Origin of the sequence: Pseudodesulfovibrio aespoeensis Aspo-2 (assembly GCF_000176915.2) — a bacterium.
Lineage (GTDB): Bacteria > Desulfobacterota > Desulfovibrionia > Desulfovibrionales > Desulfovibrionaceae > Pseudodesulfovibrio > Pseudodesulfovibrio aespoeensis.
The window spans coordinates 286589-342837 of sequence record NC_014844.1; the positions used below are offsets into that span (position 1 = coordinate 286589).

Annotated in this window: 57 protein-coding genes (2 of these 57 running past the window's edge); 34 read left to right on the top strand and 23 right to left on the bottom strand. The window is 64.2% G+C overall.

Annotation, left to right across the window (positions count from 1 at the left end; genetic code table 11):
- The 12 genes from DAES_RS01255 to DAES_RS01310 form a co-directional block, all read left to right on the top strand.
- On the top strand, positions 1-428 hold the 3' portion of the coding sequence (locus DAES_RS01255) for a motility protein A (protein WP_013513220.1). 334 nt of this gene lie to the left of the window's left edge; 428 of the gene's 762 nt are visible here — the last part of the coding sequence; the start codon falls outside the window, past its left edge; its stop codon occupies positions 426-428.
- Between the two features lie 31 nt (positions 429-459).
- Complete coding sequence (locus DAES_RS01260; protein WP_013513221.1) at positions 460-1281, top strand: OmpA/MotB family protein; 822 nt, start codon at positions 460-462, stop codon at positions 1279-1281.
- A gap of 2 nt (positions 1282-1283) precedes the next feature.
- A complete protein-coding gene (locus tag DAES_RS01265; protein ID WP_013513222.1) occupies positions 1284-2009 on the top strand; it encodes an OmpA/MotB family protein in 726 nt (241 codons plus the stop codon).
- Positions 2010-2112: 103 nt separating this feature from the next.
- Entirely contained in the window at positions 2113-2610 is a 498-nt protein-coding gene (locus tag DAES_RS01270; protein ID WP_013513223.1) for a flagellar basal body-associated FliL family protein, read from the top strand.
- Between the two features lie 72 nt (positions 2611-2682).
- The gene (fliN, locus tag DAES_RS01275) at positions 2683-3207 is read left to right on the top strand and encodes a flagellar motor switch protein FliN (RefSeq protein WP_013513224.1); all 525 of its coding nucleotides are present in this window, start codon (positions 2683-2685) and stop codon (positions 3205-3207) included.
- Positions 3200-3604 carry a flagellar biosynthetic protein FliO gene (gene fliO / locus DAES_RS01280; RefSeq protein ID WP_236608441.1) on the top strand — a complete coding sequence of 135 codons (405 nt, stop codon included), beginning with the start codon at positions 3200-3202 and terminating at the stop codon, positions 3602-3604. The genes fliN and fliO overlap by 8 nt, the downstream gene beginning before the upstream one ends.
- A complete protein-coding gene (fliP, locus tag DAES_RS01285; RefSeq protein ID WP_013513226.1) occupies positions 3601-4371 on the top strand; it encodes a flagellar type III secretion system pore protein FliP in 771 nt (256 codons plus the stop codon). Before fliO ends, fliP begins: the two co-directional genes overlap by 4 nt.
- A 35-nt stretch (positions 4372-4406) precedes the next feature.
- Positions 4407-4676, top strand: a complete 270-nt coding sequence (gene fliQ / locus DAES_RS01290; RefSeq protein WP_013513227.1) for a flagellar biosynthesis protein FliQ — start codon at positions 4407-4409, stop codon at positions 4674-4676.
- A 120-nt stretch (positions 4677-4796) separates the two neighbouring features.
- Positions 4797-7211 (top strand): Lon protease family protein, encoded by a 2415-nt coding sequence (locus DAES_RS01295; protein WP_013513228.1) that lies wholly within the window; start codon positions 4797-4799, stop codon positions 7209-7211.
- Positions 7212-7259: 48 nt separating this feature from the next.
- On the top strand, positions 7260-7916 hold the full coding sequence (locus DAES_RS01300; protein WP_013513229.1) for a metallophosphoesterase family protein: 657 nt from the start codon (positions 7260-7262) through the stop codon (positions 7914-7916).
- A gap of 10 nt (positions 7917-7926) precedes the next feature.
- Complete coding sequence (locus DAES_RS01305) at positions 7927-8397, top strand: 23S rRNA (pseudouridine(1915)-N(3))-methyltransferase RlmH (protein ID WP_013513230.1); 471 nt, start codon at positions 7927-7929, stop codon at positions 8395-8397.
- A gap of 12 nt (positions 8398-8409) precedes the next feature.
- Positions 8410-8667, top strand: coding sequence for a hypothetical protein (locus DAES_RS01310; protein WP_013513231.1), 258 nt, complete (start codon positions 8410-8412; stop codon positions 8665-8667).
- A 125-nt stretch (positions 8668-8792) separates the two neighbouring features.
- Here the strand turns inward: DAES_RS01310 and DAES_RS16785 are convergent, their stop codons facing one another.
- The 3 genes from DAES_RS16785 to DAES_RS01325 all read right to left on the bottom strand — a co-directional run bounded on the left by DAES_RS16785 (position 8793) and on the right by DAES_RS01325 (position 12056).
- A complete protein-coding gene (locus tag DAES_RS16785) occupies positions 8793-9593 on the bottom strand; it encodes a class I SAM-dependent methyltransferase (protein ID WP_013513232.1) in 801 nt (266 codons plus the stop codon).
- 177 nt (positions 9594-9770) lie between these two features.
- Positions 9771-10415, bottom strand: coding sequence for a 16S rRNA (guanine(527)-N(7))-methyltransferase RsmG (gene rsmG / locus DAES_RS01320; RefSeq protein WP_236608442.1), 645 nt, complete (start codon positions 10413-10415; stop codon positions 9771-9773).
- Positions 10416-10505: 90 nt separating this feature from the next.
- Positions 10506-12056, bottom strand: a complete 1551-nt coding sequence (locus DAES_RS01325; RefSeq protein ID WP_013513234.1) for a PP2C family protein-serine/threonine phosphatase — start codon at positions 12054-12056, stop codon at positions 10506-10508.
- A gap of 116 nt (positions 12057-12172) precedes the next feature.
- Here DAES_RS01325 and DAES_RS01330 point away from each other — a divergent pair, with 116 nt between their 5' ends.
- From DAES_RS01330 to DAES_RS01350, 5 genes are all read left to right on the top strand, one after another.
- Complete coding sequence (locus tag DAES_RS01330) at positions 12173-12778, top strand: hypothetical protein (protein ID WP_013513235.1); 606 nt, start codon at positions 12173-12175, stop codon at positions 12776-12778.
- A gap of 15 nt (positions 12779-12793) precedes the next feature.
- The gene (locus tag DAES_RS01335; protein ID WP_013513236.1) at positions 12794-13810 is read left to right on the top strand and encodes a hypothetical protein; all 1017 of its coding nucleotides are present in this window, start codon (positions 12794-12796) and stop codon (positions 13808-13810) included.
- On the top strand, positions 13797-14180 hold the full coding sequence (locus DAES_RS01340; protein WP_013513237.1) for a PqqD family protein: 384 nt from the start codon (positions 13797-13799) through the stop codon (positions 14178-14180). The genes DAES_RS01335 and DAES_RS01340 overlap by 14 nt, the downstream gene beginning before the upstream one ends.
- 110 nt (positions 14181-14290) lie before the next feature.
- Complete coding sequence (locus DAES_RS01345; RefSeq protein ID WP_013513238.1) at positions 14291-16060, top strand: bifunctional aspartate transaminase/aspartate 4-decarboxylase; 1770 nt, start codon at positions 14291-14293, stop codon at positions 16058-16060.
- A gap of 141 nt (positions 16061-16201) precedes the next feature.
- On the top strand, positions 16202-16936 hold the full coding sequence (locus DAES_RS01350) for a queuosine precursor transporter (protein ID WP_013513239.1): 735 nt from the start codon (positions 16202-16204) through the stop codon (positions 16934-16936).
- 106 nt (positions 16937-17042) lie between these two features.
- On the opposite strand, the gene DAES_RS01355 is transcribed toward DAES_RS01350, so the two are convergent.
- The 5 genes from DAES_RS01355 to DAES_RS01375 all read right to left on the bottom strand — a co-directional run bounded on the left by DAES_RS01355 (position 17043) and on the right by DAES_RS01375 (position 22070).
- Positions 17043-17801 (bottom strand): SPOR domain-containing protein, encoded by a 759-nt coding sequence (locus tag DAES_RS01355; protein WP_013513240.1) that lies wholly within the window; start codon positions 17799-17801, stop codon positions 17043-17045.
- Positions 17802-17811: 10 nt separating this feature from the next.
- Positions 17812-19455 carry an arginine--tRNA ligase gene (argS, locus tag DAES_RS01360; RefSeq protein ID WP_013513241.1) on the bottom strand — a complete coding sequence of 548 codons (1644 nt, stop codon included), beginning with the start codon at positions 19453-19455 and terminating at the stop codon, positions 17812-17814.
- A gap of 470 nt (positions 19456-19925) precedes the next feature.
- Complete coding sequence (locus tag DAES_RS01365) at positions 19926-20957, bottom strand: DUF2157 domain-containing protein (RefSeq protein WP_013513242.1); 1032 nt, start codon at positions 20955-20957, stop codon at positions 19926-19928.
- Positions 20958-21027: 70 nt separating this feature from the next.
- Positions 21028-21345: an AzlD domain-containing protein gene (locus DAES_RS01370; protein ID WP_041271532.1), complete on the bottom strand. Its 318-nt coding sequence runs from the start codon at positions 21343-21345 to the stop codon at positions 21028-21030.
- A 5-nt stretch (positions 21346-21350) separates the two neighbouring features.
- On the bottom strand, positions 21351-22070 hold the full coding sequence (locus tag DAES_RS01375; RefSeq protein WP_013513244.1) for an AzlC family ABC transporter permease: 720 nt from the start codon (positions 22068-22070) through the stop codon (positions 21351-21353).
- A 62-nt stretch (positions 22071-22132) separates the two neighbouring features.
- Between DAES_RS01375 and DAES_RS01380 the strand changes: the two genes are divergently transcribed.
- The 7 genes from DAES_RS01380 (at position 22133) to DAES_RS01410 (ending at position 29555) form a co-directional block, all read left to right on the top strand.
- Positions 22133-23500, top strand: a complete 1368-nt coding sequence (locus tag DAES_RS01380) for an aminotransferase-like domain-containing protein (RefSeq protein ID WP_041271303.1) — start codon at positions 22133-22135, stop codon at positions 23498-23500.
- An 80-nt stretch (positions 23501-23580) separates the two neighbouring features.
- Positions 23581-23919 carry a hypothetical protein gene (locus tag DAES_RS01385; RefSeq protein WP_049776362.1) on the top strand — a complete coding sequence of 113 codons (339 nt, stop codon included), beginning with the start codon at positions 23581-23583 and terminating at the stop codon, positions 23917-23919.
- A gap of 2 nt (positions 23920-23921) precedes the next feature.
- Positions 23922-25247: a DNA repair protein RadA gene (radA, locus tag DAES_RS01390; RefSeq protein ID WP_013513247.1), complete on the top strand. Its 1326-nt coding sequence runs from the start codon at positions 23922-23924 to the stop codon at positions 25245-25247.
- A gap of 176 nt (positions 25248-25423) precedes the next feature.
- Positions 25424-26764 carry a hypothetical protein gene (locus DAES_RS01395; RefSeq protein ID WP_013513248.1) on the top strand — a complete coding sequence of 447 codons (1341 nt, stop codon included), beginning with the start codon at positions 25424-25426 and terminating at the stop codon, positions 26762-26764.
- A 40-nt stretch (positions 26765-26804) separates the two neighbouring features.
- Positions 26805-28238 (top strand): ATP-binding protein, encoded by a 1434-nt coding sequence (locus DAES_RS01400; protein WP_236608443.1) that lies wholly within the window; start codon positions 26805-26807, stop codon positions 28236-28238.
- Positions 28239-28258: 20 nt separating this feature from the next.
- Entirely contained in the window at positions 28259-29035 is a 777-nt protein-coding gene (locus tag DAES_RS01405) for a hypothetical protein (RefSeq protein ID WP_013513250.1), read from the top strand.
- A 52-nt stretch (positions 29036-29087) separates the two neighbouring features.
- Positions 29088-29555, top strand: a complete 468-nt coding sequence (locus tag DAES_RS01410; RefSeq protein WP_013513251.1) for a LysM peptidoglycan-binding domain-containing protein — start codon at positions 29088-29090, stop codon at positions 29553-29555.
- A 243-nt stretch (positions 29556-29798) separates the two neighbouring features.
- On the opposite strand, the gene DAES_RS17885 is transcribed toward DAES_RS01410, so the two are convergent.
- From DAES_RS17885 to DAES_RS01420, 3 genes are all read right to left on the bottom strand, one after another.
- Positions 29799-30302, bottom strand: a complete 504-nt coding sequence (locus DAES_RS17885) for a tyrosine-type recombinase/integrase (RefSeq protein WP_236608444.1) — start codon at positions 30300-30302, stop codon at positions 29799-29801.
- 19 nt (positions 30303-30321) lie between these two features.
- Positions 30322-30936, bottom strand: coding sequence for a site-specific integrase (locus DAES_RS17890; RefSeq protein ID WP_236608445.1), 615 nt, complete (start codon positions 30934-30936; stop codon positions 30322-30324).
- Between the two features lie 573 nt (positions 30937-31509).
- Entirely contained in the window at positions 31510-32469 is a 960-nt protein-coding gene (locus tag DAES_RS01420) for an integrase domain-containing protein (protein WP_013513252.1), read from the bottom strand.
- A 1108-nt stretch (positions 32470-33577) separates the two neighbouring features.
- Here DAES_RS01420 and DAES_RS01425 point away from each other — a divergent pair.
- The 5 genes from DAES_RS01425 to DAES_RS01445 all read left to right on the top strand — a co-directional run bounded on the left by DAES_RS01425 (position 33578) and on the right by DAES_RS01445 (position 38417).
- Positions 33578-34999: an ABC transporter substrate-binding protein gene (locus tag DAES_RS01425; protein ID WP_236608446.1), complete on the top strand. Its 1422-nt coding sequence runs from the start codon at positions 33578-33580 to the stop codon at positions 34997-34999.
- A 61-nt stretch (positions 35000-35060) separates the two neighbouring features.
- Positions 35061-36053, top strand: a complete 993-nt coding sequence (locus tag DAES_RS01430; RefSeq protein WP_013513254.1) for an ABC transporter permease — start codon at positions 35061-35063, stop codon at positions 36051-36053.
- The gene (locus tag DAES_RS01435) at positions 36050-36889 is read left to right on the top strand and encodes an ABC transporter permease (protein WP_013513255.1); all 840 of its coding nucleotides are present in this window, start codon (positions 36050-36052) and stop codon (positions 36887-36889) included. Before DAES_RS01430 ends, DAES_RS01435 begins: the two co-directional genes overlap by 4 nt.
- Before the next feature lie 9 nt (positions 36890-36898).
- Positions 36899-37822, top strand: a complete 924-nt coding sequence (locus DAES_RS01440; RefSeq protein WP_013513256.1) for an ATP-binding cassette domain-containing protein — start codon at positions 36899-36901, stop codon at positions 37820-37822.
- Positions 37815-38417: an ABC transporter ATP-binding protein gene (locus DAES_RS01445; RefSeq protein ID WP_013513257.1), complete on the top strand. Its 603-nt coding sequence runs from the start codon at positions 37815-37817 to the stop codon at positions 38415-38417. Before DAES_RS01440 ends, DAES_RS01445 begins: the two co-directional genes overlap by 8 nt.
- Positions 38418-38438: 21 nt before the next feature.
- On the opposite strand, the gene hydF is transcribed toward DAES_RS01445, so the two are convergent.
- The 8 genes from hydF to DAES_RS01485 all read right to left on the bottom strand — a co-directional run bounded on the left by hydF (position 38439) and on the right by DAES_RS01485 (position 46458).
- Positions 38439-39674, bottom strand: a complete 1236-nt coding sequence (gene hydF / locus DAES_RS01450; protein ID WP_013513258.1) for a [FeFe] hydrogenase H-cluster maturation GTPase HydF — start codon at positions 39672-39674, stop codon at positions 38439-38441.
- Positions 39664-40662, bottom strand: a complete 999-nt coding sequence (hydE, locus tag DAES_RS01455) for a [FeFe] hydrogenase H-cluster radical SAM maturase HydE (protein ID WP_013513259.1) — start codon at positions 40660-40662, stop codon at positions 39664-39666. The genes hydF and hydE overlap by 11 nt, the downstream gene beginning before the upstream one ends.
- Positions 40659-41291 carry a hypothetical protein gene (locus DAES_RS01460; RefSeq protein ID WP_013513260.1) on the bottom strand — a complete coding sequence of 211 codons (633 nt, stop codon included), beginning with the start codon at positions 41289-41291 and terminating at the stop codon, positions 40659-40661. Before DAES_RS01460 ends, hydE begins: the two co-directional genes overlap by 4 nt.
- A complete protein-coding gene (locus DAES_RS01465; protein WP_041271535.1) occupies positions 41288-42730 on the bottom strand; it encodes an aspartate ammonia-lyase in 1443 nt (480 codons plus the stop codon). The genes DAES_RS01460 and DAES_RS01465 overlap by 4 nt, the downstream gene beginning before the upstream one ends.
- Positions 42731-42741: 11 nt before the next feature.
- Positions 42742-44166 (bottom strand): [FeFe] hydrogenase H-cluster radical SAM maturase HydG, encoded by a 1425-nt coding sequence (hydG, locus tag DAES_RS01470; protein ID WP_013513262.1) that lies wholly within the window; start codon positions 44164-44166, stop codon positions 42742-42744.
- Positions 44167-44181: 15 nt separating this feature from the next.
- Positions 44182-44424 carry a TM1266 family iron-only hydrogenase system putative regulator gene (locus DAES_RS01475; protein WP_013513263.1) on the bottom strand — a complete coding sequence of 81 codons (243 nt, stop codon included), beginning with the start codon at positions 44422-44424 and terminating at the stop codon, positions 44182-44184.
- Positions 44425-44846: 422 nt separating this feature from the next.
- Positions 44847-45185 carry an iron hydrogenase small subunit gene (locus tag DAES_RS01480; RefSeq protein WP_013513264.1) on the bottom strand — a complete coding sequence of 113 codons (339 nt, stop codon included), beginning with the start codon at positions 45183-45185 and terminating at the stop codon, positions 44847-44849.
- 13 nt (positions 45186-45198) lie between these two features.
- Positions 45199-46458: a [FeFe] hydrogenase, group A gene (locus tag DAES_RS01485; protein ID WP_236608447.1), complete on the bottom strand. Its 1260-nt coding sequence runs from the start codon at positions 46456-46458 to the stop codon at positions 45199-45201.
- A gap of 1156 nt (positions 46459-47614) precedes the next feature.
- Between DAES_RS01485 and DAES_RS01490 the strand changes: the two genes are divergently transcribed.
- Positions 47615-48487, top strand: coding sequence for an AraC family transcriptional regulator (locus tag DAES_RS01490; RefSeq protein WP_013513266.1), 873 nt, complete (start codon positions 47615-47617; stop codon positions 48485-48487).
- Between the two features lie 24 nt (positions 48488-48511).
- Positions 48512-49447, top strand: a complete 936-nt coding sequence (locus DAES_RS01495) for a DMT family transporter (RefSeq protein WP_013513267.1) — start codon at positions 48512-48514, stop codon at positions 49445-49447.
- A 17-nt stretch (positions 49448-49464) separates the two neighbouring features.
- Here DAES_RS01495 and DAES_RS01500 read toward each other — a convergent pair whose 3' ends face one another.
- From DAES_RS01500 to DAES_RS01515, 4 genes are all read right to left on the bottom strand, one after another.
- Positions 49465-50376: a DMT family transporter gene (locus tag DAES_RS01500; protein WP_013513268.1), complete on the bottom strand. Its 912-nt coding sequence runs from the start codon at positions 50374-50376 to the stop codon at positions 49465-49467.
- 122 nt (positions 50377-50498) lie between these two features.
- Positions 50499-51074: a WbuC family cupin fold metalloprotein gene (locus tag DAES_RS16790; protein ID WP_013513269.1), complete on the bottom strand. Its 576-nt coding sequence runs from the start codon at positions 51072-51074 to the stop codon at positions 50499-50501.
- A gap of 47 nt (positions 51075-51121) precedes the next feature.
- Positions 51122-51982: a GNAT family N-acetyltransferase gene (locus tag DAES_RS01510; protein WP_013513270.1), complete on the bottom strand. Its 861-nt coding sequence runs from the start codon at positions 51980-51982 to the stop codon at positions 51122-51124.
- Positions 51979-52776: a polysaccharide deacetylase family protein gene (locus DAES_RS01515; protein ID WP_013513271.1), complete on the bottom strand. Its 798-nt coding sequence runs from the start codon at positions 52774-52776 to the stop codon at positions 51979-51981. Before DAES_RS01515 ends, DAES_RS01510 begins: the two co-directional genes overlap by 4 nt.
- A gap of 108 nt (positions 52777-52884) precedes the next feature.
- Between DAES_RS01515 and DAES_RS01520 the strand changes: the two genes are divergently transcribed.
- The 3 genes from DAES_RS01520 to DAES_RS01530 all read left to right on the top strand — a co-directional run.
- Positions 52885-53994: a radical SAM protein gene (locus DAES_RS01520; RefSeq protein ID WP_013513272.1), complete on the top strand. Its 1110-nt coding sequence runs from the start codon at positions 52885-52887 to the stop codon at positions 53992-53994.
- A 131-nt stretch (positions 53995-54125) separates the two neighbouring features.
- Positions 54126-55292: a glycosyltransferase family protein gene (locus DAES_RS01525; protein ID WP_013513273.1), complete on the top strand. Its 1167-nt coding sequence runs from the start codon at positions 54126-54128 to the stop codon at positions 55290-55292.
- 29 nt (positions 55293-55321) lie between these two features.
- Positions 55322-56249, top strand: the 5' portion of a protein-coding gene (locus DAES_RS01530; protein WP_049776432.1) for a glycosyltransferase. Its footprint extends 314 nt past the window's final position; only the first 928 of its 1242 coding nucleotides appear in the window; the start codon lies at positions 55322-55324; its stop codon lies off the right edge, out of view.

Genomic DNA, 56249 nt, shown 5'->3' on the forward strand with positions numbered 1-56249 from the left:
AACTGACGGTGGATGGCCTGGAGCCGCAGACTATCCAGGAGATCCTGGAGACCGAGGTCTCCTACCTGAGCGAGCGGCACGCCACCGGTGCGGACGTGGTGGCCGTGCTCGGCACCCTGGCCCCGGCCATGGGCATGATCGGCACGGTCGTCGGTCTGGTGCAGATGCTCCAGACCATGAGCGACCCGTCCACCATCGGCCCGGCCATGGCCGTGGCCCTCCTGACCACCCTCTACGGGGCGATGCTGGCCAACCTCGTCTTCAACCCCATGGCGGGCAAGCTCAAGGCGCGCAGCAAGGAGGAAATCCTGCTGCGCGAGATGATAATGGAAGGCATCCTGTCCATCTCCAAGGGCGAAAACCCGCGCATCATCGAGGAAAAGCTCAACAGTTACCTGCCACCCAAGGACAGGGTCGTGACCGACTAGCCGGTCGCCGCCCGTCCGGGAGAGCCCGTTTATGGCGAAAAAAGGGAAAAAGCACATTTGCGAGGAAATGCCTCCGTGGATGATCACCTTCTCGGATGTCATGACGCTGATGCTGACCTTTTTCGTGCTGCTGGTCTCCATGTCCCACATCGACCCGCGCCGCAAACTGGTGGCGCTCGGCTCCATCATCGGCACCTTTGGCTGGGAGGACGCCAGCTATGAGGTCTTCTCCAAAAAGGACACCCGGCGCACCGTGGAGCCCGGACCCATCGACTCGGGCGACCTCGAATCGCTCAAGGCCCTCAAGTGGGAAAACATCGACGACGACATCAATTTCCGCTCCAATCGCTTCGTCCAGATTTTGTCCATTGACGCGAGCCTGCTCTTCGGGCCGGATGCCGTGACCTTGAGCGAATCCGGGCAGGCCGTGCTGGACGGGTACATGCCGGTCTTCGCCCAGGTGCAGTACCCGCTGCTGCTGGCCGGGCACACCTCCCAGCTGCGCGACGAACTGGGCGCGGACTACAAGCCCGGCGACGACGAGGAGAACCCCGACCTGTCGTGGAAGATCTCCTTAAGCCGCGCCCTTGCGGTCTACCGTCATCTGATCGACCGCGGCATGCGCCCGGGCATGCTCCGGGTCGAGGGATTCGGCAAGTACATGCCGTTCTACACCCAGACAACTGTCGAGAGCCGGGCCAGAAACCGGCGCGTTGACATCGTGCTCGACAAGCGCAACATCGACGCGGGCGAGCGCCTCCGGTCCCTGACAGGCCAGGACGCCGGGTTGGTGGACACCATCGATGTCAACGGGTTCCGGTTCGATGTCCGCCCGCCGCAGGGGCTGGAGTAGCCATGGCCAGGAAGAAGAAGGAACTTTGCCCGCCGCTGGCCCTGTGGCTGGTCACCTTCTCGGATCTGGTGACCCTGCTGCTGACGTTTTTCGTCCTGCTTCTGACCATGTCGTCCATGGACAACGCCATCCTGACGCGGGTGACCCTGCAGACCGCCGATCTCGGGCTGCTCGACAAGCGCGGCTCCGGGCGGGTGGATGTCAGGGAGCGGCTGGTGATAGAATTGATGGAAAAACCCTGGGAGGTGCTGGACAAGAAGCAGCGCCTCAAGGATTTGCTCTTCCCCGACGACGTGCTGCCGGATGACCTGAGCAAGGCCGAGCTGGACAAAAACCTGGAGATCCTGGCCAAGCCCGATGGCGTGGCCCTGGTCTTTACGGACAAGCTGCTTTTCGAGCCGGGCGCGTCGCGCCTGAGCCTGCGCGGGGAGCAGCTGCTCGAAGCGCTGACCCCGGTGCTTCTGTTCACCGCCGCGCCGGTCAACGTGGCCGGGCATACGGACGCCTCGGACACCGGGGCCGACCCCTACGCCCTGTCCGGGGACCGCGCCCTGGCCGTGCTCTCGTTCCTGGTCGATGCCGGGGTGCCTGACCGCCGCTTTTCCCTATCCGCCTACGGCAGCGACGTTCCGGCCCTGGATGAGCGCGACAGGCCGGTGGCTTCAAGCATGAACCGGCGTGTCGAGATTCTCCTGAAGACCGCCCGGCCCGTGGGCGGCTATCTGTAGCGGGCCGTGACCGCCCGGACCGACTGCTCTAAACTTTGTCTGGAAAACACCGCGGAATCACGCTAAGAAGAGAGCACCAACCCAGAAAACAAAGGTGGCCGACATGGCTGACGAAGATCTTGTCCAGGAAGGAAAGAAGGGCGGCAAGCTCAAGTGGATCATCATCGCCGTGGCGCTGATCGTGCTCGGCGTTGGCGGGTATTTCGGCTACACCATGTTCCTGGCCGCGCCCGACGAGGCGCAGACCGCCGAGTCCGGGGCCGGGGAAGAGGGCGCGGGCGTGCCGACAGAGTCCCTTGAGGGCAAGCTCGTGCCCCTGCCCATGTTCCTGGTCAACCTGGCCGATCCGCTGGGGCGGCGGTATCTCAAGCTCGGCATGGAGGTCGAGGTCCGCGACGAAAAGGCCGAGCAGGCCCTTCTCAAGTATGAGGCCAAGATCAAGGACACCCTGCTCCTGCTGTTTTCAAGCAAGACCTACGACGACCTTTCGACCATGAAGGCCAAGGTGGAGCTGAAGCAGGAGATTGTGGACCGGCTCAACCAGATCGTGGGCAAGGGGGCGATTCTGCGCGTCTACATCACGGAGATGGTCATCCAGTAGCACGCCTCTTGCAAGGGCCTTTCCGGGCCGTCATGTTTTTTGACGGGCACAACGATGTTTGCGAGGTACGACATGGCCGAAGATCAGGATAAACTGGCACAGGAGTGGGCCGACGCGCTGCTGGAAGGCAACGATGTGCCCGACCCCTCGGAGGCCGCCAGCGCCGATGTGGCCAGCGACGACGAGTCCCTGGCCGACGAGTGGGCCGCCGCCCTTGCCGAGACCACCCAGGAAGAGGTCAGGCACGAGAAGGAGCAGGCGTTTCTCTCCACCCAGACCCACGACTACGAATTCAAGGACATGGGCAGTGCGGCCAAGGGCGCAAGCTCCAGCGGCAAGCGCGACCTGGATTTCATTCTCGACATCCCCCTTGAGGTCTCTGCCGAGCTGGGCCGCACCAAGCTCTTGATCAACGAGCTGCTGCAACTGGGCCAGGGCTCTGTGGTGGAGCTGAACAAGCTGGCGGGCGAACCGCTCGAAATCTACGTCAACGGCAAGCTCGTGGCCCGCGGCGAGGCCGTGGTCATCAACGAGAAGTTCGGCATCCGGCTGACGGACATCATCAGCCCCATCGAGCGGGTCAAACAGCTTGGATAGCCCTCTGGCCCAGGCCAACGCCACTGCCGCACCCATGCAGCTGCCAGTGGTGGACTCCGGCGCGACCCTGCTGACCACGCTGGGGTACCTGTGCCTCATGCTGGGCGTGATGTTCCTGGCCTACTATCTGCTCAAGCGGCTCGGCATCCAGGGCTGGGGCGCGCACGGCGGCAAGGACGGCCCGCGCCTGATCAGCCGTCTGGCCCTTGGCGCCCGCCAGAGCGTGGCCGTGGTCCGTTTTCGCGACCGCGACCTGCTCCTTGGCGTGACCGAAGACCGCGTCAGTCTGCTGGCCGATGTCGAGGCGGGCGAGGTTGGAGAGGACGGAGCGCGCGCCTCCGGGCCGAAGAGCTTTGCGGCCCTGCTCAGGAAGGGGACGGGAGGGGACGAAAAATGACGGCTGATCCGCGCCGACTGCTGACGCTGTGCGCCTGCCTGTTTGGCGCGCTGGCCCTCTTTCCGGCCCTGTCGCTGGCCCAGGACCCGGTCATCCCCAAGCTGACCATGGAATTGGCTGCCGGACAGGCCGAGCCGGGCGAGGTTTCGACCCTGCTTGAGATTCTCTTCCTGCTCACGGTGTTGAGCATGGCCCCGGCCATCATGCTGACCATGACCTCCTTCACCCGGATCATCATCGTCTTCCATTTTCTGCGTCAGGCCATGGGCACCCAGCAGATGCCGCCCAACCAGATCCTGGCCGGGCTGGCCATCTTCATGACCGTGGTCATCATGATGCCGGTGGGCAAGGCCATCAACAGCACCGCGCTCCAGCCCTATCTGGCCGAGGAGATACGCTTTGACGAGGCCCTGGAACGGGCGCAGGTGCCCATCCGCGAGTTCATGTTCAAGCATACCCGCGAGAAGGACCTGTCCATCTTCTACTCCATCACCAAGGAGGAGCGGCCAAATAACCGAGACGAGGTCAACACCATCATGCTGGTGGCCGCCTACACCATCTCGGAACTCAAGACCGGCTTCACCATCGGCTTTCTCATCTACATCCCGTTCCTCATCCTGGACATGGTCGTGGCTTCCATCCTGCTGGCCATGGGCATGATGATGCTGCCGCCGGTCATGATCTCGCTGCCGTTCAAGATCCTGCTTTTCGTCCTCATCGACGGGTGGAACCTGCTCGTGGGCTCCCTCGTGAACACCTTTCAGTGACCCTGCACAGGCACCTGCCCGGGGAGTAGTGCGTCATGACGCCGGAATTCGTGGTCGGATTCGCCCGACAAGCCATTGAAATCACACTGGTCATCTCCCTGCCCATGCTCGGCGTGGGCATGATTGTGGGCATTTTTATCTCCGTGCTCCAGGCAGCCACCCAGATCCAGGAGATGACCCTGACCATGGTCCCCAAGATCGTGGCCATCTTCATCGCCCTGCTGGTGGCCTTCCCCTGGATCATGGACAAGATGATGACCTACACGACGAATCTTTTCCTCAATCTCCCGAACTACATACAATAGCCGCGACCGGCCGGCGCGCTTCGGCTGCGCCGTCACAATGCAGGGTGACATCGCGGGTGAAAATCCGTATCTTCGCCGTGCGGCGGGTTGGCCGCGCATCACGAAACACGCGAGCACCCAATGAACCAGACCAGCACTCCCAAGGTGAAGAGCCTGTCCGGCGACAAGCTGCGGGCGCACCTTGACCCGGCCCGGATCCCCTTTGCCACCAGCGCCGACATTCCGGCCCGCAACGTCCACTCCCGGTTCCAGCCACGGGCCATCCACGCCCTGGCCCTGGCCCTTGAGATCAAGAGCAACGAGCACAACGTCTATGTCTCGGGTGAGCCCAACATGGGGCGTACCTATTTCGCCATGAGCTTTCTCAAGCCCGCGGCGGCCAGGGCCGAGACCCCGTGCGACTGGGTCTACCTCTACAACTTCGAGGACAACGACAGGCCCATCGTCCTGCGCATGCCCGCAGGCCAGGGGCGCAAGTTCAAGCAGGCCCAGCACAAGGCCATGGCCCACATCCGCCAGGAGATCCCGGCCCGGTTCGAGAAGGACGCCTTCCAGAAAAAACACGAGCGGATGCTCAAGAAGTACAACTCCAAGCGTGAGGAGTTGTTCAACAGGATGGACGCCACCGCCGAGAAGGAGAGCTTCAGCCTGAGCCTGGACGAGGAGGGCGTCCTGACCCTCTCGCCCATCGTGGACGGGCAGGTGGTCTCGGACAAGGATTTCGAGACCCTGGGCGCGCCGCTGCGCAAGAAGCTCAAGGCCAAGGGCGAGGAACTGCTGGCCAGCGTCAGCTCCATCCTGCGCCGCATCAACCAGAACGAGGCGGACATGCGCCAATCCGAGGTGGACCTCCAGCGCGAGGCGGCCAGGGCGGTCCTGGACGAGAGCTTCGGCAAGGTCGTGGACAAGTTCAAGGGGGCCGGCGGGCTGCCCGAGTACTTTCAGGCCCTGCAGGACGAAGTGCTCGACAATGTGGAACAATTCCTGCCGCGCGACAGCTCCCTGGCCGGGCTCCTGCCCGATGGCCCGCCCGGCGGCGAGGATTTCTTCACCCGGTTCGAGGTCAACCTGTTCGTGGACAACGGCAAGACCAGGGGCGCGCCCGTGGTGGTGGAGGATCACCCCACGGCCTTCAACCTCCTCGGTTCCATCGAGCGCGAGGCCGAGATGGGCGCCCTGTACACGGATTTCACCCTGATCAAGGCCGGGGCGCTGCACCGGGCCAACGGCGGATTTCTGGTCCTGAACATCGAGGACCTGCTCTCCAACCCCAACTCCTGGGAGGGGTTGCTGCGCGCCCTGCGCTCCGGCCAGTCGCGCATCGAGGACCCGGTGGACCCGGATCAGGTCCGCGCCCGGACCCTCCAGCCCGCGCCCGTGGACCTGCAGGTCAAGGTGGTTCTCATCGGCTCGGAGGAGCACTACGAGATCCTGCTCTACAACGATGACCGGTTCGACAAATTCTTCAAGCTCAAGGCGCACATGCAGCACGCGGCCACGCGCAATGCCGAGAACATCCGCTACTATCTGCACGTCATCGGCCAGATTGCAGCCGAGTCGGGCCTCCTGCCCTTCACCCGCGAGGCCATGGCCGGGCTGGTGGATTTCGGCTCCCGGCTGGTGGAGGACCAGAAAAGGCTCTCGCTCTACATCCCCCTGCTGCGCGAGCGCATGATCGAGGCCTCGGCCCTGGCCCGCATGGCCGGGCGCGGCGAGGTCGGCCAGACCGAGCTGGCCGCGGCGGTGGCGGCCAAGGATTACCGGGTCAACCTCTACGAAGAGGAGTTCATGACCGACTATGACCGGCAGGTGATCAAGGTGGAGACCAGCGGTCGGGCCGTGGGCCTTGCCAACGGGCTGTCCGTGACCCAGTTCGGCGACTACGAGATCGGCCTGCCCCATCAGATATCCTGCACGGTTGGCGTGGGCCACGGCGGCATCCTCGACCTGGAGCGCGAGGCCCAGCTGGGCGGCCCCATCCACACCAAGGGCATGATGATCATCAAGTCCTATCTGGTGCGCCTGTTCGCCCAGGACAAACCCATCGTGCTGACCGGCTCTTTGTGCTTCGAGCAGTCCTACGCGGGCATCGAGGGCGACTCGGCCTCGGGCGCGGAGCTGGCCTCTCTGCTCTCGGCCCTGTCCGGCGCGCCCATCAACCTTTCCTATGCCTTTACCGGCGCGGTCTCCCAGTCCGGCGCAGTCATGGCTGTGGGCGGCGTCAACCGCAAGATCGAGGGGTTTTTCGAGGTCTGCCGACGGCGCAGACTCACCGGCCACCAGGGCGTCATCCTGCCTGCGGACAACGTGGTCAACCTGATGCTCAAGGGCGAGATCGTCCAGGCCGTGGACGAGGGGCGGTTCCACATCTTCCCGGTCAAGACCATTGAGGAGGCCATGCTCCTGCTCACCGGCATGCGCTGCGGCACGCGCGCCAGGAACGGCCAGTATCCCACCGGCTCCCTCTACCGGCAGGTGGACGTGCGTCTGGCCGAGCTGACCCGGCTGGCCGTGAGAGGGGATTGCGAGAAATAGCGCCGGGCAAGGGCGGGCGCAGAGCGGAGAATCCAGCAGGGGAGCGGCATGTACTGGATAGCGTTTGGCGACATTCACGAGAGCTTCGGGGTGCTCGGTTCCATTCCGGGGCTGGGTCGGGCCCAGGGGGTGATCCTCACGGGCGACCTGACCAACCGGGGCAGCCGCGAGTCCGCGGACCGGGTCATTGACGCGGTGGCGGCCATCAATCCGCGCATTTTTGCCCTGCCAGGCAACATGGACACCGACGCGGTTGAGGCCCGGCTCGCACAGCGGGGCATGGACCTTCACCTGCGGGTGCGCGAGCTGGCACCCGGACTCGGCCTGATGGGGGTGGGCTATTCCACGCCCACGCCCTTTGGCACTCCCGGCGAGGTGGCCGAGGCCACCCTGGTCGGGTGGCTCGACGCCACCCACGCCCTGGCCGCATCCTTTGCCACCCTCATCGTGGCCGTGCACGAGCCGCCCCACGGCTCCAAGGCGGACATGCTCGGCAACGGCGAGCATGTGGGCAGCCCTGGTGTGCGCGCCTTCATCGAGCGCGCCCGGCCCGCACTGGTCCTGACCGGCCACATCCACGAATCGCGGGCCGTGGACAGGATCGGGGAAAGCACGGTCATCAATCCGGGCATGCTGGCGGGCGGCGGGTTCGTGCGCATCGAGTACCGGGACGGCGCGCTTTCCGCCGAGCTCATGAGCGTGTGACGGGCGGGCCATGAGCAGGATCGGCTTCATCTGGGTGGGCAGGCTCAAGGAACCCTTTTCCCAGGACGGGTGCGACCATTATTGGAAGAAGCTGTCCCGGTTCTTCAAGCTCGACGAGGCCGTGATCAAGGACGGGCCGGGCAAGCTGCCGCCCGTCGAGCGCAGCCGCAAGGAGGGCGAGGCGATCCTGGCCAGGCTCGCGCCCGGCGACGTGGCGGTCATCCTCGACGAGCATGGCGACCGGCTCACCTCGCGCCAGTTGGCCGCCTTTGTGGAGAAGTGGACCGACGCTCCCAACCAGCGTCCCGTGTTCGTCATCGGCGGCCCCTTTGGCCTGTCGGACGCGGTCAAGGGCGTGGCGCGGGTCAGCATTCGCTTGAGCGACATGACCCTGCCCCACGAGCTGGCCCGGCTGGTGCTGCTGGAGCAGTTGTACCGGGCCGCCACCATCATGAAAAACATGCCCTATCACCATGACTGACGGAGAAAGACCATGCTGGACATCGAATATCTGAAACGGGTGGAGCAATACTTCGAGAGCGGCGACTGCGCCTTTGAGTTCGAGCACGGCGAGGAGGAGCGGCGGCTGGCCATCATCGAGTTCCTTGAAACCCTGATGGACCTTGGCGAGCTGGCCGATGTGCTGGCCACCAAGCTCATCTTCAAGGACGCCTACGCCACGCTGACGAGCGAGGAAGGCGTGGGTGCCGCTCTGGAGCAGGAAGGCAAAGACGGATCAGGAGTTGAATAAGCAGCCCGGTTTCGGTCGGTGAGGGATAGGAATCCGACGCGAAAACCGCCCCTTGGGGCGGTTTTGCTACGTGTCAACTGTGGATGGATGGAGTGGATGTCTCTTCTGCTGTCAAAACAACAGGGTCAGGCGTCGTAAAAAGTCATTGTCAAGGGAGGGGCGGCCTGACGCTCGTGCATCTGCGTCTTTGTTTTGATGTCGTCATACACCCCTTCCATCCACCGCCGTTTAGTCATGGGGTATGTCTTGAATGTGTCCACGGGAGCTTGGCCGGGTGTTTTGCGGAGGACGAGGACAATGTTGCGCACCGCGTCCGTGGGGTCTGCGGAAACCTCAAGAATCTGGAATTCGGCACCGGCAAGTGCCGCATCCAGTTTTGCAGCGGTGATTTTCGCCCCGGTTTGGCCCTGTCCCTGCTCCTCTTTCCTGTTGCCTTCAAATTGGAGCAGAAAGAGCCCGTCAGGCTTGAGAACCCGCAATGCCTCGCGCATATAGGAGGCGATAGCCTCGAAATCGGTGATGTGCTGGAACACTCCGGCGCTGACGCAGTAATCGAAACTGTTGTCGATTAAGTTGTTAAGGGTCCTGCCGTCCGTAAGCTGCAAGACAATATTGGGCAGGCACGAACACTGAGTAGCTGCACTCTTGAGCATTTCTTCGGAGATATCCACGCCACAGGCCAGACGAAAGCGGCAGGCCAGAGGTTTCAGAAAACGGCCAACGCCGCAGCCTATCTCCAGAACGCTGGCTCTGCTGGGTTCCAGGGTGCCATATTCCACGATCCGGTCCGCCATTCTGTCCACAAAGCGGATGCCGGTCAGGTGAAATTCGGCCTTGTCCCACTCCTGACCGTTCTGAAGGTGAGAGATGAAATTGAATTCACTTTCTTTGTTCAACGAATTCCACAACTCGCGCATGTCGGTCATGAGTGGCTCCTCATCATGGTTTTTGTTTTGTTTATACTCCAATGTGAGTCTGTGTCCATGCCAAATAGAGAGCCGGGCCAAAGGTCGGTTCACAAGGCTGACCCTGCCGGGCTGCCGAGGTCTTTCCGGTGATCGTTCTTGTGCGGGCTGTCCTTTGGGGCAGCCCGTTCTGCGTCTTTACGCCGGGCGCAGGGACCAGAAGTAGCGTTTTTTCCCGGCTGCCGGGTAGCTGGCCACGTCGGCCAGGGACCAGCCGGCGGGCAGGTCCGGCTCAGGCGGGGGCGGGGTGTTGGCCAGGATGACCACCGTGCCGCCAGGGCGGAGCATGGGGCGTACAAAGGGGAGCAGCTGCGGCCAGGGCATGAAGGCCCGGCTGACGATCAGGTCGGCGGTGGCGTGCTGGCCGTGCCGGGCGAGCCTGTCCAGGGCGTCCTCGGCCCGGCCATGGAACACGGAGGTGGCGGTCAGGCCGAGTCGGCCCACGGCGGAGCGCATGAAGGTGGCCCGTTTGTCGCGGCTCTCCACCAGCCAGTAGTCGCCGTGCGGCCAGAGGATGCGCAGGGGGATGCCGGGCAGCCCGGCCCCGGCCCCGAGGTCGAGGCACAGCGGGGCGTTGCCCAGGTCGAGACCGTTCAGGAAATCCGCCAGATAGAGACTGTCCACCACCAAGGTGTCAAAGATGGTGCGCCAGTCCGACGGTCCCACCAGATTCATTTTGGCGTTCCATTTGACGAGCTGGCTCAGGTAGTCGGTCAGGGACGCGGCCTGTCCGTCCTCCACGGGGCGGCCAAGCTTGCGGGCGGCGGCTGCTATCTCAGCCAATGCGGGGTGTGTCTGCGCCATGGCCAGCCAATACGGGTTTTCAGGCCGGGAATCCAGAAATTCCTGCGCCGTACTGTCCAAGGGGGGGGGTCACACGCCCTTGATGATGACCAGGGTGATGTCGTCGTCCTGGGGGTTTGCGCCGACAAATTCGTGCACGGCGGCGAGCAGGGCGCGGAGGATGTCCTCGGCTCCCGATGCCGCGTTGTCGCGGATGACCTGGCGCACCCGGTCCGGGCCGAACATGTCGTCCCGGCGGTCATGGGCCTCCCACAGGCCGTCGGTGCCAATAAGGATGATTTGGCCTGGAGCAGGCAGGGGCATGGTCTGCTGGTGGAACCGCCACTCCTGGTCAACGCCCAGGGGGATGTCGCGGCCCCGGAGCTCGCTGAAACCGCCGCTGGCCGGGTCAAAGACCAGGGGCGGCTGGTGGCCCGCGTTGACCCAGGTGGCGGTCCCCTCCTCCGGGTCGAGGATCATGAAGAACAGGGTCATGAACCGGCCCGTGTCGTCGATGTCGCGGGCCAGATGGCGGTTGGCGGTGGTGATGTTGCGGGCCGGGGAGCCGGGCGAGGCCGCGCTCTGGCGGATCAGGGCGCGCCCGGCGGCCATGAGCAGGGCCGCGCCGATGCCGTGGCCCGACACGTCGCCCACGGCCACGGCGATGCGACCGCAGGTTCCCTCGTCGCAGCCGATGTAGTCGTAGAAGTCGCCGCCGGTCTCGTCCGAGAACAGGGCGGCCCCGGCCAGCTCCAGGCCGGGCAGGGCCGGGGCGTGGTCAGGCAGCAGGTTCTGCTGCACCTCCTTGGCGATGCGCAGGCCGTCGCTCATGCGCCGCCCGTCGCGCAGGGCGGTGATCATGGTGTTGGTGTGGGCCGCGATGAAGCCCAGCTCATCACAGGTGACCACCGGCACCCGCCGGGAGAGGTCGCCCTGGCTAACGCTTTCGAGCACTGCGGTTTGGTTGGCAAAGAGCAGGCTCAGGTTGCGGGCGTAAGAGAAAGCGAGATTGACCACCAGGACCAGGAGTACACCCATGACCACGAACATCTCTCCCAGCACGGCCCGGCTCAGGGGCTCCACGGAGATTGCCGACAGCCCCTGCTCCGAGAGCCAGCGCATGTCGCGCACCAGGATCAGCATGACGATGGTTGCGGCGAGGGCGACTATGGCCGTGGTCACCACCACGAGCTTGCGCGTGATGGGAAAGACGCGGCAGGGCGGGCTGAAGGTGGACCTGTCGTTGCGGGCAGCGGTGATGACAATCCGCTCACGCTCCAGCGAGAGGTCGAGGCCGGCGAAAATTCCCATGGCGAAGACGCTGAGAAAAACCTTGAGTCCGCTTTCAAGGAGACCCAAGCCATAGCCTATGCGCAGGATCAGGGCGGCGGCCAGCCCACTGGTCGTAAACAGGGCGAGGTCGAGGCAGAACTGGACCAGGGCGTGGCGCACCGGCGGCCATCGCCGCATGAGCGGGCCTTCGGCCACCGAACGCAGGGCGTAGGCCACGGCCACAGGAGCCAGGATGATCAGCCCGAGCCTGAAGGGGGTCAGCCCCTCAAGCAGCGGGCAGACCTGCCCGCCGTAGACCGCTCCCATGACCACAGCTGTCAGATAATATGCCATTGCCCTGACGGACATGCGCCCTCCGGTGCTGTTTTCCTGTTCTATCCCTTTGCCAAGCGTTGTTTTCTCGTTTAACCATAGAGCACCGCCCGTGGGGCGGACAAGCCTTTTCAAGCGAGGGAGTTATTGAGATGAAGAGACCGAGCGCATTCATAATCCTGGCCCTGATCCTGCTTTCCGCCCCGTGTCTGGCGGCGGAACCCCTACCCTTGACCCTTTCTGTCTTCACTCTGGGCAAGGATGTTGATCTGTACCAGTCCTATTGCGACGGCAGCCAGGGGCTGTCGCAGACGGACATCCCCTTTCTCTCCGAGACCAACCTCAGGGCCGACTCGGTGCCGGGCGTGCGGGGCGGTAGCCTGACCCACGGCAACTGCCTTGGCGACAGGAAGCTGCTGCGCGTCAAGCTCAAGTTCCACGACACCAGCCAGAAGTTCTTCAACGCCCTGCTCAAGGAATATACCAAACAGTTCGGCGAGCCGGACAGCTACCAGGGCGACACCTTCAAGAACGTCATCGCCTGGCAGTGGAATTTCGCGCGCGGCAAGGAAGCCGTGTCGCTCCTGCTCATGTGGAGCCGGGACAAGGAGATGCGTCCTGGGGTGTCCATCAAGATGACTCTGGAATCGCTGCTGGATGCCGAATACGACTGCTATAAGGCGGCCTTTGACAAGCAGGAGAAGGACCAGGGCGGCCCCACGGCCATCCGGAACCTGAACGACTTCGTCCCCCGCTAGGGCAGCCCGGCCAGGATGGCGGAATACATCTGGAACGGCGTGGGATTGACCGTGCCGGACGCCTGGGAACCCGTGACCCTGGAGCGCGACGGGCTGCTGCTGGGCGATGGGCTGCGCCCGGTGTGCGAGCTGAAATGGCGCACCGTGCTCGGCTCCTTCTCCTTTGACAAGCACCTCAAGCGGCTGGCCAGGGAGCACCGGGACGCTGACGTGCGCGCCGTGCCCGACGATGCGCCGCCTGCCGCCTGGGTCGAGGCCGTGGCCGGGCTGGTGCGGTCCGGCCTGCGCGCCCAGAGCTTCATCTGGCGCGCCGGGCCGCATCGCGGCATTGGCGCGGCCCTGCACAACCCGGCCACCGGGCTGGCCGCCCTGGTCCAGTTTTTCATGGAGGATCGGGACCGGGACAACGACGGCGCGCCCGGCAGCGAAAACCGGGAGGCCGAGGACCGGGCCGCCCACATCCTGGCCACCTTCCGCGACCACAGCGGGCCGGACGCCGAGCGGCGCGACCCGGCCACCCGCAGGACCACGCCCTTTGCCATGTTCGGCCTGCGCGGCCGCGTCCCGGTTTCGTTCGTCCTCGACACCTTTTCCTTCAGGCCCGGCCACTACTCGGTGCGCTACTGGCGGCCCAGGCGGTTGGGCCAGGCCGCGCGGGACAGGCGGATCACATCGGGCATGGGGGCGGGCAAGGGGCCGGGCACGCGCCTGACCTTCGAGCGGTTCGCCCCGGCCAGCGTGCTGCTCAAGGATCGGACCCTGGTCGCCTGGGCAGCCACAGCCCTGGCCGACAAGCCTGTTGCCGCACTGCCCGCCATGGAATCTGACGCGGGCGGTGCAGCCATGGCCTCCTGGTCCGGTCCGGTCCGGACCTCGCTGGCGCGCAGGCTGCTGCGGCGCGAGACCCACGCCCGCGGGCAGGTCTGGATTCCGCCCGGCACCAACCACATCCTGGTCGTGACCGCCACCGGCACCGACCCACTGCCCGACACTACCTTTGCCGCCATGGTCGAGTCCTATGAGCTGGTTTAGCAAGCGCCCCCCCCAGCCGACCATCCCCCGGTCCGAGGCCCTGAACATGGTCCCGGTGCGCAACTCCGGGGTCCAGGCCACCAGCACCCCGGACGGGCTGGTCCGTCTCGCCTACCCCCTGGCCATCAAGCCCTGGTTCGGGCGGCTGGCCGAAAAGGTCAACCTCTGGGACCAGCGGCCCATGATCAAGCGGCTCGAACTGGACGAGATGGGCTCCTTTGTCTGGGACCGCATCGACGGCCAGCGGTCGGTGCGCCGCATTGCCGGGGAGTTTGCCGCCCATTACGGCCTCCAGCCCCGCGAGGCCGAGCTCAGCGTCACCGCTTTCATCAAGACCATTGGCCAGCGCGGACTCATCGGCCTCAGGTAGCGCGGTCGTGGCTCCTTCCCCGCGTGATTCTTTTTCCCCGTGAAGTTGACACGATTGCCCCCTTTGGGAGTATGGGAGGAATTCACGCAACCATCAGCCGGGAGAAATCAATGACGCAGAAGACGCACCCCTTTGTTCATGAAGCCGCCGTAGTGGCCAGGGAGGGCGGCCTGAGCCGTCGGGAATTTTTCAAGTACGCCGCCTGCTTCGGCCTGTCGGCCATGAGCGCGGGCCAGCTGCTCGGGCTGACGGCCCCGCAGATCGCCCTGGCCGCGGCCCAGGACTGGAAGGGGCTGGAACAGGAGAGCCCCTTTGAGATCAAGAACCTGCTCATCGACAAGGCCCAGGCCGCTTGCGCCAAGTCCGGCTGCACGGTGCTCAACGCGGGGCGCGGCAACCCGGATTTTCTGAACACCACGGCGCGCAAGGCGTTCGCCCTCTTGACCCTGTTCGCGGCCACGGCGGCTGAGCAGGAGGGAGCCAAAAGGGCTGGGAGCAACGAGCCTGCCAGGGATATCGGCTATCGGCGGATGAGGGACGGCCTAGCCGCTGAGTTCGCGGCGTTCATCAAGGTCCATCGGAGCCAGCCCGGCGCAGAGTTTCTGGAGCGGGCCATGGAGTATGCCACCCGCAACCTGGGCATGGACCCGGACGAGGTCGTTTTTCAACTGACCGACGGCGTGCAGGGTGATTTCTATCCCGACCCGCCGCGCATCTTTCCAGTGACCGAGGCCATCGCCATGCGCTACCTGGACCGGGTGGTCTTCTCGGGCAAGCCCCCGGCGGGCAAGTTCAGCCTCTTCGCCACCGAGGGGGCCACGGCGGCCATGATCTATCTCTTCAATTCGCTGCGCGAGAACATGGTCCTCAATCCGGGCGACAAGGTGGCCATCGTCACCCCGGTCTTCTCTCCCTATCTGGAGCTGCCCGTGCTGGCCGACTACGGCCTTGAACCAGTCTACATCCGCTGCAGCGAGGAGGCGGGCTGGCAGATCCCGGACGCCGAGGCGGCCAAGCTGGCGGACCCAGGCGTCAAGGCGCTGTACATGGTCAACCCGACCAACCCGACCTCGGTCTCCCTGAACGCGGACACCGTGGGTCGCATGGCGGCGGTCATCAAGGCCCACAACCCGGACATGATCATCATCTCGGACACGGTCTACGCCAGCTTCGTGGACTCCTTCCACACCTTTGGCTCGGTGCTGCCCGAGAACATCCTGGGGGTCTACTCCTATTCCAAGTATTTCGGCGTCACAGGTTGGCGGCTGGGGCTGGTCATGGTGCACGAGAACACCGTGGTCGACCGGATCATCAAGCGGCTGCCGTCCAAGGAGCAGGCCCGGCTCGACCTGCGGTATCGGCTGACCTCCACCCGGCCCGAGTCCATCACCTTCATCGACCGGCTGGAGATGGACAGCCGTCAGGTGGCCCTGGCCCACACGGGCGGGCTGTCCGGCCCGCAGCAGGTGGCCATGTGCCTGTTCTCGCTCTTTGAGTTGCTGGATGAAAAATTCGCGTACAAGAAGGCTATCATGGACATTCTCAGGGCGCGCTGGGCGGCCCTGTACAAGGCTCTGGCCCTGCCCGAGCCCACAGGCGACACCCTGACGCGCTATTATGCCCTGATCAACCTTGGAACCCTGGCCGAGCAGCGGCACGGCAAGCCGTTCGCGGACAAGCTGACCAAGGAGCATTCCCTGGAGTTTCTGTTCCGGCTGGCCGAGCAGCACGCCACGGTCTGCCTGCCCGGTGGCGGGTTCGCCGGACCGGACTGGTCCCTGCGTGTGGCCCTGGCCAACATCGACGAGCAGGCGTGCGCCTCGGTCGGGCGCAGTGTTCTTGCCGTGCTCGACGGGTACAAACAAGAACTCGGCGGGTAGCCCGGTCCGGGCGCGGCACGGGGTGTGGAGTGGTTGTCCTCGCCGGAGGGTCCGGCGAGGGCGACCGGTCCGCGCCGGTCTGCCGGGATTCCCGGCAATTTGGGCTTGACCTCGGCCCGGATTCAGGACTAGGCAACCTCCATGAACGAAACACTCTGGATCGCCTTTGCCATCGTGGACCTGTGCATGGTCCTGGCCGTATACCGCTTTTTTGGCCGTGTGGGGCTGTTTGGCCTCATCGTCTTCAACCTGCTCCTGTGCAATATCCAGGTGCTTAAAACAGTTGAGCTTTTCGGCCTGACCACGACCCTTGGCAACGTGCTCTACGCCAGCGTCTTCCTGTCCACTGATCTCCTGAGCGAGTTCCACGGCAGGAAGGAGGCGCGCAAGGGCGTGCTGCTCGGTTTTGTGGCCCTGGTCATGATGGTGGCCTACATGCAGATCGCCCTGGCCTTCCAGCCTGCGGGCGACGACTTTGCCCAGCCGCATCTGGCTGCGCTCTTCGGCTTCATGCCGCGAATCGCCTTGGCCAGCATGGCCGCCTACCTCGTCTCGCAGATGCACGACGTCTGGGCCTTTCACGCCATCCGCGAGCGCACGGGCGAGCGGATGCTCTGGCTGCGCAACAACGCCTCGACCATGGTCAGCCAGCTGCTCGACTCGGCCATCTTCTGCACCATCGCCTTCTGGGGCCTGTTCCCCATCAACGTGTTCTGGGAGATCATGCTCTCCACCTATGTCATCAAGGTGGCCGTGGCCGCTCTGGACACCCCGTTCATCTACCTGGCCCGGCGCATGTTCCGGCGCGACGCCGAGGACGATGGCGGGCAGGAGGAAACGGGCGGGGAGATCTGGCAGGCCGCGCACAAGCAGTGATCCGCCATCCGGGCCGACCCGGACCCCGCCGCACACGCATCAACCCCCTGCGCACATGAGGTGCGCAGGGGGTTGATGCGTGTGCGGCTGTCGGGCATGCAGCCTGTCAGCGCGCCGATTTCTTCCTGAGCAGCGGTTTGTCGATGCCGAACTTGGCCAGCACGGCGCGCATGTTCTCGGTGGAGGCTGCCGTGCCCTGGTGGAACACCTGGACCCGGTGCCAAGTGGCTCCGCTGACCTCGCCCGATTCCACGCCAGTCTTCAGCCCGGCTCCGGCCAGCTTGGTGGCCAGCCCCTGGGCCATGTCCTTCTGCCTGAAGGACGCCACCTGATAGATATAGTCGAACACGGGGTCGCCGCCCTGGCTCGTCGTGGGTGCCGGAGCAGCCGGAGTCGGGGTCGGTTGGACCGGGGCCGATTGCGTCTGGGCCGATTGCGTTGCGGGCTGCGTTGCGGGCTGCGTTGCCTGGGCCTGCTGCGCCGGAGCCTGCGCCGGGGGCGTTTGGGCTACGGGCTTGAGGGTCATTTCCATGGGGTGGGTGTCCATGATTTTGTCCGGCGACGCCTTGAGGCGTTCCGGATATTCCAGTTCCACGGCCTGGAGAATGGTCGGTTTTTCCGCTTCCGCAGCCAACTGGCCGTGTTCGCTCCGGGGCATGAACTGGCCCAGCGGCGGGACATCGGTTTCAGGTCTGTAGCCGCGCCCGATGAGGATGCCCATGACAAAGAAGAAGGTCAGGGCAAGGATGCCCGCGCCCACGGCACTGATCATGCCCGGAAGGGTCAGGGAAAAATCCCAGGTCCTGTCCGGTCTGTTCAGTTTGGGTATCCTGACCTTGGGCGGTGTGGTGCTGGTGTCGGACATTTGATCCTCGCTACATGGATTCCGGGGCGCTCACGCCGAGCAGCCCGAGGCCGTCCCTGACCACGCCGGCCACGCAGCCCAGCAGCATGAGCCGGGCCGAGGCCACGGCAGGGTCGGCGGAGAGCACATGACAATTGGTATAGTATCTGTGCAGCGTCGAGGCAAGCTCTTGGAGGTAGGTGCTGATCAGGTGCGGGCTCTGGGTCCGGGCCGCAGACTCCACATAGTCCGGGTACTGGTCGAGCAGCCGCAGCACGTCCAGGTCGTACTCGGTGTCGAGCAGGGCCAGGGCGGCCTTGTCCGGTCCGGCAGGGGCCACGCCCGCCTCGGCGGCCTTGGCGTTGAGCGAGCAGATGCGCGCGTGGGCGTACTGCACATAGAAGACCGGGTTGTCCATGGTCTTCTGCTTGACCAGCTCCAGGTCGAAATCGAGCCGCGAGTCGGACTTGCGCGACAGGAACATGAACCGGGCCGCGTCCGCGCCCACCTCGTCCACCACGTCCTTCAACGTCTCGAACTCGCCCGCCCTGGTGGACATGGCCACCGGCTCGCCATCGCGCAGCAGGTTGACGAGGTTGACCAGAATGACGTGCAGCCCGCCCTTCTTGCCCAGGGCCTCGCAGGCGGCCATCATGCGCGGCACATAGCCGTGATGGTCCGCGCCCCAGATGTCCACCACCAGATCAAAGCCGCGCTTGAACTTGTGGTCGTGGTAGGCGATGTCCGAGGCGAAATACGTGGTGTCCCCGCTCGATTTGCGCAGCACCCGGTCCTTGTCGTCGCCGAACTGGGTCGAGCGGAACCAGAACGCGCCGTCCTGCTCGAATCCGAGCCCGCTCTCGCGCAGGTCGGCAAAGGTTTCGTCCACCAGCCCGTCGGCCACCAGGCTCTTCTCCGAAAACCAGACATCGTGGCGCACGCCAAAGGCCCGCAGGTCTTCCCGGATGCCGTCCAGGATGTCGTTCATGCCGCGGTCCTGGCATATCTCCACGGCGTCCTTTTCGTCCATGTCCAGAATGCCCGGATTGGCGGCCAGCACGTCGCGGGCGATGCCGATGATGTAGTCGCCCCGGTAGTAGTCCTCGGGCTCGGCCACGTCGCGGCCCGACAGCGCCTTGAGCCGGTACCAGATGGACGAGCCGAGGATGCGCATCTGGCGGCCCGCGTCATTGACATAATACTCGGCCTCAACCTCGTACCCGGCCTTTTCCATGATCCGCACCAGCGAGTCGCCCAGGGCCGCGCCCCGGCCATGGCCGATGTGCAGCGGCCCGGTGGGGTTGGCCGAAACATATTCCACCTGCACCCGGACGCCCTTGCCCAGGTCGGACGCGCCATACCCCTGGCCCGCCTCGCGCACCACGCCAATGGTCTCATGCCAGAAACCGGGCGCAAAGGTGAAGTTGAGAAAGCCCGGACCGGCGATGTCCACCCTGGCGATGCGCGGGTCGTCGGCCATGGCCGCCGCAATCTCCTCGGCTATGGCGCGAGGCGGCTTGCCCGCCTGCTTGGCCAGCATCATGGCCACGTTGACCGACATGTCGCCGAACTGCCTGTCCTTGGGCGGCTCGATCACGCCCTTGTCCGGCCACTCCCAACCCCTGTCGGCCAGCACTTTTCGCAACGCGGTCTCAAGATGTATCTTCGCTCTCATGGCTCCATATTCTCCTTAAAAAAGCTCGTGGAGCCCGCTCTAGCACGTTTTCCCCCGCAATCCAAGCGGATATGGGGGAGGGCGGCGGGTGGGTGGGTGAGCTGGTGGGAAAGCCGGGGGAAGGGAGGGAAAAACCTTTTGGAAAAAGGTTTTTCCCTCCCTTCCCCCGGACCCCCATCCCTCCCTTTTCCAAAACGTTTTGGGGCTACGCCGCCTGGAAGGGCAAGGGAAGAGGCAGGGCTTGATGGCGGCGTAGAGGGTCGCACGTCCGCACGGGCCGTGCGTCTTTTTTTCAGTATAAAAAGAGGGTCGTCTTTCCGCATATCCACGCCCTCTCCGCCGCTGTCCGGCTCTCGGCTCTCCCAACCTCGCCTTGCGGCGGAGCGCCAAAAAGTTCTGGAAGGGGGAGTCCAGAGGGGGGAACCTCTTCCAAGAGGTTCCCCCCTCTGGCCGCCGGAGGCGCGAAAAAATCAGGATCGATATTGGGGCAGGGTTTTCCTGAGTGCATGGGGGAGGCGGTTGACCAGCCATGTCTCGATGCGTTTTTGGTGGCGGTGGTAGAGAAGTCCGGCGGCGATGACGAGCAGGCCGAGGCCGCTCAGGGCGAATGAGAAGCCCAGGGTGCTCTGGAAGACATCCTGCGCGAGGTGGCTGAGATACCCGGCAACGCCCATGGCGCCGAAAATGATGAAGACGCGGCGTTGCAGCAGCACCGAGACGCCCATCAGGCCGAGGTTGATCAGGCAGTAGACGAACTTGCCGAGTTCGCTGTCGCTGTCCGTGAACGTCAGCCCGCCCCAGAAGGCGCACATGCCGAAGAAATAGCCCCAGAAGGCGTAGTCCTCGCGGGTGCGCCGGTCAACGGCGTAGGACGCGGCGAGCATGACTAGGCCGAACCACAGGGAAACGATCCGCCGCTGCTCCCAGGAGAAGTCCGGGCCGTAGAGGATGCTCGCGAGATCCATGGACATGAACCAGGCGCAAAAGGCGATGGGCAGGGTGATGAACGGGAACCGGTAGAAACGGAGAGCCAGCAGCCCGGCGGCCATGGTGGCGATTTCCATGACGGCCCAGCCGCCTTTGATCCAATGGTAGAAGTCCCGGTACGCGCCGGGATGTTCGAATATCCATAGCCCGGACATTTCCTGCGCGCCGTAGACCGCCATGGGGGTCATGCAGACCGCCGCAGTGACCAGAATCCCGCCCGGAATGCGGTGCCCCCTGCGCCACAGGGCGCTACCGGCCAGGAGATAGACGGCGGCGTAGACCAGGGCCACGGCCAGATGGCCGCCCCCGCCCAGGTCGCCCCAGGCCCGGCCGACATACAGGGTCATGGCCGCGATGACGATCAGGCCACCGAGATAGTACAGGACATTGGTAAAGCTCAGCGAAGGCCGGTGCTCGTAGCGTTTCTCCAGGGCGGCGACCAGGGTGTCGCGGGTCTCGCCGGAGATGACGGCCGCGGCAACGGCCCAGTCCAGATCCTGCGTGGAAAATTTCATGTTGTCGCCTCGGGTTGGGGGTGTGTGGCATGTCTGTATGCAATGCCAGGAGGCGATGTCAACCGCCCGCCTACAGCACCGCCTGCAAGGTCCACAGGGCGGCCATGCCTGCGCCGATGGTGGCCAGGGTGTTGCGTGTCTTCCAGGCCACGAGCATGGCGACCAGGGCCGCGCCGGTGCGGGCCGGGTCGGCCAGGGGGGTGGTGCCGGTCTTGCCGAAGAGCACGGCGGGCAGCACCAGGGCCGGGAGCACCGAGGCCGGGATGAACCGGAGCATCCGGTGGGCGGCCTGGGGCAGGGGGATGCGCTCCATGAGCAGGATGAAGGAGAGCCGGATAAGGTAGGTGCCAAGTCCCAGGATGGGAACAACGACCCAATAGGTGGACATGTCGATCACGGGTGGGCCTCCTGCTTGACGGATGCCCGGTCGCGGCGGCGTTCGGCGAGGTATCCGGCGGCGATGCCTGTGGCCGAGGCCAGGATCAGGCCGAGGTTGAAGGGCAGTCTTGCGGCCAGACAGGCCGTGGCCCCGGCGGCAATGGCCGCGATCAGGGCCGGGCGGTCCCTGACAGCGGGGATGACCAGGGCGATGAAGGTCAGGGGGATGGAGAAATCCAGGCTCCACCCGGCAGGGATGAGCGCGCCAAGGTACGCGCCCAACGCGGTGCAGGCGTTGAACCCGGTCCACATGACCAGCCCGGCGCCCACGTAGTAGGCGAACCTGCTCGATGGTGCGCCATCCGGCGCGGCAAAGCGCGTGATGGACACGGCGTAGGCCTGATCCGTGAGCAGGTAGGCCCCGGCGCTCCGGGCCAGGGCCGGGGTGGCGGTCAGGTGCGGGGCGATGGACGCCGAGTACATGAGCATGCGCAGGTTGACCACCAGCCCGGTCAGGATGACCACGGCCACGGATGCCTGATCGGCCATGAGCTGGATGGTGGCCAGCTGGCTCGCCCCGGCAAAGACGATGAGCGACAGCCCCATGGCCCCCCATTCGGGCATGCCCGCGCCCACGCAGGCCGCCCCGCAGATGAGGCCAAACGGGATGACGCCCAGCAGCAGCGGGCTCACGTCGCGCGCGCCGCGCAGGGCGGAATTTTGGGTTGGTGTCATGGTGCCTCCTGACCAACCGGCTACATTGACACAATTTTCCGGTCAATGTATTAATTGTCACCATGACAATGTGGCACCCATCCCTGGATCGAGAAGGCCCGCGCTATCTGGCCATTGCCGACGCCATCGAGCGGGATGTCCGGCTGGGCAGCCTCGCGTCCGGTGCGCGCCTGCCCACCCACCGCGAGCTGGCCGACACCCTGGGCGTGACCGTGGGCACCGTGACCCGTGGCTACGGCGAGGCGGCCCGGCGCGGCCTGCTGCGCGGCGAGACCGGGCGCGGCACCTATGTGGGTGGTGAGCCGGGCCAGCCTTTTCTCTGTCACCGCGAGGACGAGCTGCCCGGCGTGGTGGACCTGAGCATGACCCTGCCCCTTGAAACGTTGAGCCCGAATCTGGCCGTGACGCTGCGGGATGTCGCCGCTGATCCGGACTGCCAGCGGCTGCTCGAATACTATCCCTCCTGCGGTCGTCGGGCCGACAGGCAGGCCGGAGCCGATTGGCTGCGCCGCTACGGGCTGGATGTCGGGGTTGAGACTGTGTCCGTGACCGTGGGCGGGCAGAACGCGCTGGCCGTGGTCCTCTCGGCCATGTTCCGGCCCGGCGACGTTCTGGCCGTGGAGGGGATCACCTATCCGCTGGTCAAGACCCTGGCGCGCCGTTTTCATCTGCGGTTGGTGCCGGTGGAGCAGGACCGTCTGGGCATGCTGCCCGAGGCTCTGGACGAGGCGTGCCGCGCCCAGCCGGTGCGCGGGGTCTATCTCATGCCCGGTTGCCAGAACCCGACTGCCGCGCGCATGCCCGAATACCGCCGCCACGAACTGGCCGGGGTGGCCCGGCGCAGGGACATGACCATCATCGAGGACGACGCCTACGGGCTGGTGGCCGGTCCCGGCCCTGCCCCGCTGGCCGCCCTGGCCCCGGAGCGGACTTTTTTCATCGCCTCCCTGTCCAAGGCTGTGGCGGGCGGGCTGCGCGTGGCCTATCTGGCCTCGCCCGAGCCCCAGGTGCGGGGTGTGGAGCGGGCCATCTCGGACATGGTCTGGATGACCCCGCCACTCATGGCCGAGGTGGCCCGGCGCTGGATCGACGACGGCACCGCGGACCGCACCCTGGCCGCCAAACGGGCCGAGGCTGCCCGGCGGTGCTCAATGACCCGCGACATGCTTTCCGGGCTGGACATATCGTTGCAAAACACGGGATACTTCGCCTGGCTCAGGCTGCCCGAGCCTTGGACCTCCGGCGATTTCACGAGGGTGGCCGGGGAGAGCGGGGTGCTGGTCACCCCGGACGAGGCATTCGTGGTTGGCCGCGGCTCCCTGCCTCACGCGGTCCGGCTCTCGGTCAGCGGGGCGGCGGATGCCGACAGACTGCGCCATGCGCTGGGCGTCATCAGGGAAATCATTCATGAGCAACGGAGTGTAAAATGATTGGAAAGACTGCTAGGTATATTCTCGTAATAATGGCTTTTTCATTGTTTTTGTCCGGTGTCGTGCCTACAGGTGACGCCGTGGCCGAACCCGGCAACATCGCGGGCTCCTATGCCGTGTCCGGGTGGAATCCCGGCAGCGACACGACCGGGCCGCCGCAGTATCAGGGCATTGCCGAGCTGACCGCCTGGGGCGACGCCTGGAAGTATCGCGGGTTCATGGACGGCACCGCCTATGTGGGCGTGGGCGTCTTTGACCCGCTGGCCAAAGTTCTGAGCCTGTCGTTCCGCAGCGAGGATGGCTCTGAATCCGGCGTGACCACGCTCAGAATGGTCGGCGACAGGTTTTCCGGGCACTGGGTGTTTGCGGGCGTGGGCAACGGCATATTGGGCGCGGAAACCTGGACCCGGAAGCCGTAGCCGTGAAGACCAGGGAAGCTTACCGCTGCGCGTCCTGCGGGGCGCAGTCGCCGCGCTGGCAGGGGCAGTGTCCGTCGTGCCGGGAGTGGAACACCCTTGAGGCCGTGACCGTGGCCCGCAAGACTGTGGGCCCGTCGGGCGCGGCATCGGCCCAGGACACGCCCCGACTGCTGGAGGACCTGGAGGCCGAGGATCTGGCCGCGCGCACCTCGGGCATGGAGTCGCTCGACGCGCTGCTGGGCAGCGGGCTGGTGCCGGGCGCGGCCATTCTGCTGGGCGGCGAGCCGGGCATCGGCAAGTCGACCCTGCTCCTGCAACTGGCGGGCAGTCAGGCCCGGCTGGGCCGCACGGCGGTCTATCTTTCAGGCGAGGAATCCCTGCCCCAGCTCAAGAGCCGGGCCGAGCGGCTCGGCCTGCTCGGGCCGGGGCTCCTGGCCATCGCCACCACCAGGGTCGAGGACGCCCTGGCCGTGCTCGACGGGCCCGAGCCGCCCGAACTGCTCATCGTGGACTCGGTCCAGACCCTGGCCTCGCCCCTGGCCGAGGGCATCCCCGGCTCGGTGGGACAGGTGCGCGCCGTGTCCGGCGAGCTGGTGGAAAAGACCAAGAAGACCGGGACCACCCTGATCCTGGTGGGCCATGTGACCAAGGACGGCCAGATCGCCGGGCCCAAGCTCCTGGAGCACATGGTGGACACGGTCCTGTACCTGGAAGGGGACCGCAAGCATTTCTCGCGCATCCTGCGGGTGCTCAAGAACCGGTTCGGCCCCAGCGACGAGCTGGTGGTCTTTACCATGAACGAGCGCGGGCTGGAGGTGGTCGAGGACCCGGCCACGTTTTTTCTGGGCGCGCGCGACCCCAGCCTGTCGGGCACGGCCATGGCCCTGGCTGTGGACGGTCAGCGCCCCTTTGCCGTGGAGGTCCAGGCCCTGGTCTCCAAATCCTTCCTGTCCATCCCGCGCCGCACGGCCCTGGGCTTTGACACCAACCGGCTCAACCTGCTCCTGGCCGTGCTTGAAAAGCGGCTGCGCCTCAACCTCGGCGGCTACGACATCTACGCCAAGATCACCGGCGGGCTGGCCTCGCGCGATCCGGGCCTGGATCTGGCCGTGGTCTCGGCCATCCTGTCGTCCTTCTACGACCGCCCCCTGCCGGAGATGGCCGTGTTCTGGGGCGAGATCGACCTGAACGGTCAGGTGCGGCCCGTGGCCGCCCACGAGGTGCGCCTCAAGCAGGCCGGGCGGCTGGGCCACGGCCCGGTCTGCCACGCCGCGGCCTGCCCGACCCTGGCCGATCTGCAACGGCTGCTGTTCGGCAGGCGGGAATAGCAGGCGCAGCCGGGCGTTTTTTTGCGAGGGCGGACAGGGAGACGATGCGGGCGCTTCCCTTTTTTGAGAATGCTGGTATTGTCCCATAATCCCGTCAACTGACGGCGAAGGGCAAGGCGTGGCCGCAATGGGCCGTTGCCCGGCAGGGACCGCGAACAGAACAGAGGGAGGATATCATGGCAGACATGCTCGACTGGACCGGCGCCAGTCTGGAAAACCTGGATATGGCCGCTTTCGAGGCCAGGGCGGACGAGATGGCCGCCCGGCTGGTCGAGGAGACCGGCGCGGGCAGGCTTCCCTTTCTGAGCATGCCCTATGCGGCGGCCCTCAAGGAAGATCTGGCCCAGCTCAAGGATTTTATCAAGGCCTTTGACCACATGCTCCTGCTCGGCATCGGCGGCTCGGCGCTCGGCGCGCGCGCCCTGCAGCAGGCGTTCTTTCCGCAGCAGGGCCAGCCGGGCCACAGTGGCCCCTGCCTGTGGATCGCCGACAACGTGGACGCCTACGCCCTGGAGGCGTATCTGGCCAAGCTGCCGCCGGAAAAGACCGTGGTGGTGACCGTGTCCAAGTCCGGCGGGACCATCGAGACCGTGGGCCAGTATTTCATCCTCAAGGAATGGATGCACAGGCGGCTGGGCGACGCGTGGTCCGAACACATGCTCCTGGTCACAGACGAGAAACAGGGTTTTCTGCGCGCCGAGGCCGGGAAATATGGGATCACGACCCTGCCCGTGCCCGACAACCTCGGTGGCCGCTATTCGGTGCTCTCCGCCGTGGGGTTGATCCCGGCCCTGTTCCTGGGCATGGACATCGACGCGCTCATGGCCGGGGCGCAGGAGGTGGCCACCCCGCTGGCCGACCCGAAGCTCACGGGCGAAGAGCTGGCCGCGCACGGCTCGTTCCAGCTGGCCGCCTGGGGTGCGGCGCTGCTTGAAAAGGGCTTTGATGAGATGATCTTTTTCGCCTATATACCCCTGTGGGCGAAGTTCGGCGACTGGTTCGCCCAGCTCTGGGCCGAGTCGCTCGGCAAGGAGGGCAGGGGCAGCCAGCCCATCCCGGCGGTGGGCGTCACGGACCAGCATTCGGTCAACCAGATGTTCATGGACGGTCTGCGCAACAAGGCGTGCCTGTTCCTGACCTGCCCCAGCCTGCCAGCCGGGCCGAAGTTTCCCATGGACCTGCCGGACCAGTTCGCCTATGTCCGGGGTCGGGATTTCGGCGACCTGCTCCAGGCCGAGGCGCTGGGCACGCGCATGGCCCTGTCCGACAGCGGCGTGCCGCTGGTGGAGCTGCTCATGGGCGACGACGGCCCCAGGCAGGCGGGCAAGCTCATCGCCCTGCTGGGCGCGGCCACCATCATGACCGGCTGGCTCATGGGCATCAATCCCCTGGATCAGCCCGCCGTGGAGCTGGGCAAGCGGCTGGCCAAGGCCCGCATGAACGCGGACGGGCTCACCGAGGAAAAGGCGTCGCTCAATGCGTTCCTCACGGCGGATCGGGACATGCGGGAATTCTAACGCAGTGACAACAGTCGATCTGATCGGCTGACCGGGGAGTTTGCATTCGTTGACAAACCATCGCGACAGCGGCGGCAAGCCGCTCCAGTTCGTCAAGGTCATTTCCTGGAGCCTGTTCGCCATCATTCTCGGATTCAGCCTGCTGCTGTCCGTCTTCATCTCCAAGTATGCGGAGCAGACCCTGCTGGACAAGCAGGAGAAGTTCGGCCTGCTCCTGGCCGAGAACGTCAGCCATCAGGTGTTCACCCGGTTCGTCATGCCCACGGTCATGCGCTACGGGGGCATCAGCCTGCGCCAGGAAGAGCAGTTCAAGACCCTGGATCAGGTGGTCCGTTCCACGGTCCACAGTTTCCATGTCACGTCGCTGCGCATCTATGACCCCGAGGGCGTCATCACCTACTCCCTGAACAAGGACGAGGTGGGAGAGAATGGATCTGCCCTGTACATGGTCACCCGTACCTGGGAGACGGCCCGGTTTACGCCCGAGATCCTGGCCAAGGTCTCCAAGTTCGCCTCGCTCTTTCGGGTCAGCCTCAAGCCGGGCAGCCTGACCCTGCGCGCCTACTACCCGCTTCGCGCCGAACGGTCCCTGACCGACATCTCCGAGAACCCGATCATGGGCATTCTGGAGTTCACCCAGGACATCACGCCCGATTTCATGGCCATGCTCAACTTCGAGCGGCTGGTCATCGCCTTTTCGCTGGTCACCTCCATGGTCCTGTTCTTTCTGGTCCTGGCCGTGCTGCGCCGGGCCGAGCGGCTGAGCAACGCGCAGTTGCGCGAGAAGGAGCAGCTCATCTTCGAGCTCCAGCAGCAGGAGAAGCTGGCGGGCATGGGTCGCATGGTGGCAGGCGTGGCCCACGAGATTCGCAACCCGCTTGGCATCATCTGCTCAAGCGCCGAGCTGATTCTCAAGAAGGCGGTCAATGAGCAGAGCCCGCACACCCGCATCCTCCAGGCCCTGCACGAGGAGGCCAAGCGGCTGACCCGCACGGTGGGCGAGTTTCTGGACTACGCGCGGCCCAAGAAGCCGACCATGGCCGATGTCAACGTGGGCCGTCTGCTCGATCAGGTGGCCGTGTTCATGGAGCCGGAGTGCGAAAAACTCGGCGTGACCATAGACCGCGAATACAGCGGCGACCTCTCGGCCAAGGGCGACAAGGATCTGCTCTACCGCGCCTTCTACAACCTCATCGCCAACGCGCTCCAGGCCATGGACAAGGGCGGTCAGGTCTTCCTGCGCGCGGCGCGCGAGGAAGGGCGGCTGCATGTGACCGTGCAGGATACCGGCCCCGGTTTCGCGCCGGAGCACATCGAAAAGGTGCGCGACCCGTTTTTCACCACCAAGGACACCGGCACCGGGCTGGGGCTGGCCCTGGTCTCCGCCATCCTGGAGAGCCACGGCGTGGAGATGCACTTGAGCAATGCGGACGACGGCGGGGCGCGGGTGGACATCATTTTTCCGGCAGTATAGCAGGAGAGCGGAGGCGAGCGATGTCGAAAGCGTGGATTCAGGCCAAGCATCCGGAGTTCGTCCGGGATCTGTTCAAGTTCTTCTGCCAGGCGTGCGAGCTGCTGGAGCACCAGATGGCGTCCTTTGACGCCGATGGCACCGTGGAGTTCGAGGTGCTCAGGGACATCGTGGGCACCGAGATGGACAAGGGCCTCCTGTGGCGGATGAAGGACACGGCCCACCATGTCTTTCGCAACGATCCGCATGTGCATCTGGGTGGCAGGTTTCTCGACTGGGCCATCGGCTACATCTTCCACGAGACGGTCAAGCTCAAGGAGGACGCCTACCAGAAGCAGAACTATGCCCCCTGGTTCCACACGCTGATCAAGGGCGATCCGGACAGCTCCGGGGCCGAGAGGGAAATAGCAGAGCAGCTTTTCCAGATCCTGAGCCAGACCGAGGAATCCATGTTCCGCGAGATCGCGCGCATCCGGTTCATCATGGCCAAGTGCCGCCAGCTGCTGCCGAGCTACCTGCACCGATACAGCGACAACGTCCTGCTGGCGCGGTACATCTTCTCGCAGAACGGGCTGGTCATGGCTGTTTTCAAGGACGAGTACGACGCGTTGATCCGAACCATTTACGGCGAGGAGACAGAGCGCATGTACGTGCTGGCCAGCCAGAGCCTGCGCCTGGGCGGCTGGATGGACGAGGCGGCCCAGGCCGTGGAAAAAGCGCGGCAGCAGAATCCAACCAGCAAAATTGTGTTGCAAGAAAAGAAAATAATTGATAATTGGTCCGATGGAATGCAGGCGTGACCTGTGTGCTACAGAGGGTTTGAATAAGGAATTAATTCCGAGGAGGCAATCAATGAAGAAGCTGATTTTACTTGCAATCGCCCTGTGCCTTGTTTTTGCTTGGGGTTGTTCGAAGAAAGTGAAGACCGAGCCCGAAGTGGTTGTGGTCGAGGAAAAGGAAGTCATCGTCGAAACGGCTGTGGTGGCCGATCCCATGGATGTCTACAAGGCCGAGTACGATGCTCTGCCCGTTTCCCACACCGTGACCAAGGGCGAGTGCCTGTGGTGGATTTCCGAGTACAAGCACGTGTACAACGATCCTTTCATGTGGCCCATGATCTACAAGGCCAACCGCGCCCAGATCAAGAACCCTGACCTGATCTACCCCGGCCAGCAGTTTGACGTGCCCCGCTACGGTTTCGACCTGGAAGAGGTCAAGGCTTCCCGCAAGGACGCCGGCGCCCCCTGGAAGGCTCTTGAGCCCGGCCAGGACGCCATGATCCCCGCCGAGATGCGCGCCGCTCTCGGATACAGCTTCTAGGTTCTGCTTCCCGCGCATATATTGTCCGCCCATCCCGCAAGGGGTGGGCGGACTTTTTGTGTCTACGCCAAGGGGGCATGGGCGTGGGCGTGGGTGTGGGTGGAAGATTCCGGGGGGAAAACTTTTGGAAATAGCCGCCACCTTGTGTGGGACTATCGGCTCTTACCTTCTGTTTTTCAACGGGTTGCGACCGATTGGTCGCAGCCCGTTGATCTTTGTGTGTGACTACCGTGTGTGAATCCGTCAGGCAACCCGGCGGCTTTGCGCTTCATAGATTGCCATGGCGTCCCGTTCCACGTTCCGCAGCTTTTCCAGATAGATCTCGGTGCTCCGTCGGTCGGCATGCCCCAGCAGATGCTGAATGCCCGAGATGAGCGCGCCGTTGTTGTCCATCACCGAAGCACCCGATGCCCGGAAGCGATGGAACGAATAGTAGCCGACACCGGCCTTCCTGCACGCCGTCTTGAGCATGGTGTAGCGGCCCTTGGTGTAGGGCCCGTCCACCATCCGTTTCAGCTTGTGGCTGTAGCTGCGGCACCAGAACACCCATTCCTTTTCAGGGTCGCGCCTGGCATACAGTTCACTGAGCACCTCGTACAGCTTGTCGGTCATCGGCACCTGCCGGAGCACGGGCTTTCGGTCCTTGTTCTTGAAGGTCTTCAACTCCACGTACCGGTCCTCGAAGTTGACCCGCTTCCATTTCAACCGATGCACCTCGACGCTTCGGGCCAGGGTCTCGCGGATCACCCACAGGTATGGTTGGTCTTCAGGTTTGGCCGCCGCAATGATCCGGGCCCAGGCTCCTGGGAATTCGGTGTTCCCCTTCTTTTTCTTGGGCCAAAAGGCTTTGAAACGACTCCAGCCCGGCAAAGGGATTGTCGGCGATGAACCGCTGTCCCCTTTTCATGGCCCAGGCGAACGTTGCCCGCAGTAGCCGCAGGTCGGCATTGGCCGCCAGGGGCGTCGACGACCTGGACCGGGACAGCAGGTAATCGTCAGCCATTCTGCTGGTAATGGTGCTGCACGGCACATCGCCGAAGTGCTTGAGCAACCGCTGGGCGGCGTAGCGGGTGTTCTTGTAATACTGGGTCGAAAACGAGCGCTCCTGCAATGTGTCAAGTCGCCTGTTGAGCATGTCAAGCAAGCCCATGTCGTTCCTTTCGGCCATCTTGTCTGCCTTCGCCACCTCCTTTTTTCTTTGCGCCTGCGCCGCCTGCGCTTCGCGTTTTGTCCGAAACCACGCCTTGGTGTAGCGCTTGCCCTTCACCATGAAGTCGTACCGGAACCCTTTTCCGGCTTTGGAATAGATGGTCATAAATGTCCCTCCGGGAAGGGAAGAACCATGACCCACCGCGTTTGACGCCGCCGATGTCTTCGGCATGGTCGTAGACCCAGTCCACGCTTTTGCCCAGATAGTCTGGGACATCCTTCACGGTGAGTATGCTCAGTTCCGCTTCGTTGTCAAAGCCCACTATTCTTCCCCGGTCTTTTCATTGAATCTCTCGCCCTGTCCGCCGTGAGCCGACATGGATTGTCGCCCCACAGGTCAGTTTGACACTCCCGGAATATGAAAACGCAAGCTCGGCAAGGGGGAAAATATGAAAAAGTGACAGTTTTCCCGGTGGGCATTTGGGCCTCTCGGCTGCGAGCACCATTTTTGGTGCAGACACCGACACCATCGGCCAGATGCCAGAGCGCTGCCGGATTGAATGAACGAGTCAATCTTAACCGCTGCGTTTCACGACCTCATCTGGCAAAAGTGAAATACGTTCCCAGGTAGCGGACCTCATTTGGCGATAGTCCTTCCCTCCTGTCGGCCCCAAGCCGACTGGAGGGAAGGACGGTTCCATGGAGGAGACACAGCGCCCGAGCGCTGTGTCTCCTCCGTGGAACCTCGCGCCCAAAACCTCGCGCCACATAAGAGGAAGCCCCACCGGAAATGGCGGGGCTTCTTCTAACGGGAATTACCAAGGTAGGCATCGGACACATCCCGCCTTCCTGCGGAATGTCCTGCGGTCACTTCAATGTCGTCACGGGCTTCAGCGTCGAGCCTGGGCCATTCGTCCCCTGCCGTGTCCTGTGCGGCCTTCTGGAAGGCTTCCACGGATTCGTGCTGGTTGGGCGGCTGAAAACCCGTGTGCTCGACGTACATGCGGTGGAACCGTTCATGGCGGTTGCTGTGCAGGGTCCATCCGCTTTCTTTCTTGGTGAACCCGCACAGCCTGGCCGCATAGGACAGCTTTTCCTGCCACTTGTCGCCCATCCCTTCAGGCATGAGATTATGTATCCCCGCCCTGTCGGATTGGCTGACCCAAGGTAGCGCACGCTCCAGAGCATCCTGCTGCTTGTCGGACAGATTGAACAGCGTCCTGGGCCGTCCCCCCTTGGTCCCGTACCGGACAAGCAGGCTGCGGCCTTCCCTGTCCCAGTCCGCGACCAGATCGACTTTGGCCGATTCTTCCCGGCGCAACCCCAGTTCCCATTGCAAACGGATCTGAGCGGCGCACCGGGGGCCGTATTCATAACCATGCTCGTTTTCCAGCTTGTCGATTGCCCCCTGCACGAAGGCGGGGGCAACCGCTTTGCTATTGGCGTTGGCAATGCTGCCCCGCCGAACGTCGAACACATCATTGGTCGGGCTGATGCCGATATTCCCGTAGGCTCGGCAAAGGTCGCGGGCCGCCGAAAAAATTTCGGCGATGCGTCCGTCACCCTTGCCTTCGTCTTTCATTTGCCGCGCAACCGCCGCAAAATGCTTGTTCGTGATGTTGGTCCATTTGCGAACCCCGAACCCTGCACGGCGAAGCCGCTTTGCAAAGGCCTTGGCGTTCTGGCGGATCCTGTATTGTTTCGATTTGGGGCCGGACAGGGTTGCCCTGTTCGCGCCCAGTACCAGACTGATGGATTTTGTCATGGATTTCTCCTTCAAGAATAGTTCGGGGCAGCGCCCCGGGACAAAGCAGGTCGGACCTTCCCCGTTTGCCGGGGAATGACCTGCCTATGGCGCGAATGCGCCACACAACAACCGACACGAGACAAATCAATGTCCGTTTCCCACAGAAGGAAAAATCCTGAGAATCCATTCAATAAAGGGTGCCACCACGCAGGCTCATTCGTCCTGCGCATAGATTGGTGGCCGTGGGGGAATTGCGACAACGGCAGATTTCTAGATACCTGTCGTTTGTCCGGCGGGGGTGCTGTGTTCCAGCCTAGTGTTTGGATGTGAAAGCGTGCCGTTTGGAAATGAACGGCGAAGAAGTGTTTGGTGTTACGGCATGTTAGTGCCTACTTAAGCGTTCATCAGTTTAGACTTCGTCAAAACTTATGAACGCACCTTGGTTGCGTCATACCTCCTTCTCGTTACGAAATTATCCAACGGATATGCCCTACCATATGACGCCCCCAGATCAACGCGCAAGCTCCGGCGAAGGGATATTTGCTCCTCCCGCCGTTTTTTCCGCGAGCGTGACGCAAGCAGCCGAGATAGCAAGGCCAGGCCCTTCGGGCGACCGGCTCTGGCCGGTCGGCCTTGCCATCTCGACTTTGCTAGCGTCGTCATCCACGCAGGCGACGGCGAGAGGGATGGCGGAGGCGGCTCCGGCTCAAGGGATTGATGCCATGCTCGATCTGAGTTTGTTACAATTACACTAACTCGACTGGTTACTCGGTAAACCAACTTTCTGTTTTAAATGTATAATTTGTTCATTTCCGATGGTAACTTCTCCGAACTGGCCACGTTGCAATGCACGCCTCCCCAGAGAGGAGAACATGTCTTGATTGTGTTATGATATTGACAATCGTAGCATGTTCAGAATATGTTTTGATTAGTCATACTTAAAAAGGATGGAATGATCATGAAAAAGTGCCTCCTAAACATTTCTGTGCATGTCTTGTTTGCTCTTGTGTCATTCGCTCTCGTCAGCCCAGCTCTGGCAGTAAAAGATACTCTTGTCCTTGCCGTTGGGGGCGAAAGCGCCGAGGGGTACGACCCGATTCTGGGATGGGGCGTCTACGGCAACCCGTTGTTCCAGAGCACTCTGCTCAAGCGTGACGCCAAGCTTCAGATCATCCCTGATCTGGCCGAATCCTGGTCACTTTCCGATGATCGCATCACCTGGACCGTGACCATCCGCAAGGATGCGGTCTTTTCCGACGGCACACCGCTGAGAGCCTCGGATGTGGCCTTTACCTTCAACAAGGCTCTGGTGGCTGGCGGCAACATCGACCTTACCCCTCTGGACCGGGCCGATGCCACGGGCGATTTCACTGTGGCGCTGACCCTCAAGGAGCCGGACATCACCTTCATGCAGCACATGATCACCCTGGGCATCGTGCCGGAGAAGGGTTACACCCCGCAGTACGGTCGCAACCCCATTGGTTCCGGCCCCTACAAGCTCGTGCGCTGGGACGAAGGCCAGCAGATGATCGTCGAGGCCAATGATTTGTATTATGGGGAGAAGCCCGCCATCAAACGGCTCGTATTTCTGTTCTCCGGCGAGGACGCGGCACTGGCCGCCGCCCGCGCCGGGCAGGCGGACGTGCTCGGTGTGCCATCCAACCTTGCAGGGCAGGCCATTCCCGGCATGCGGCTGCACGTGGTCAAGAGCGTGGACAACCGTGGGCTCATGTTCCCCACGGTCCCGGATGAGGGCAAGAAGACCCCCAAGGGCGTGCGCATCGGCAACACCGTGACCGCCGATCCGGCCATCCGCAAGGCCGTCAACTACGCCATCAACCGCGAGCTGCTCGTGTCCGGTGTACTGGACGGCTACGGCAACCCTGCCTTCGGCGTGGTGGACAACCTGCCTTGGGACAACCCGGCAATCCGCTTCAAGGACAATGATCCGGACAAGGCCAGGGCGATTCTCGACGCCGCAGGCTGGAAGGACAGTGACGGCGATGGCGTCCGCGAGAAGAACGGCCTCAAGGCCGAGTTCACCATCGTCTACAACGCCAAGGATTCCCTGCGCCAGGGATTGGCCCTGGCCGTGTCCGACATGCTTCGCCCGGTGGGTATCACCGCCATCCCCAGAGGCGAGAACTGGGACCGCATCAAGACCGAGCTGACTCACTCCAACGTGGTGGTCTACGGGTTCGGCGATCACAGCCCCCTTGAGATGTACAAGCTCTACCACACCCCTGGCCCGGAACCCATGTACTGGAACGCCGGGTTCTACTCCAACCCTGTGGTGGATGGCTATCTGGAGCAGGCCCGCGCTGCAGAATCCTTCGACGCGTCCCTGCCCCTGTGGCAAAAGGCGCAGTGGGACGGCACAACAGGCTTTACCACTCCGGGCGACGCGGCCTGGGCCTGGATGGTCAACCTCGACCACACCTACTTCGTGAACACCTGCCTGGACGTCGGCCAATCGCAGATGGAGCCCCATGGCCACGGCTGGCCCATCACTGCCAACATCCACCAGTGGAAGTGGATCTGCAACTGATCGCAGTCATCTGGGCCGGAGAGGCACCCCCTCTCCGGCCATTTCAACCGAAAGGAACAGCATGCGATCCATAGCGCGTTTTCTGGCCGCCAAGCTTGCCCGGCTGACCCTGTTGCTGTCAGCAGTGGCGGTACTCTCCTTTGTACTGGTCAGTTTTTCGCCCGTGGACCCCATCGACGCCTATCTCGGACCATCCATCCTTAAAGTCTCGCCCGAGCAGCGTGAGCGCATTGCCGAGCGCTGGGGTCTTGACCGGCCCGCAACGGAGCGGCTGGCGCGCTGGGCCGGGCAATTGGCACGAGGCAACTTCGGGGAATCTACCATCTTCAACGAGCCGGTCCTTTCGGTCATCGGCAAACGGTTCGCGGCTTCCTTCTGGCTCATGCTCCTGGCGTGGTCTTTTTCCGGCGTGCTCGGATTCGCCCTCGGCCTGGTGGCCGGGGCCAGGGAAGGGAGCCGGGTAGACAGGGCAATCCGGCTCTATGCCTACACCATGGCCTCCACCCCGACCTTTTGGGTGGGCATGGTCCTGCTGACCTTCTTTTCCGTGCAGCTCGGCTGGACGCCTGTCTGTTGCGCCGGCCCGGTGGGCATGGACCCTGCGGATGTCCCGCTGCTCACCCGCCTGCACCACCTGCTGCTGCCCGCCGTGACCCTCTCGCTCATCGGGGTGGCCCAGATTGCCCTGCATACGCGGGAGAAGACCATTGAGGCCATGCACAGCGACTACGTTCTCTTTGCCAGGGCGCAGGGAGACACCACGCGCGGCATCGTCCTGCGCCACGCCCTCAGGAACGTCATGCTGCCCGCTGTCACGCTTCAATTCGCCTCTCTGGGCGAGCTGTTCGGCGGGGCGGTGCTGGCCGAGCAGGTCTTCTCCTATCCCGGTTTGGGGCGGGCCACGGTGGAGGCCGGGTATCGCGGCGACGTGCCGCTCTTGCTCGGCATCGTCCTTTTCAGCGCGGTCTTCGTCTTTGTGGGCAACATGATTGCAGACCTTCTCTACCTGGTGGTCGATCCCCGAATGCGCGACGCCGGAAGGGAGGGCGTGTGATCCTCTTCCAATCCATCGGGAGGGATCGCCGCTCCCGCACCATTGCCACCATCGCGGCCTGTCTGACGCTCTTTACCGCCGTGTTCCTGGGAGCCTGGCTCTATGGCGAACAGGGTGAGCTGACCCACCTCGGACTGCGCAAACTCCCTCCGGACTGGGCGCACCCCTTTGGCACGGACTGGCTCGGTCGCGACATGTTCGCCCGGACCCTCAAGGGGCTGCGCATCAGTCTGGGCGTGGGGCTGACCGCCGCGGGCTGCTCGGCCGTGGTGGCCCTGCTCCTCGGGCTGGCCGCCGCCACCATGGGCCGGGCCGTGGACACCGCAATTACCTGGCTGGTGGACGTGGCCATGGCCACGCCCCATCTGGTGCTGCTCATCCTCATCTCCTTTGCCTGCGGCGGCGGGGCCAGGGGCGTGATCATCGCGGTGGCGGCCTCCCACTGGCCGTCGCTTACCCGTGTCATCCGGGCCGAGGTCATGCAGATCCGATCCTCGGAATACGTCCGGCTTTCGGCGCGCCTGGGCAAGAGACCGCTCTACATCGCCCGCCATCACATGCTCCCGCATGTCGCGCCCCAGTTCATGATCGGCCTGCTCCTGCTCTTTCCCCACGCCATCCTCCATGCCGCCGGACTGACCTTTCTCGGATTCGGCATGTCGCCGCACACGCCCGCCGTGGGCGTGCTCCTGGCCGAGTCCATGCGCTACCTGTCCATGGGGTTGTGGTGGCTGGCGGTGGCACCGGGACTGGCTTTGGTGATTACGGTCAAGGCGTTCGATGTGCTGGGCAACAACGTCCGGGCCTTGTTCGACCCGCGTACCTGTCGCGAATAAGGATATCCCATGCTCGAAGTACACGATTTGTCAGTCAGCTTTTCCAGCTATTCCATCGGACTCCGGCGGCGCGACATCTGTGCCATCCGCTGCCTGGACCTGCGTGTGGCCGCAGGCGAGGTCATGGCCCTGGTCGGGCAGTCCGGCGCGGGCAAGAGCCTGCTTGCCCATGCCCTGCTCGGCATCCTCCCAAACAACGCCCGAATACGGGGGACCATCCGCTTCAAGGGACGCGAGTTGACCCCGAGCGAAACAGCCCGGCTGCGTGGGCGGGAGATAGCCCTGGTGCCCCAGTCCATGACCTATCTCAACCCGCTTCTGCGGGTGGGAACCCAGATCGCACGGGCAGCAGCCCTGAGCGGCATTCCCAAAGACCGATCGCACGACGCGGCCCTCGACTGCCTGCGCCGCTACCGCCTTGGGGACCAAGTCGCCGCCCGGCTCCCCTTCCAGCTTTCCGGCGGCATGGCCCGGCGTGTGCTCACGGCCAGCGCAACGGTGGGCATGGCCGATCTGCTCCTGGCCGACGAACCCACCAATGGCCTGGACAGGGACGTGGCCCATGAAACTCTGGATCACCTGCGCGCCCTTGCCGACACCGGCAAGGGCGTGCTGCTTATCACGCATGATGTCGCCTCGGCCCTGAGGGTGGCAGACAGGGTGACGGTTTTCTGCGGCGGCGTGACGGTTGAGGAGACCAGGGCCGATGCCTTCAACGGCAGCGGCGGGTTGCTTCATCCCTATTCGCGCGCCCTGCGTGAAGCCATGCCCGGCAACAGCTTTGTGAACGGACTGCCGCCTGAAGCCCGCGCATCGACCAACGGCGGATGTCCCTTCAGCGCCCGCTGCAACCTTGGCTGCGAGACCTGCCGGGAGCATCTGCCCGAACTGCGGCAGAAACAAGACGGTCTGGTGAGGTGCAGCCATGCTTGAGGCAAGCGGCCTTGCCTTCCGCTATGCGAAGAGCGACCCGTGGCTGTTCCGTGGCATTGACATCCGTATTGCGCCCGGCGAGATAGTGGGCCTGCCAGGTCCAAGCGGCAGGGGGAAATCCACCCTGGCAAAAATCCTTGGCGGGTATCTGCGTCCGGTGGAGGGGAATGTCCTCGTGAACGGACATCATTTACCGGACGGGGAGTTCTGCCCGGTACAACTGCTGTTCCAGCATCCGGAACTGGCCGTGAACCCGCGCTGGAAAATCGCCGACATCCTGCGCGAGGCAGGGGAGCCGGACAGGGCCATGCTGGATGTTCTGGGCGTGGACCCGACCTGGAACCACCGCTATCCACACGAGCTTTCCGGCGGCGAGTTGCAGCGGGTCTGTCTTGCCCGGGCCCTGGACCGCAGAACGCGCTACCTGTTGTGCGACGAGATGACCTCCATGCTGGACGCCCTGACCCAGGCGGGCATCTGGAAGGCGGTGCTCAGGGCGGTCCGCGAGCACGGGCTTGGCCTGCTCGTCATCAGCCATGATCACGCCCTCCTTTCAGGGCTGTGCCAGCGCACAGTCAGCCTCTTCGACAGCTGAACGCGCTCCGCTGTCTGACGGTCATCCGTCCATCAGACCAAAGGGGGCAGCCCTGAGTTCTGGAAAAGGCGCGATGATCCTGTCGAGCACGCCCTGGACCTTGGAGATGGCCACCCCGTAGTTGGTCACGGGCAGCCCTCGGCGGGCGCATTCATTGATGCGCCGGAGCATCTCGGTACGGCCCAGCATGCAGGCCCCGCAGTGGACCACGAGCCGGTACCGCTCCAGGTCGTCCGGGAAATCGTGGCCCGCGTAGACCTCGAAGCGCAGATCGCGGCCCGTGTACTGGGTCATCCAGCGTGGGATCTTCACCCGTCCGATGTCGTCGGCCACGTTGTGATGCGAACACGCCTCGCCGATGAGCACGGTGTCGCCGTCCTCAAGGGCGTCTATGGCGTCCGCCCCGCGGACGAGACTTGGCAGATCGCCCTTGTAGCGGGCGAACAGGGTGGAGAAGGTGGTCAGCGGGATGTCGTAGGGCACGTCCCCGGCCACGCTCATGACTACCTGGGAGTCGGTGACCACCAGGGCGGGTTTGCGCTCCATCCCGGCCAGGACCGCTTCGATTTCGCGCTCCTTGACCGTCACGGCCACGGCGTCGCAGTCCAGAATCTCGCGCAGCACCTGTACCTGGGGCAGGATCAGGCGGCCTTTGGGCGCAGCCAGATCAATGGGCACCACGCAGACCACCCAGTCTCCTTCGCTGATGAGGTCGCCCACCAGCAGCCGCTCCTGGCGAAATTCCAGAGGCGCGGCATCAATGATGGCCCGCTTGAGTTCGTCCGCCCCGGCTCCGGTCCTGGCGCAGACCGTCAGGCAGGGCGCACCCAGGGACCGGCACAGAGCCAGCTCCTCGGACGCGGGCGTGCGCAGGTCGGTTTTATTGAAGGCCACGATGCACGGGATGGACAACCCCTTGACCATGTCGAGGATGGCCCGCTCGTGGGCGGTGACGCCCTCCTCGCCCACCACGACAACGGCCACGTCAGAGCGGTAGAGCACCTTGCGCGTGGCCTTCATGCGCAAACCGCCCAAATCGCCGGTGTCGTCCAGGCCCGCCGTATCGTAGAAGGTCACCGGTCCGAGCGGCAGCAACTCGTAGTGCTTGGCCACCGGGTCGGTGGTGGTGCCGGGCGTGTCCGAGACTATGGCCGTCTCCTGACCGGTCAGGGCGTTGAGCAGCGACGATTTGCCCGCATTCCGGCGTCCGGCAAGGGCAATGACCAGCCGTACTCCGCGGGGCGCCTTATCCGACATGGCTCCCCCGTGGCGAGAACCCCTTGGCCGATGACGAAATGAACCCGCCGTCCCTGACGGCCTGGCGTGCCGATGCCAGGGACGGCCCGTCCTCGTCGGTCCCGGCGTTCTTGCCGGGATAGATGGCGTAGTCGCCCCGCAACGGCGCCGGAGTCATGGAGGGCATGAGCACGTTGCAGCCACGGGTCAGGGCCAGTGTGCGGCTTCCGGGGCGCAGTGCGTCCAGGGCTGAGGTGGCCGGAATGTTGGCCTCGGGGTTGAGGATGCGCAGCAGGGCGGTCATCCTGTACGACAGATCGACCGAACCGGGAGCGTTTCCGGCCATGGGGGTATCCGGGTTGGGCACGAACGGCCCCACCGCGATCATGTCCAGCCCCAGATCCGTGAGGAAGAGGATGTCGCGCAGGGCGTCCACGGGCGTGGTGCCAGGCAGCCCGGCGATGACCCCGGAGCCGACCTCGTAGCCCATGCGCCGCAACTCCTCCACCCGGTGCAGGCGGGCGGAAAAGTCCTCGCCCTGGCGCAGTTGCTTGTAGCGGGCCGGGTCGGTGGTCTCCAGCTTGAGCAGGCAGCGGTCCGCGCCGCATTCGCGCCAGTACGCGTATTCGTCCAGGCCCCGGTCGCCCAGGGAAAGGGTCACGGCCACGTCGTGGCGGGCCTTGATCTGCCGGACCAGTTCCCCGATGTACTCGGCGGTGTAGCTCGGATCGTCCCCGGACTGCAGCACCACGGTTCCTGCCCGCTGGTCCACGGCAGCCGCGACCGTCTCCAGGATGTGGTAGGCGCGCATGCGGTAGCGGCGCAGGGTGCGGTTGTCCGCGCGCAACCCGCAGTAGCGGCAGTGCTTGTTGCAGGTGTTGGAAAATTCCACGATGGCCCGGATGTAGACCTCGTTGCCAAAGACCCGCTGCCTGATTTCATGGGCATGGGCGAAGAGTGAGGGGTCGTCTGCCCCAATCAGAGCGATGAGAATGTCGTGTGCTTTCATGGTGTATTGGGTGCTGGGATGTCCCGGCGGTCTGGGTGTTGAAAGGAAAACGTCGGGCAGGCGCGGCAGGCGCACATGGCCCGGACGCACTCGTTGATGAGGCGGAAGGCGGCCACCTCCTCGCGGGAGGCCGAGGCCGGGGGCTTGCCGGTATCGGCCCAGCCGAGAAGCGTCTGCACATCGGCCTGGATCATGCCCCAGAAACCCTGGGGCGCATGAATGTCCGCATGGGCGTACTGGCCGAAGACGATGGTGTCGTCGATGACGAGGATGGGCAGGCACGGCAGCCTGCGGGCGGGATGCACACGCACCTGGCCCGGATGACGTGCGGCCAGCTCGCTGACAAAGGCGTGGGACGCGGCCACCTCGTCGTCAGCGGCCTGTCTCGATATGCCGAACCTGAGGGCCTCAAGGAAGGGGCGCACCCAGGGTTCGCAGCATCCCGGTTCCAGAACGATGATGTCGAGACGCTCGAAGCCCGGTTTTGCCAGGGCCGTCTCAAGGCCGTGGCGGTGGGGACGGGATCGGGCGAATGCCCCGTACACCGCCGCGTGCAGGATGATGCGCCGCTCACTGGCCGCGAACAGGCTGGGCGTGTCCAGGGCGTTGATGTCTGCCACGAGCTTCATCGGGGTTCCACTCCTTCGAATTCTCCGGGCGTGAAGCCGAGCTTGCACAGCCGTTTGGGGGATAGGAGCCTGTCCAGGGTTTCGGGCGAGGCCAGTCCGTCGAGTGCGGCCTGGTCGCGCACGCTGCGCCCGGCGGCTTTGGCCTCGGCCAGGAGCCGCTCCACCCGGTCGTATCCCAGCGCCGGGACAAGCACGGTGGCCAGCGCCCCACTCTGCTCCACCAGAAGCAGGCAGCGCTCCCTGTCGGCCAGGATGCCGTCCACACATCCGGTCGCCAGCCCCTGGCAGGCGCATGTCAACAGAGTCAGGGACTCAAGGATGGCATGGGCCAGGAGCGGCATCAGATGGTTGAGTTCGAGTTGGCCCATGGCCGCGGCCAGGGTCACGGTCTGGTCGTTGGCCATGACCCGCAGGGCGGCCTGGATGACCGCCTCGGGCATGACCGGGTTGATCTTGCCCGCCATGATAGAGGAACCGGCCTGGAGCGGCGGCAGTATCAACTCTCCGAGTCCGGCGCCGGGGCCGCTGGCGAGCAGACGCAGGTCCGAGGCGATCTTCATCAGGGTGGCGGCGCATGCCTTGAGCATGCCCGAAACCTCGACGAACACGTCCATGTTCTGGGTAGCGTCCACGAGGTTTTCGGCCCTGGACACGGGCAGCCCGGCCAGGGAGGCCAGAGTCCCGGTCACGGCCAGGATATAGTCGCGCGGCGCACCGAGCCCGGTGCCGATGGCCGTGCCGCCGAGATTGACCCGCTTGAGCCGCTCCCGACACTTGAAGATGCGCCAGCGATCCCGGGCCACGCCGTCGGCAAAGGCCCCGAACGACATGCCCAGCGTCATGGGCACGGCGTCCATCAACTCGGTACGTCCAGGCTTGACCACGTCGCGGAACTCGGTCTCCTTGCGCTGGAGCGACTCCTGGAGAGCGGCCACGGCGATTTCCAGGTCCGAGAGCACGGTCAGGACCGCCACCCTGAGGGCGGTGGGATACACGTCGTTGGTGGACTGGTGCATGTTTACATGCAGGATGGGATGGACCCGCTCCCAGTCGCCCTGTTCGCCTCCGAGCAGCTCCGCAGCCCGGCTGGCGATGACCTCGTTAAGGTTCATGTTGGTAGAGGTCCCGGCCCCGCCCTGAAACGGATCCACCACGATCTGGTCGTGCAGCGCGCCTGCGGCGATCTCGGCGCAGGCCGCGTCGATGGCCTGGCCGCGCTCCTCGGACAGATGTCCGAGGAGCGCGTTGGTCTGCGCGCAGGCCCGCTTGACCAGGGCAAAGGCGCGGATGAAGGCCGGATGCAGCCGGTATCCCGAAAACGGGAAGTTGCGCACGGCCCTCAGGGTGTGGATGCCGTAATAGGCGTGCGCAGGCACTGGAAGCTCGCCAAGGGCGTCGCGCTCCAGGCGGAATCTCGGTGCGGGCGAGGTTTTCGTCATGTGCCGCATGTCTACAGGTAGAGATCCCGTTCACCCGCTTCCATGCGTGCCATTCTGTCCGTGAGCAGGCTTTTGCGGTCCGGGTCGGGGTAGTTTTCGATCTCGCGCCGGATAAGGGCCTCGCCCACCTGCCTGGTTTCTTCGGATGCGTAGTCCTCCAAATATTCCTTGAAGGTCAGCAAGCCGTTTGGCAGACAGAACTTCTGGATGAATCCGGTCTTGGCCAGTTCCATGAAGTGCTCACCAGTGCGGCCCAGCCGGTAGCACGCCGTGCACCAGGACGGCACATAGCCGTGGTCTCCGACAATGGACCGGATTACCTCGTCCAGGCTGCGGCTGTCGCCGATGCAGAACTGCTGCACGTCGGGCCGGTCGTATTCCGGGTCGCTGTATGCGCCGGGGTAGGTGCGCGAGCCGCCCGAGAGCTGGGAGACGCCCACTTCCAGCAGTTCCTTGCGCATGGCCGCGGTTTCACGGGTGGTCAAGATCAGCCCAGTGTAGGGCACGGCCAGTCTGAGCACGGCGACGATCTTCTTGAATTCGTGATCCGTGGTCGGATACGGCGGGTTGAAGGCAATGTCCGAGTTCAGGGCGGGCTCCAGCCTGGGGAAGGAGATGGTGTGCGGTCCGACACCCCAGTCGAGTTCCAGTCTGCGGGCGTGGTGGAGCAGGCCGAGCACCTCGAAGATCGGATCGTAGAGGCCGAAGAGCGCGCCCATGCCCACGTCGTCGATGCCTGCCTCCTGGGCGCGGTGCATGGCGTGCAGCCGCCACAGGAAGTCGGTCTTGGGTCCGGCCACGTGCAGCTTTTCATACGTCGGGCGGTGGTAGGTTTCCTGGAAACACTGGTAGGTGCCGATGCCAACTTCATGGAGCTTGCGGAACCCTTCCACGTGCAGCGGCGCACAGTTGATGTTGACCCGGCGGATCTCGCCGCTTTTGGCCGAGGTGACGGCATACACGTCCCTGACGGTCTGGGCGATCCAGTCCGGGCCCAGGCGGGGATGCTCGCCGTAGACCAGGAGCAGCCGCTTGTGGCCCAAGTCCTCAAGAACCGTCACCTCCCTTCGGATCTCTTCGGACGTAAGGGTCCGCCGGTCCAGGTCGCTGTTTTTGGCGTTGAAACCGCAGTATCTGCACTGGTTGCCGCATTCGTTGGTGATGTAGAGCGGGGCAAAGACCACCAGCCGGTTGCCGTAGATGCCCTTCTTGATGGTTCTGGCCGTTTCGAAGATGGCTTCGTCCAGATCCCTGTCCCGGTTGCCGAGCAGCGCGGCGGCCTCGTCCGGGTCGAGTCCCTGCCGCTCCCCGGCCTTGGCCAGAATTTCACGAATCAGCCCCGGTGCCGGGTTATTCGCCTTTTCCATCTCGGTACGGATGACTTTCTCGTCGATGAAGTTTTCAAGCCCCTCACTCAGTGAACTGTCCTTTTTCATGATGCCGCTCCTTGTTTAGACCAGAAGAGATTTGACCTGGACCCCGTCAAGCATGCCGAGCTTGCCGGTCAGGGCGCCCACCTCGTCGGTGGTCGCCTCAATGATCAGATCGATGATGTTTATGCCCCTGTCCCGGAAGGGCAGCCCCATACGACCGACGATCATTTCCCCATGATCGCTCAGAATCGCATTGACCTTGGCGGCCGCCATGTTCCTGTCCTTGATGATGATGCCGATGATGCCGATTCGTTTCTGCATGCGCAAAACCCCGCTGTTCGTGGTTTCCTGCCGAAAAGGAGAGAGCCCGGAATAGCACTCCCGGGCTCTCTGCATGCTGGGAAGGGGTGGGAGCTTCTGGACGGTATCCTGCCAACGGTGAGGGCAGGGCCAGATGGCTCCACCCTGGGGTTCAGGCTAACCCTTCCCGCAGGCAGACGGTCTCCGGTCGGAGGTGTTCTGGGCAAAAGCACTACACACAAAAATAGTACGAATCAAGAAAAAGTTATACTAGGAGAATAAGTTTTTAAAAATAGTAATACGAATTTGTTTGCAATCCGGGAATGAAGACCACACTTGGCCGGTGGTCAGTATGGCTGCAAGCATCTGGTGAGTTGGGAGAAAAGATGGAATGTCGCCCTTGGATCAGAAGCATCCTCGCCGCAGGTGACATTTGTGAGGCGTTAGAAGTTCAGCTTGAAGCCCTTGCTCTTGAGGGCAGCCGCCTTGGCGCTGCGATCAATGTAGTGGGTGTGCAGCAGATGGTGGGACATGTGGCCACAGGGACCGTCATGCAGGAAGCCGTCCTTGTGGTCGTAGAGCTTTTTGATCATGGGGTTGTCCTGAGACTTCCGCAGCTTGTAGATCTTGGGGTTGGCGTCAGTGGCGTACACGGATTTCTGGCGCAGGCCCACGAAATCCATGACATCGGCCGCAGCCTCCTTGGCCAGGTTCAGTCCGAGCACGGCGTAGCCGGTCATGATGCCACACGTCTTGATAAAGGCACGTCTGTTCATCTTCATGTCTCATTCCTCCTTACGCGCCAACGGTGCGTGCCCGGAAGCGATTGTTGATGCGGGCGACGGTGCTCCTGAACAGGGATGCCCTTACCTCGGGATCAATGGGCTGCCCGCCGCCGTTCACGCAACCGCCGGGGCAGGTCATGATCTCGATGAAATGGTAGGGGGACTTGCCCGCCCGTACCTCGTCGCACAGCTTGGCTGCGTTCTTGAGCCCGCTGGCCACCGCCACCTTGACCGTGCCGAAGCCGGGAACCGCAACATCCGCAGTTTTGATGCCCTCGTGAGTGCGCACCACCAGGATGTTCGGATCGGCCAGCTTCTTGCCGGAGAGCACTTCGTAGGCAAGCCGAAGAGCTGCCTCCATGACGCCGCCGCTGTTGCCGAAGATGGTGGCCGCGCCCGTGGAGTCGCCCAGGATCGGATCGGGCTGCTGCGAGGGCAGGCTGTTGAAGTTGATGCCTGCGGTCTTGATCATGTAGGCCAGCTCGCGGGTGTTGATGGTGGCGTCGATGTCGCGGAATCCGCTGTCGGCCAGCTCCGGACGCAACCCTTCATACTTCTTGGCGACGCAGGGCATGATCGAGACCGTGTAGATATTCTTGGCCTCGGTGTGCGTCTCGTGCGCGCCGTAGGTCTTGGCCAAGGGGCCGAGCATCCCGATGGGCGATTTGCAGCTCGACAGGTTCGGCATGAGGTCCGGGTAGAAGGTCTCGGCGAATTTGACCCAACCAGGGCAGCAGGAGGTGAACTGCGGCAGGGGGCGGGCGTTTTTCTTGCCCTGCTCCTGCACGCGCTGGATCAGCTCGGTGCCTTCTTCCATGATGGTCACGTCAGCGGTGAACTCGTTGTCCCAGATGTAGTTGAAGCCGAGCTGGCGCAGGGCCGCGTGCATCTGTCCGCCCACATAAGTGCCGGTGGGGGCGCCAAAGCATTCGCCCAGACCGTAACGCACCGCAGGCGCGGGCATGGAGACCACGATGGTGTTGGGGTCCTTGAGTTTCTCAAAGATCTCATCCACGTAGGACACGCCCTCGTAGATGGCCCCGTAGGGACAATGAGTCAGACATTGACCGCAGTTGATGCAGGCCGCCGGATCGACCACGGCCCGAATGCCGTCGTCGTTTATGGGCTGAATCGCTCCGGTGGCGCAGACCGCCTCACATTCGCCGCACGCCTCGCACTTGGTGGCATCAACCTGGACAAAATAGATATTGTCCGGGTCGACCCCTTTGGGTGCGTTGGTCTGGTACATGACGCCTTCAATCAGTCTCATGGTGCCCTCCTTGTTGGGGTGGATCGAAGACAAGTCCGCCGGCACCACTGCCGGTGTGGACTTTGGTGTGCATCCTGACATCGGATACCCTCCTTTGCCGTCACCGCCCGATTCGGCAGCTTTGGCACAAAATTGAAAATAATAACACGATACGGCTATTATTTTAGAAATGGTAGTCATGTCAAGGCGTGATGATGCTCGGCTGGAATGAAATCAAGCGATGGCTTTGATCGCATGGACGAGAGGGGTTCTGACCCGGCATCCAGTTTGTTGATCAAGGGCAGTACACCATCTGGGCAACTTCGGTCAAAGAATCGCCCCGTTGCCTATTTGAGTAGCAATCGTGAATGGTTGTGCCGCCAGAGTGCCGTCTGGGTGAGTGTAAAACCGCTCTGGCCATTTTGGGACCCCCCCCTTGCTGAAGCCGGGTCAAAATGCTAGGTCATTCCCCATGCACAAAGGACACGCCGAAACAAAATAGACAAATAAAATCAAAGCATTGCCGCTCTGCCGAAAAGCGAGACGTTCCGAGTCTTCTCTTCGGCTGAAGGTTGTGGACTGGGGCTCTAGCATTTTGCAGACACGCGAAGTATTTTGGAAGCCAGCCCATACTCATGTTGACGTGGCTTAGTTTTCTTGCTATAAACTCTTCAAATATAAAGACTATTCTTTCTGAATGTGTGTGAAAAAATGTGTTGATTTTGTTCCAAAATCACCAGAAATCGTCTGCAATCACCGAGAATCACCAGAAGTAAGTCCCCGCCATGTTAGGATAACACGGCAGGGACTCGCTTCTCGAATACGCGGTGGGTCTTTTTGGAAAAGTTTTCCCCCGGACCCCCCTTTCAAAACTTGTTGGGGCTACGCCGCCTGGGAGGGCGAAGGGCAAGCAAGGGCTTGATGGCAGCGTAGGGGGCTGCCGTCAGCACGAGGCGGGCTTCTTTTTGTCCATACTTCCTGTAAAAGCTCTGCCTTTCCGCGCATCCACGCCCTCTCCGCCGCTCTCCGTCGCTCTGTTCCCCCAGTCTCGCCTTGCGGCGGAGCGCCACAAAGTTCTGGAAGGGGGGTCCAGGGGGGAAACCTCTTCCAAGAGGTTTCCCCCCTGGCCGCCGGAGGCACTTGCCATTGCCCTGGTCCGTGGGCATGCTGCGCCAGTATGACAGGCCAGACGATTGCTCACGGCGGACCGCCCCGCGAGTTCGCGACCATGACCTCCCTGCCGATTCTGGGCGGGGTGGAACTGTTGCATGCGCGGTATGTGACGCAGATTTTCTCGCGACATTTTCATGATGGGTACGCCGTGGGCTGCATTGAGCAGGGAGCCATGCGCTTTCGCTACCAGGGGCAGAATCTGGTGGCGTCGGGCGGGCAGGTCAATCTGGTGGTGCCGGGCGAGGCGCATGACGGCCACGGGGCCGCGCCGGACGGCTGGGCCTACCGCATGTTCTACCTGCGGCCCGAGACTCTGGCCGAGGTGGCGGGCGCGCTCATGACCCGGCCCGGACTGCCCGATTTCCGCATGGGGGTGATCGACGACCCGGTCCTGGCCGCGGCCATCAGCCGCACCCATCGGCTGCTCGAAAGCCCGGACACCTCGACCCTCGAAAAGGAAACCCGGCTCATGGCTATGCTGGCGGGCTGGATATCCCGCTGGGCCGAGGAACGGGGCAGGCTGGCCGGGCCGGGCCGGGAGCACCGGGCCGTGGCCCGCGCCCGCGAGATCATTCAGGCGGGCTACGGCGGCGATCTGTCCCTGGCCGGACTGGCCCGCGAGGCCGGGCTGTCGCCCTTTCATCTGGTGCGCGTCTTTGAGCGCGAGACAGGCGTCACACCGCACGCCTACCTGACCCAGGTCCGGGTTCAGCGCGCCAGACAGCGGCTGGCCGGAGCGGAACGCATCGCGGACATCGCGGTGGAGTGCGGGTTTGCGGATCAGGCGCACCTGACCCGGCTCTTCAAGCGCCAGACCGGCATGACCCCCGGCAACTTCCGCAAGAATCTTCAAAACAGCCCCCTGCGTCGAGGCTAGTGTCTCCCGGTCAAGGGAGGCTTCATGACTCGACCGTCTCTTTCACCATCTCTTTCTCCGTCCGGGGCGTCACGGGCAACCCCATCTCCGGCATCGGCCTACGCCTGCCTCGCCCTGGCCATGGTCATCGTGGGCAGTTCTGTGGTGGCGGGCAAAATCATGGTCGCCGAGCTGCCGGTTTTCCTGGCCTCGGCCCTGCGTTTCGTCCTGGCCCTGGCCATCCTGCTGCCTCTGCTGCGCATCCGCGAGGGCGGGCTGCCCCGGCTGTCGCGCCGCTCGTGGCTGCTGCTGGCGGGCCAGTCGCTGTGCGGTTCGTTCCTGTTCACGGTCTGCCTGCTTCATGGGCTCAAGCTGACCACCCCGGCCAGCGCCGGGATCATCACGGCCACCACGCCTGCCTGCATGGGATTGTTGGCCTGGGTGTTTCTCAGGGACCGGCCCACGCGGCGCACCGGGGCGGGCATGGTTCTGTCCGTGCTCGGCGTGCTGGCGGTCAACGCCATGGGCGGCGAGCCGGGCGGGATCGCGCCCGCGCCCCTGACCGGCAACCTGCTGGTGCTGTGCGCCGTGGGTTTTGAATCGCTCTTTCTGCTGGTGCGCAAGGGCGTGCCTGAGCCGCTCACGCCCCTGGCCGCGTCCACCATCATCTCTCTGTTTGGGCTGGTCTGGTTCCTGCCCATGGGCTGCGTGGAGCTGGCGGCCACGGACCTTGCCGCAGTGTCGCTCATTGGCTGGCTGTCCGTGGCCTATTACGGCGCGTTCGTCACGGTGCTGGCCTATGTCTTCTGGTTTGCGGGCATCACGCGGGTTTCGGCATCCACGGCAGGGGTGTTCACGGCGGTCATGCCGGTCTCGGCCCTGGTCCTGTCGGCCACCCTGCTGGGCGAGCCCGTGGGCTGGCCCCAGCTGGCCGGGTGCGTCTGCGTGCTCGGCGGGATCGTGCTGATTTCGAGACGATAGGGTGCGGCCCAGCCGGGTCAGGGCTTGAGCTGGCTGATGACCATGCCGACCAGCATCAAAGCGCAGCCGATCAGGGCGCGCACGGAGAGCAGCTCGCCGAGCAGCAGCCAGCCGCCCACGGCGGCGAACACGGCTTCGAGGCTCAGGATGATGGCCGCATGGGAGGGCTGGGCGTCGCGCTGGGCCACCACCTGGAGGGTGTAGGCCACGCCCACGGACATCAGCCCGCCATAGGCGATGGGCAGGGCCGCGCTGCGCAGGCCGACCAGGGTGATCTCCTCGGTGGCCACGGCCCCGATCAGGCTCAAGACGGCGCAGGCCGCGAACTGGACCGTGGAGAGCTTGATGGCGTCCACCGCATCCATGCCGGGCGAGAGTCTGCCGATGAGCAGCACATGCCCGGCCCAGAAGAGCGCGCCGATGAGGATGAGCAGGTCGCCAAAGGCGATGGACAGCCCGGAGGTGACCGAGAGCAGATACATGCCGACCACGGCCAGGGACGCGCCGAGCCAGGTGCCCCAGCCGGGGCGCTGGGCCAGGAGCAGGCCGAAGAGGGGCACGAAGACCACGTAGAGGCCGGTGATGAAGCCCGCCTTGCCTGCGGTGGACGCCTCGAAACCGAGGGCGGCCAGTTGCGGACCGGCCATCCCCACCTGCTGCAAGGTGGCCCCGATGAACAGGATGACGCCGAGCAGGGTGCCGCCCTTGGCGAGCCGGTTTCTGTCGGACCCGGCAAAGTCTGGCGCGCGCCGCTTCTCCATGCACAGGATGAGAGGCGCCAGGGCCAGCGCGCCCAGGGCGAAGCGGACCCCGTTGAAGGTCAGGGGGCCCACGTGGTCCATGCCCATGCGCTGGGCCACAAAGGCGAAGCCCCAGATGGCGGCGGTGAGGAAGAGCAGGATGTCTGCCCGGAGGATGCGGCTGTTCACGTGCGGTCTCCTTGGAAAAAGATCACACCATGTACAGCATTAGGGCACGGTGCCGCAAGCCCGGTGGGCCTGCCGGGTCGGGCGAAGGTTGCCGAAGTAGGACGCGGTTGGGTTTTGTGTCGCTAGTCTTGTGCCGCTTCGGCTTTTTTGGCCGCCTCGGCCTGGGCCGTGGCCCGTTCAGCCAGCCCCTTGAGCAGGGCCAGCAGGTACGGTTCGGCCTCGGCGCTGCCCTCGGCAGGGGCCCAGGTCGGGGTGTCCTTGTCCGAGTCGCGGTCGTAGGGGCCGTCCTTGACCTCGAAGATCAGGGTGTCGGCCTTGAGGGCCACATAGGTGTGAAAGACGTGCGGGGCCACGTCCACGCCGAAAATCTCGGTGCCGGGCTGGAGCAGGATGTGGCTGTCGATCGCGCCGTCCTCGGTGAAGCGGACAAAGAGCAGGGAGCCGGAGATGACCAGGATGGTCTCGCTCTTGGACGGGTGCAGGTGGCGGTGGGGAGTGACATAGGTGCCGGGCTGGAGCGCGTTGAACATGCGGTGCGTGCGCGCATCAAGGGACTTGTGCAGCCGCTGGAGCATGCGCTTGCGCGGGGTTTCCCTGGATTTGGCCAGCAGGTTGCCGACCATGGTCAGGGTCAGGGGTACGACATCGCTGTCCGGCGCGGCCACGGCAGTGGGGTAGTCTTTCGTGTCTTCACTCATGTCTGTGCATACCCTGCCGGGTGAGTTAGGGCAAGCCGGGGCGCGGTTCAGTCCAGCTTCAGGTCGAGCAGGGGGATCTCGGAGTAGGCGAGGTCCACGTTGCGCGGCTTGACCCGGGCGGTCTTGTAGAAGCGCGGCGAGGCGATGGTCTCCACCTCGGCCTCGGCCCCGTCGTTTTCCACAAAGCGGCGGTCTGCGGCCAGGACGCAGTCGCCGTCGGGCAGCAGTGCCTGGGCGATGTCCGGGGCGCGGTCGGTGAACAGGCCGGGATTGCTGCGGTAGAGCACGTCGTAATAGGTGGTGTCGTTGCCCTTTTTGGTGATGGAGAGGAGCAGCAGGCACTGGGTGCAGCGCGTGGAGACAAGCACCGGGGTGACGGCCAGCCCCTGGTGGTCCTTGAGCACCTTGACCTCGTCGGGATTGGCCTTGGCGATCATGGTGTCGGGTTCGCGGATGATCTCGAGGTTCTCGAACTCGTGTCCGGCCTTGCGCCAGAGCAGCCGCTCGGAGTCGAGCACCTGAAGGCCCAGGGTCTTGAAGAACTCCACGCGCTTGGGCGACAGCGAGATGACCGTGCAGGTGACATCGGGGTCGGCGGTGGCCATTTCGAGCATGGCCCGGCCCAGCCCCTGGCCCCGGTATTCCTGAAGGATATACCAGGAGGTGAAGTTGACGAACCGCTCGCGCCGGGTGCCGATGGTCCGGTACGAGCAGACATGGCCGTGAAAGCCCACGATCCTGCCGCCGTCCTCGGCCACGATGCCGATGTCCGGGCTGTCCGCGCACCAGGGCGCGGCAAAGAGCCGTCGCCACCGCTCCTGGGAAAAGTCGGGGTTCATGTGCGTGTGCAGCAGGGAGCAGATGGTGTCGATGTCCCGGATTTCGGCCCGGCGGAGTGTGGCTGTCATGTGGTCATTCCTCTCGATTGTGCGGCAGGCGGCCAGATGTCGGCGGGGCTCATCCAGATGGCACCAGGATGCGAGCGGGTGGCCGAGAGCAGGTCGTCCATGAAATTCCAGGCGTCTTCGTCCATCTCCAGATGATGGGTGAGCACGCCCGTTGGTTCGTCCGGGTCTGCATGGCCGGACCGTTTTTTCTTAAGGTGTTCCGTTGCGTTGGTCACGCACTTTTCGCGTCCGGCAAATCGGGCCGGGCCGTTTTTCCAGGTGAGCAGGTCGCAGTGGGCGTCGGCCCGGCGCAGTCCGGGCACCATGGGCGGTCCGTCGCCCCGGTGGCTGGCAGAAAGACCGCAAAACCCCAGCCCCGGCAGATGCGGCAGAAGCTCCGGGTCGATCCTGTTCCACGGCGGGACCACCGCCGGGACGAACCGCGGCCCCAGTAGCCCGCGCAGGACAGCCAGGCCAGCCCGCAGGTCTGCCAGCACCGTTTCCATCGGCCTGTGCGGTCCCAGCTCCCATGCCCCGTTGCCGGGCGGCGCGTGGTTGACGTGGGCGTAGCCGTGCTGGAGCGCGTACAGTCCGGGTGCGGCCAGCACATGGTCGCGCAGGGGGGTTCCGGCCCTGGCCGGGATCACGGCCAGCCCGCAGGCCACGCCGTGGTCCGCGCCCAGGCGCGTCAGCCGCGCAAGGGCCGGGCCGGGCGCGCCCGCGTCGTCGTCACGCCACCACAGCGCGGCCACGGTCCCGGCGAGGGACCATGCGTCCAGCTCTTCGAGCAACGGGGCGAACGGGTCGGTGGTCATGGCTTCCTCGGGTGACCGCCCTTGTAGCAGAGGACTCGCCCGGACCGCAAGCCGTACCCTGGTCTTTTCCCTTGATCCGTGTCAGGAAGGCCGGTAAGGAGTCAGCCCATGTGCGAACCGGCGAGCAACCTCATCTGGAACATGACGCGAAAGTGCAACTTTCGCTGTGAATACTGCTATTTCCCCCACGACAACACCCCGGTCACCCAGACCCTGCCCGTGGACAGGGTACGGGCCTTTCTCGATGCCACGGGCCGGGAGTGGACCGTGGGCATGACCGGGGGCGAGCCGTTCATCTACCCCGGCTTCGTTGATATCTGCGCCGCCCTGACCGAAGGCCACCGGATCGGCGTGGACACCAATCTGTCCGTGTCCTCAAAGGTGCGCGAGTTCGCCCGGCGCATCGACCCGGCCAGGGTGCAGGACCTTTATGTGGCCCTGCACATCCAGGAGCGCGAGCGCGTGCGCGGCGTGGCCGCCTTCATCGACAACGCCCGCCTGCTGATCGACTCCGGGTTCAAGGTCATCGTCAACTATGTGGTCCACCCGGACCTGGAGGAGCGGTTCAAGGCCGACTGCGACTTCTTCGCCACCCACGGCATAATCATCACCCCGCGTCCCTTCCGGGGCGAGCACGGGGGACGGCGCTACCCCGAGGCCTATGGCGACCGGGCGCACGCCATCTTTGCCGATCACCCGGAGCAGGGGCGCAAGATCGCCTTCAATTTTCAGGGCGTGCCGTGCTATGCCGGGCGCACGCTCCTGCGCATGGACGAGGACGGCACGGTCTACCGCTGCCCTGGCGACAAGACCGTGCTCGGCAACGTGCTGGGCAAGGTCTGCCTGCTTGAGGGCGCGCAGCCCTGCGTCAAGCCCCGATGTCCGTGCCGGGGGCTGGACCATGTGGTCCTGGACCCGGCCCGGCGCAGGCTGGTGGAGGGCGTGCAATACGCCGTGGTGGGCGATCTCGACGCCTCGTCCGCTGCCTTTGCCAAGGCCATGGAGGATGCGCCGGGCCACCCTTGCGCCGAGAACAACCTGGGCGTGCTCGCCTGGCGGCGAGGCGACCGGACCGGGGCGGCGCGCCGCTTCGAGGCCGCGCTGGCGGCCAGGCCCGACAAGGCGGCCTACGGCGCGAATCTCGACGGGGCGCGCGCCGGGGCCGGAGACTTCGACCCTGAAATCTGCCTGGACGTGAACCCTCCCCCGGTCAAGTAAATGGTGGCAGTGGGAGCCAAACTCGGGTATGAAGTCCGGGTCGGCACTTCTGGACAGGAGTCCGGCAACCCCGTATTGAGCGGGGACATTGGTATGCACGCTGACCGGCGCAGGGAATTGCCCGAACGGATATGGAATCGAATTCGTATAACATCCTGATGTACTCCCACGACACCTACGGTCTGGGACACATCCGTCGCACCATGGCCATCGCGCGCAACCTCGTGCGGCCTGGCGTCAACATCCTCATCGTCACCGGGTCGCCCATCGTCGGTCGCTATACCATGCCCAAGGGCGTGGACTTCGTGCGCATGCCCGGCATGATCAAGAAGAGCAACACCGTCTACGTCCCCCATTCCATCAAGGTCGATCCCAAGATCGCCATCGCCATCCGCAAGAACATCATCCTGTCCACGGCCAAGGCCTTCAAGCCTGATCTGTTCATCGTGGACAAGGTGCCCGCCGGCCTCAAGGGCGAGGTGCTGCCCACCCTCAAGTGGATCAAGGGCCGCCTGCCTTGCACCCGCGTGGTGCTCGGCCTGCGCGATATCCTGGACGATGCCGCGTCTACCAGGGCCGAGTGGGAAAAGAAGAAATATTTCGAAATCCTGCGCGATCTCTACTCCGAGATCTGGGTCTACGGCGAAAAGGAACTCTACGACCCCATCAAAGAGTACGCCTTTCCCGAAGACATCGCGGCCAAGACCGTGTTCACCGGCTACATCCCGCGCAAGGTGCCGGGGGCGCGCAAGCTCAAGCGCAAGCACAAGCAGGTGGTGGTCACCATCGGCGGCGGCGGCGACGGGTATGTGGTCCTCGACAACTACCTCAAGATGCTCGAAACCAACGGCGTGGTGGATTTCAAGACATTGATGATCACCGGTCCGTTCCTGCCGCCTGCCAAGCTCGACGAACTGGCCGACCGCGCCCGGGCCGTCAAGGTCCAGATCAAACCGTTCTTCAAGAACATCGAGAAACGCATGGCCAACGCCGACCTCGTGGTCACCATGGGCGGCTACAACACCCTGTGCGAAATCCTCTCCCTCAAAAAGCCCGCCCTGGTCATCCCGCGCGACAAGCCGCGCCAGGAGCAGCTCCTGCGCGCCCAGGTCTTCCAGGGCCGCGGCCTGTGCGATTTCATCCGCTGGGGCGATGTCACGCCCGAGCTGCTGCGCCAGAAGGTCAGCGCCCTGCTCGACGATCCCGGCACCTGCGTGGCCGATCTCGAGGAATTCTGCATGACCGGCCTTGAGGTCATGTGCCAGCGCCTTGCCCACTTCAGAGAGAACTGCCCGTGACCCACACCCAGAGAGGGAAGACCCTGGGCATGGTGCTCAAGGGCTATCCCCGCATCTCCGAGACCTTCATCTCCAACGAGATCCGGCTGCTTGAAGCCATGGGTTTTCGCATCCACATCTATTCCATGCGCGCCCCGCGTGAGCATTTCAGCCACGAGTCCATCAAGGAGATCAAGGCCAGGGTCACCTACCTGCCGGAATCGCTCCTCTTTGGCCTGCCCGCCCTGCTCTGGCACAACCTGCGCCTTTTTGCGCGCATGCCCCGGCGCTACCTCGACTGCCTCAAGCTGATGGGTTCGCGCTTCCGCCTCGCGCCCAAGAAGCACACCTGGATCAAGCACATGCTCCAGGCCGGCTACCTCGTGCAGCAATCAATCCTGGACCACGGGGTGGACCTCGGCCATCTGCACGGCCATTTCGCCCACACGCCCACCACCGTGACCATGTACGCCGCCTTGCTGGCCGGGGTTCCCTTCAGCTTCACGGCCCATGCCAAGGACATCTACACCCAGGACCCGCGCCGCTTTGCCGACAAGGTGGAGCGGGCCGAGTTCGTGGTCACCTGCACCCGCCACAACGAGGCCTACCTGGCCGCCGCCTGCGGCACGGTCAAGCCCATTCACTGCGTGTACCACGGCATCAATCTCGACCTCTTCTCCCTGAACGGGCGGCCCGCCTTGGCCACCCCTCCCTATCACGTCCTGACCGTGGCCCGGTTCGTGCCCAAGAAGGGCATCGACACCATCCTGCGCGCCCTGGCCCGGCTGCGCGACCAGGGCGTGCCCCTGCGCTACACCCTGGTGGGCGATGGCAAGGCCAGGGACAAACGCGCAATCCGCGATCTCATCCGCGAACTCGGCCTCGAAGCCATGGTCTCCATGCCCGGCACCGTGACCCACGACGAGGTCATCAAGCTGCTGCACGAGGCCGACTGCTTCACGCTGGGCTGCCGCGAGG

Coding starts and splice junctions, on each gene's coding strand:
- DAES_RS01330 (WP_013513235.1), top strand. CDS start 12,173: ATGAAGAGACCGAGCGCATTCATAATCCTGGCCCTGATCCTGCTTTCC.
- DAES_RS01365 (WP_013513242.1), bottom strand. CDS start 20,957: ATGAAATTTTCCACGCAGGATCTGGACTGGGCCGTTGCCGCGGCCGTC.
- DAES_RS01355 (WP_013513240.1), bottom strand. CDS start 17,801: ATGTCCGACACCAGCACCACACCGCCCAAGGTCAGGATACCCAAACTG.
- DAES_RS01440 (WP_013513256.1), top strand. CDS start 36,899: ATGCTCGAAGTACACGATTTGTCAGTCAGCTTTTCCAGCTATTCCATC.
- DAES_RS01345 (WP_013513238.1), top strand. CDS start 14,291: ATGACGCAGAAGACGCACCCCTTTGTTCATGAAGCCGCCGTAGTGGCC.
- DAES_RS01495 (WP_013513267.1), top strand. CDS start 48,512: ATGACTCGACCGTCTCTTTCACCATCTCTTTCTCCGTCCGGGGCGTCA.
- DAES_RS01480 (WP_013513264.1), bottom strand. CDS start 45,185: ATGAAGATGAACAGACGTGCCTTTATCAAGACGTGTGGCATCATGACC.
- DAES_RS01420 (WP_013513252.1), bottom strand. CDS start 32,469: ATGACAAAATCCATCAGTCTGGTACTGGGCGCGAACAGGGCAACCCTG.
- DAES_RS01405 (WP_013513250.1), top strand. CDS start 28,259: ATGTCGAAAGCGTGGATTCAGGCCAAGCATCCGGAGTTCGTCCGGGAT.
- DAES_RS01350 (WP_013513239.1), top strand. CDS start 16,202: ATGAACGAAACACTCTGGATCGCCTTTGCCATCGTGGACCTGTGCATG.
- DAES_RS01325 (WP_013513234.1), bottom strand. CDS start 12,056: ATGTCCGTCAGGGCAATGGCATATTATCTGACAGCTGTGGTCATGGGA.
- DAES_RS01295 (WP_013513228.1), top strand. CDS start 4,797: ATGAACCAGACCAGCACTCCCAAGGTGAAGAGCCTGTCCGGCGACAAG.
- DAES_RS01340 (WP_013513237.1), top strand. CDS start 13,797: ATGAGCTGGTTTAGCAAGCGCCCCCCCCAGCCGACCATCCCCCGGTCC.
- fliP (WP_013513226.1), top strand. CDS start 3,601: ATGACGGCTGATCCGCGCCGACTGCTGACGCTGTGCGCCTGCCTGTTT.
- DAES_RS01485 (WP_236608447.1), bottom strand. CDS start 46,458: ATGAGACTGATTGAAGGCGTCATGTACCAGACCAACGCACCCAAAGGG.
- argS (WP_013513241.1), bottom strand. CDS start 19,455: ATGAGAGCGAAGATACATCTTGAGACCGCGTTGCGAAAAGTGCTGGCC.
- DAES_RS01525 (WP_013513273.1), top strand. CDS start 54,126: ATGGAATCGAATTCGTATAACATCCTGATGTACTCCCACGACACCTAC.
- DAES_RS16790 (WP_013513269.1), bottom strand. CDS start 51,074: ATGAGTGAAGACACGAAAGACTACCCCACTGCCGTGGCCGCGCCGGAC.
- DAES_RS17890 (WP_236608445.1), bottom strand. CDS start 30,936: ATGCCGAAGACATCGGCGGCGTCAAACGCGGTGGGTCATGGTTCTTCC.
- DAES_RS01445 (WP_013513257.1), top strand. CDS start 37,815: ATGCTTGAGGCAAGCGGCCTTGCCTTCCGCTATGCGAAGAGCGACCCG.
- DAES_RS01430 (WP_013513254.1), top strand. CDS start 35,061: ATGCGATCCATAGCGCGTTTTCTGGCCGCCAAGCTTGCCCGGCTGACC.
- DAES_RS01460 (WP_013513260.1), bottom strand. CDS start 41,291: ATGAAGCTCGTGGCAGACATCAACGCCCTGGACACGCCCAGCCTGTTC.
- DAES_RS01310 (WP_013513231.1), top strand. CDS start 8,410: ATGCTGGACATCGAATATCTGAAACGGGTGGAGCAATACTTCGAGAGC.
- DAES_RS01510 (WP_013513270.1), bottom strand. CDS start 51,982: ATGACAGCCACACTCCGCCGGGCCGAAATCCGGGACATCGACACCATC.
- DAES_RS16785 (WP_013513232.1), bottom strand. CDS start 9,593: ATGACCGACATGCGCGAGTTGTGGAATTCGTTGAACAAAGAAAGTGAA.
- DAES_RS01465 (WP_041271535.1), bottom strand. CDS start 42,730: ATGACGAAAACCTCGCCCGCACCGAGATTCCGCCTGGAGCGCGACGCC.
- DAES_RS01515 (WP_013513271.1), bottom strand. CDS start 52,776: ATGACCACCGACCCGTTCGCCCCGTTGCTCGAAGAGCTGGACGCATGG.
- DAES_RS01410 (WP_013513251.1), top strand. CDS start 29,088: ATGAAGAAGCTGATTTTACTTGCAATCGCCCTGTGCCTTGTTTTTGCT.
- fliQ (WP_013513227.1), top strand. CDS start 4,407: ATGACGCCGGAATTCGTGGTCGGATTCGCCCGACAAGCCATTGAAATC.
- DAES_RS01335 (WP_013513236.1), top strand. CDS start 12,794: ATGGCGGAATACATCTGGAACGGCGTGGGATTGACCGTGCCGGACGCC.
- fliN (WP_013513224.1), top strand. CDS start 2,683: ATGGCCGAAGATCAGGATAAACTGGCACAGGAGTGGGCCGACGCGCTG.
- DAES_RS01475 (WP_013513263.1), bottom strand. CDS start 44,424: ATGCAGAAACGAATCGGCATCATCGGCATCATCATCAAGGACAGGAAC.
- hydF (WP_013513258.1), bottom strand. CDS start 39,674: ATGTCGGATAAGGCGCCCCGCGGAGTACGGCTGGTCATTGCCCTTGCC.
- DAES_RS01380 (WP_041271303.1), top strand. CDS start 22,133: ATGACAATGTGGCACCCATCCCTGGATCGAGAAGGCCCGCGCTATCTG.
- hydE (WP_013513259.1), bottom strand. CDS start 40,662: ATGAAAGCACACGACATTCTCATCGCTCTGATTGGGGCAGACGACCCC.
- DAES_RS01520 (WP_013513272.1), top strand. CDS start 52,885: ATGTGCGAACCGGCGAGCAACCTCATCTGGAACATGACGCGAAAGTGC.
- DAES_RS01305 (WP_013513230.1), top strand. CDS start 7,927: ATGAGCAGGATCGGCTTCATCTGGGTGGGCAGGCTCAAGGAACCCTTT.
- DAES_RS01270 (WP_013513223.1), top strand. CDS start 2,113: ATGGCTGACGAAGATCTTGTCCAGGAAGGAAAGAAGGGCGGCAAGCTC.
- hydG (WP_013513262.1), bottom strand. CDS start 44,166: ATGAAAAAGGACAGTTCACTGAGTGAGGGGCTTGAAAACTTCATCGAC.
- DAES_RS01395 (WP_013513248.1), top strand. CDS start 25,424: ATGGCAGACATGCTCGACTGGACCGGCGCCAGTCTGGAAAACCTGGAT.
- DAES_RS01265 (WP_013513222.1), top strand. CDS start 1,284: ATGGCCAGGAAGAAGAAGGAACTTTGCCCGCCGCTGGCCCTGTGGCTG.
- DAES_RS01370 (WP_041271532.1), bottom strand. CDS start 21,345: ATGTCCACCTATTGGGTCGTTGTTCCCATCCTGGGACTTGGCACCTAC.
- DAES_RS01490 (WP_013513266.1), top strand. CDS start 47,615: ATGACAGGCCAGACGATTGCTCACGGCGGACCGCCCCGCGAGTTCGCG.
- DAES_RS01300 (WP_013513229.1), top strand. CDS start 7,260: ATGTACTGGATAGCGTTTGGCGACATTCACGAGAGCTTCGGGGTGCTC.
- DAES_RS01260 (WP_013513221.1), top strand. CDS start 460: ATGGCGAAAAAAGGGAAAAAGCACATTTGCGAGGAAATGCCTCCGTGG.
- DAES_RS01375 (WP_013513244.1), bottom strand. CDS start 22,070: ATGACACCAACCCAAAATTCCGCCCTGCGCGGCGCGCGCGACGTGAGC.